This window comes from Geobacillus sp. BK01, from assembly GCF_052220245.1.
Lineage (GTDB): Bacteria > Bacillota > Bacilli > Bacillales > Anoxybacillaceae > Geobacillus.
The window spans coordinates 1-56583 of sequence record NZ_JBQPTH010000001.1 but is presented as its reverse complement, the minus strand read 5'-3'; the positions used below and the strand labels follow the sequence as shown (position 1 = coordinate 56583).

Annotated in this window: 58 protein-coding genes, 1 pseudogene, 1 riboswitch and 2 other annotated features (1 of these 62 only partly in view); of the genes and pseudogenes, 8 read left to right on the top strand and 51 right to left on the bottom strand. The window is 54.4% G+C overall.

Features of this window, described 5'->3' with window-relative positions; genetic code table 11:
• Positions 1–1622: the 5' portion of a succinate dehydrogenase flavoprotein subunit gene (sdhA, locus tag ACTVDO_RS00295; protein WP_020960799.1), read on the bottom strand. It extends 136 nt beyond the left edge of the window; only the first 1622 of its 1758 coding nucleotides appear in the window; its start codon is at positions 1620–1622; the stop codon falls past the left edge of the window.
• 166 nt (positions 1623–1788) lie between these two features.
• The gene (locus ACTVDO_RS00290) at positions 1789–2397 is read right to left on the bottom strand and encodes a succinate dehydrogenase cytochrome b558 subunit (protein ID WP_020960800.1); all 609 of its coding nucleotides are present in this window, start codon (positions 2395–2397) and stop codon (positions 1789–1791) included.
• A gap of 242 nt (positions 2398–2639) precedes the next feature.
• Here ACTVDO_RS00290 and ACTVDO_RS00285 point away from each other — a divergent pair, with 242 nt between their 5' ends.
• Positions 2640–3092 carry a YslB family protein gene (locus ACTVDO_RS00285; protein ID WP_020960801.1) on the top strand — a complete coding sequence of 151 codons (453 nt, stop codon included), beginning with the start codon at positions 2640–2642 and terminating at the stop codon, positions 3090–3092.
• A 187-nt stretch (positions 3093–3279) separates the two neighbouring features.
• Here ACTVDO_RS00285 and uvrC read toward each other — a convergent pair whose 3' ends face one another.
• The 21 genes from uvrC to zapA all read right to left on the bottom strand — a co-directional run bounded on the left by uvrC (position 3280) and on the right by zapA (position 25192).
• Positions 3280–5061 carry an excinuclease ABC subunit UvrC gene (uvrC, locus tag ACTVDO_RS00280; protein WP_020960802.1) on the bottom strand — a complete coding sequence of 594 codons (1782 nt, stop codon included), beginning with the start codon at positions 5059–5061 and terminating at the stop codon, positions 3280–3282.
• 15 nt (positions 5062–5076) lie between these two features.
• Entirely contained in the window at positions 5077–6513 is a 1437-nt protein-coding gene (locus ACTVDO_RS00275; protein ID WP_442900839.1) for a nucleoporin-interacting protein, read from the bottom strand.
• Positions 6514–6559: 46 nt separating this feature from the next.
• Complete coding sequence (locus tag ACTVDO_RS00270) at positions 6560–7492, bottom strand: FTR1 family iron permease (RefSeq protein ID WP_020960804.1); 933 nt, start codon at positions 7490–7492, stop codon at positions 6560–6562.
• Positions 7493–7518: 26 nt separating this feature from the next.
• Positions 7519–8280: a hypothetical protein gene (locus ACTVDO_RS00265; protein WP_442900838.1), complete on the bottom strand. Its 762-nt coding sequence runs from the start codon at positions 8278–8280 to the stop codon at positions 7519–7521.
• Positions 8281–8378: 98 nt separating this feature from the next.
• Positions 8379–9140, bottom strand: coding sequence for a glycosyltransferase family 2 protein (locus ACTVDO_RS00260; RefSeq protein ID WP_041267978.1), 762 nt, complete (start codon positions 9138–9140; stop codon positions 8379–8381).
• Entirely contained in the window at positions 9100–10599 is a 1500-nt protein-coding gene (locus tag ACTVDO_RS00255; RefSeq protein WP_442900957.1) for an alkaline phosphatase family protein, read from the bottom strand. The genes ACTVDO_RS00260 and ACTVDO_RS00255 overlap by 41 nt, the downstream gene beginning before the upstream one ends.
• A complete protein-coding gene (locus ACTVDO_RS00250) occupies positions 10596–11528 on the bottom strand; it encodes a lysylphosphatidylglycerol synthase transmembrane domain-containing protein (RefSeq protein ID WP_442900837.1) in 933 nt (310 codons plus the stop codon). The genes ACTVDO_RS00255 and ACTVDO_RS00250 overlap by 4 nt, the downstream gene beginning before the upstream one ends.
• Positions 11518–12462, bottom strand: a complete 945-nt coding sequence (locus ACTVDO_RS00245) for an NAD-dependent epimerase/dehydratase family protein (protein ID WP_442900836.1) — start codon at positions 12460–12462, stop codon at positions 11518–11520. Before ACTVDO_RS00245 ends, ACTVDO_RS00250 begins: the two co-directional genes overlap by 11 nt.
• 192 nt (positions 12463–12654) lie before the next feature.
• Positions 12655–13860, bottom strand: a complete 1206-nt coding sequence (locus ACTVDO_RS00240; protein ID WP_442900835.1) for a hypothetical protein — start codon at positions 13858–13860, stop codon at positions 12655–12657.
• A gap of 185 nt (positions 13861–14045) precedes the next feature.
• Positions 14046–14360 (bottom strand): thioredoxin, encoded by a 315-nt coding sequence (trxA, locus tag ACTVDO_RS00235; protein WP_020960811.1) that lies wholly within the window; start codon positions 14358–14360, stop codon positions 14046–14048.
• A 158-nt stretch (positions 14361–14518) separates the two neighbouring features.
• A complete protein-coding gene (locus ACTVDO_RS00230; RefSeq protein ID WP_020960812.1) occupies positions 14519–15496 on the bottom strand; it encodes an electron transfer flavoprotein subunit alpha/FixB family protein in 978 nt (325 codons plus the stop codon).
• A gap of 73 nt (positions 15497–15569) precedes the next feature.
• Positions 15570–16346, bottom strand: a complete 777-nt coding sequence (locus ACTVDO_RS00225; RefSeq protein ID WP_020960813.1) for an electron transfer flavoprotein subunit beta/FixA family protein — start codon at positions 16344–16346, stop codon at positions 15570–15572.
• 64 nt (positions 16347–16410) lie between these two features.
• Entirely contained in the window at positions 16411–17184 is a 774-nt protein-coding gene (locus tag ACTVDO_RS00220; protein WP_020960814.1) for an enoyl-CoA hydratase, read from the bottom strand.
• A gap of 26 nt (positions 17185–17210) precedes the next feature.
• A complete protein-coding gene (locus tag ACTVDO_RS00215) occupies positions 17211–17798 on the bottom strand; it encodes a TetR/AcrR family transcriptional regulator (RefSeq protein WP_020960815.1) in 588 nt (195 codons plus the stop codon).
• A gap of 61 nt (positions 17799–17859) precedes the next feature.
• The gene (locus ACTVDO_RS00210; RefSeq protein ID WP_442900834.1) at positions 17860–19560 is read right to left on the bottom strand and encodes a long-chain-fatty-acid--CoA ligase; all 1701 of its coding nucleotides are present in this window, start codon (positions 19558–19560) and stop codon (positions 17860–17862) included.
• An 81-nt stretch (positions 19561–19641) separates the two neighbouring features.
• The gene (locus ACTVDO_RS00205; RefSeq protein WP_020960817.1) at positions 19642–19803 is read right to left on the bottom strand and encodes a hypothetical protein; all 162 of its coding nucleotides are present in this window, start codon (positions 19801–19803) and stop codon (positions 19642–19644) included.
• A 14-nt stretch (positions 19804–19817) separates the two neighbouring features.
• Positions 19818–20225 carry a DUF350 domain-containing protein gene (locus ACTVDO_RS00200; RefSeq protein WP_020960818.1) on the bottom strand — a complete coding sequence of 136 codons (408 nt, stop codon included), beginning with the start codon at positions 20223–20225 and terminating at the stop codon, positions 19818–19820.
• A 14-nt stretch (positions 20226–20239) separates the two neighbouring features.
• A complete protein-coding gene (locus ACTVDO_RS00195; RefSeq protein WP_442900833.1) occupies positions 20240–22594 on the bottom strand; it encodes an endonuclease MutS2 in 2355 nt (784 codons plus the stop codon).
• A gap of 21 nt (positions 22595–22615) precedes the next feature.
• Entirely contained in the window at positions 22616–24343 is a 1728-nt protein-coding gene (polX, locus tag ACTVDO_RS00190) for a DNA polymerase/3'-5' exonuclease PolX (protein WP_442900832.1), read from the bottom strand.
• Positions 24344–24384: 41 nt separating this feature from the next.
• Positions 24385–24924 carry a CvpA family protein gene (locus ACTVDO_RS00185; RefSeq protein ID WP_442900831.1) on the bottom strand — a complete coding sequence of 180 codons (540 nt, stop codon included), beginning with the start codon at positions 24922–24924 and terminating at the stop codon, positions 24385–24387.
• Positions 24917–25192, bottom strand: coding sequence for a cell division protein ZapA (gene zapA / locus ACTVDO_RS00180; protein WP_442900830.1), 276 nt, complete (start codon positions 25190–25192; stop codon positions 24917–24919). The genes ACTVDO_RS00185 and zapA overlap by 8 nt, the downstream gene beginning before the upstream one ends.
• 111 nt (positions 25193–25303) lie before the next feature.
• On the opposite strand from zapA, the gene rnhC reads away from it, so the two are divergent.
• Positions 25304–26242 (top strand): ribonuclease HIII, encoded by a 939-nt coding sequence (gene rnhC, locus ACTVDO_RS00175; protein WP_442900829.1) that lies wholly within the window; start codon positions 25304–25306, stop codon positions 26240–26242.
• 442 nt (positions 26243–26684) lie between these two features.
• Here rnhC and ACTVDO_RS00170 read toward each other — a convergent pair whose 3' ends face one another.
• The 12 genes and pseudogenes from ACTVDO_RS00170 to ACTVDO_RS00115 all read right to left on the bottom strand — a co-directional run.
• Complete coding sequence (locus ACTVDO_RS00170) at positions 26685–27350, bottom strand: type 1 glutamine amidotransferase domain-containing protein (RefSeq protein ID WP_442900828.1); 666 nt, start codon at positions 27348–27350, stop codon at positions 26685–26687.
• 344 nt (positions 27351–27694) lie between these two features.
• Positions 27695–30859, bottom strand: coding sequence for an MMPL family transporter (locus tag ACTVDO_RS00165; protein ID WP_442900827.1), 3165 nt, complete (start codon positions 30857–30859; stop codon positions 27695–27697).
• Positions 30856–31308: a MarR family winged helix-turn-helix transcriptional regulator gene (locus ACTVDO_RS00160; RefSeq protein ID WP_020960827.1), complete on the bottom strand. Its 453-nt coding sequence runs from the start codon at positions 31306–31308 to the stop codon at positions 30856–30858. The genes ACTVDO_RS00165 and ACTVDO_RS00160 overlap by 4 nt, the downstream gene beginning before the upstream one ends.
• Before the next feature lie 263 nt (positions 31309–31571).
• Entirely contained in the window at positions 31572–31922 is a 351-nt protein-coding gene (crcB, locus tag ACTVDO_RS00155; protein WP_020960829.1) for a fluoride efflux transporter CrcB, read from the bottom strand.
• On the bottom strand, positions 31922–32305 hold the full coding sequence (locus ACTVDO_RS00150) for a fluoride efflux transporter FluC (RefSeq protein ID WP_020960830.1): 384 nt from the start codon (positions 32303–32305) through the stop codon (positions 31922–31924). The genes crcB and ACTVDO_RS00150 overlap by 1 nt, the downstream gene beginning before the upstream one ends.
• A 45-nt stretch (positions 32306–32350) precedes the next feature.
• A riboswitch (Fluoride riboswitch) is annotated at positions 32351–32413 on the bottom strand.
• 49 nt (positions 32414–32462) lie between these two features.
• A complete protein-coding gene (modA, locus tag ACTVDO_RS00145; protein WP_020960831.1) occupies positions 32463–33248 on the bottom strand; it encodes a molybdate ABC transporter substrate-binding protein in 786 nt (261 codons plus the stop codon).
• A gap of 170 nt (positions 33249–33418) precedes the next feature.
• Positions 33419–35833, bottom strand: coding sequence for a phenylalanine--tRNA ligase subunit beta (pheT, locus tag ACTVDO_RS00140; protein WP_442900826.1), 2415 nt, complete (start codon positions 35831–35833; stop codon positions 33419–33421).
• 21 nt (positions 35834–35854) lie between these two features.
• Positions 35855–36889 (bottom strand): phenylalanine--tRNA ligase subunit alpha, encoded by a 1035-nt coding sequence (pheS, locus tag ACTVDO_RS00135; RefSeq protein WP_020960833.1) that lies wholly within the window; start codon positions 36887–36889, stop codon positions 35855–35857.
• 39 nt (positions 36890–36928) lie between these two features.
• Positions 36929–37164: a binding site (T-box leader), on the bottom strand.
• 54 nt (positions 37165–37218) lie between these two features.
• Positions 37219–37569: a hypothetical protein gene (locus tag ACTVDO_RS00130; protein ID WP_020960834.1), complete on the bottom strand. Its 351-nt coding sequence runs from the start codon at positions 37567–37569 to the stop codon at positions 37219–37221.
• A 44-nt stretch (positions 37570–37613) separates the two neighbouring features.
• Entirely contained in the window at positions 37614–38369 is a 756-nt protein-coding gene (locus ACTVDO_RS00125) for a TrmH family RNA methyltransferase (RefSeq protein ID WP_020960835.1), read from the bottom strand.
• Complete coding sequence (gene msrA / locus ACTVDO_RS00120) at positions 38366–38890, bottom strand: peptide-methionine (S)-S-oxide reductase MsrA (RefSeq protein ID WP_442900825.1); 525 nt, start codon at positions 38888–38890, stop codon at positions 38366–38368. The genes ACTVDO_RS00125 and msrA overlap by 4 nt, the downstream gene beginning before the upstream one ends.
• A 99-nt stretch (positions 38891–38989) precedes the next feature.
• Positions 38990–39193, bottom strand: a pseudogene (locus ACTVDO_RS00115) (HI0074 family nucleotidyltransferase substrate-binding subunit); the annotation flags it as partial.
• Between the two features lie 137 nt (positions 39194–39330).
• Here ACTVDO_RS00115 and sspI point away from each other — a divergent pair.
• The 6 genes from sspI to ACTVDO_RS00085 all read left to right on the top strand — a co-directional run bounded on the left by sspI (position 39331) and on the right by ACTVDO_RS00085 (position 42498).
• On the top strand, positions 39331–39540 hold the full coding sequence (gene sspI, locus ACTVDO_RS00110; RefSeq protein ID WP_020960838.1) for a small acid-soluble spore protein SspI: 210 nt from the start codon (positions 39331–39333) through the stop codon (positions 39538–39540).
• A gap of 623 nt (positions 39541–40163) precedes the next feature.
• Positions 40164–41096 (top strand): Phenylacetic acid catabolic protein, encoded by a 933-nt coding sequence (locus ACTVDO_RS00105; RefSeq protein WP_020960839.1) that lies wholly within the window; start codon positions 40164–40166, stop codon positions 41094–41096.
• Positions 41097–41098: 2 nt separating this feature from the next.
• Positions 41099–41428, top strand: coding sequence for a metal-sulfur cluster assembly factor (locus tag ACTVDO_RS00100; protein WP_020960840.1), 330 nt, complete (start codon positions 41099–41101; stop codon positions 41426–41428).
• A complete protein-coding gene (locus ACTVDO_RS00095; protein ID WP_020960841.1) occupies positions 41425–41667 on the top strand; it encodes a hypothetical protein in 243 nt (80 codons plus the stop codon). Before ACTVDO_RS00100 ends, ACTVDO_RS00095 begins: the two co-directional genes overlap by 4 nt.
• Entirely contained in the window at positions 41664–42287 is a 624-nt protein-coding gene (locus tag ACTVDO_RS00090) for a Phenylacetic acid catabolic protein (RefSeq protein ID WP_020960842.1), read from the top strand. The genes ACTVDO_RS00095 and ACTVDO_RS00090 overlap by 4 nt, the downstream gene beginning before the upstream one ends.
• On the top strand, positions 42277–42498 hold the full coding sequence (locus ACTVDO_RS00085; RefSeq protein ID WP_020960843.1) for a PaaD-like zinc ribbon domain-containing protein: 222 nt from the start codon (positions 42277–42279) through the stop codon (positions 42496–42498). The genes ACTVDO_RS00090 and ACTVDO_RS00085 overlap by 11 nt, the downstream gene beginning before the upstream one ends.
• 249 nt (positions 42499–42747) lie before the next feature.
• Here the strand turns inward: ACTVDO_RS00085 and ACTVDO_RS00080 are convergent, their stop codons facing one another.
• The 16 genes from ACTVDO_RS00080 to mutM all read right to left on the bottom strand — a co-directional run bounded on the left by ACTVDO_RS00080 (position 42748) and on the right by mutM (position 56566).
• Positions 42748–43833: a M42 family metallopeptidase gene (locus ACTVDO_RS00080; protein WP_020960844.1), complete on the bottom strand. Its 1086-nt coding sequence runs from the start codon at positions 43831–43833 to the stop codon at positions 42748–42750.
• Positions 43834–43930: 97 nt separating this feature from the next.
• Positions 43931–44416: a dUTP diphosphatase gene (locus tag ACTVDO_RS00075; RefSeq protein WP_442900824.1), complete on the bottom strand. Its 486-nt coding sequence runs from the start codon at positions 44414–44416 to the stop codon at positions 43931–43933.
• Positions 44417–44431: 15 nt separating this feature from the next.
• The gene (locus tag ACTVDO_RS00070) at positions 44432–44683 is read right to left on the bottom strand and encodes a DUF1294 domain-containing protein (RefSeq protein WP_020960846.1); all 252 of its coding nucleotides are present in this window, start codon (positions 44681–44683) and stop codon (positions 44432–44434) included.
• A gap of 107 nt (positions 44684–44790) precedes the next feature.
• Entirely contained in the window at positions 44791–45150 is a 360-nt protein-coding gene (gene rplT / locus ACTVDO_RS00065) for a 50S ribosomal protein L20 (protein ID WP_023817700.1), read from the bottom strand.
• Positions 45151–45176: 26 nt separating this feature from the next.
• Positions 45177–45377, bottom strand: a complete 201-nt coding sequence (gene rpmI, locus ACTVDO_RS00060) for a 50S ribosomal protein L35 (RefSeq protein WP_020960848.1) — start codon at positions 45375–45377, stop codon at positions 45177–45179.
• Positions 45378–45389: 12 nt separating this feature from the next.
• The gene (gene infC / locus ACTVDO_RS00055; protein ID WP_071990885.1) at positions 45390–45911 is read right to left on the bottom strand and encodes a translation initiation factor IF-3; all 522 of its coding nucleotides are present in this window, start codon (positions 45909–45911) and stop codon (positions 45390–45392) included.
• A 53-nt stretch (positions 45912–45964) separates the two neighbouring features.
• Positions 45965–46097, bottom strand: a sequence feature (ribosomal protein L20 leader region).
• Positions 46098–46343: 246 nt separating this feature from the next.
• The gene (gene thrS, locus ACTVDO_RS00050; RefSeq protein WP_020960850.1) at positions 46344–48293 is read right to left on the bottom strand and encodes a threonine--tRNA ligase; all 1950 of its coding nucleotides are present in this window, start codon (positions 48291–48293) and stop codon (positions 46344–46346) included.
• A 324-nt stretch (positions 48294–48617) separates the two neighbouring features.
• Entirely contained in the window at positions 48618–49493 is an 876-nt protein-coding gene (gene ytxC, locus ACTVDO_RS00045; protein WP_020960851.1) for a putative sporulation protein YtxC, read from the bottom strand.
• A gap of 187 nt (positions 49494–49680) precedes the next feature.
• Positions 49681–50625: a primosomal protein DnaI gene (dnaI, locus tag ACTVDO_RS00040; protein ID WP_020960852.1), complete on the bottom strand. Its 945-nt coding sequence runs from the start codon at positions 50623–50625 to the stop codon at positions 49681–49683.
• Between the two features lie 11 nt (positions 50626–50636).
• Complete coding sequence (locus ACTVDO_RS00035) at positions 50637–52028, bottom strand: replication initiation and membrane attachment family protein (protein ID WP_020960853.1); 1392 nt, start codon at positions 52026–52028, stop codon at positions 50637–50639.
• Between the two features lie 105 nt (positions 52029–52133).
• Positions 52134–52595 (bottom strand): transcriptional regulator NrdR, encoded by a 462-nt coding sequence (nrdR, locus tag ACTVDO_RS00030; RefSeq protein ID WP_020960854.1) that lies wholly within the window; start codon positions 52593–52595, stop codon positions 52134–52136.
• A 67-nt stretch (positions 52596–52662) separates the two neighbouring features.
• Positions 52663–53061, bottom strand: a complete 399-nt coding sequence (locus tag ACTVDO_RS00025) for a hypothetical protein (protein ID WP_020960855.1) — start codon at positions 53059–53061, stop codon at positions 52663–52665.
• A gap of 131 nt (positions 53062–53192) precedes the next feature.
• The gene (gene speD, locus ACTVDO_RS00020) at positions 53193–53567 is read right to left on the bottom strand and encodes an adenosylmethionine decarboxylase (protein ID WP_020960856.1); all 375 of its coding nucleotides are present in this window, start codon (positions 53565–53567) and stop codon (positions 53193–53195) included.
• Positions 53568–53963: 396 nt separating this feature from the next.
• Complete coding sequence (locus ACTVDO_RS00015; RefSeq protein ID WP_020960858.1) at positions 53964–54992, bottom strand: glyceraldehyde-3-phosphate dehydrogenase; 1029 nt, start codon at positions 54990–54992, stop codon at positions 53964–53966.
• A 116-nt stretch (positions 54993–55108) separates the two neighbouring features.
• Positions 55109–55714 (bottom strand): dephospho-CoA kinase, encoded by a 606-nt coding sequence (gene coaE / locus ACTVDO_RS00010; protein WP_442900823.1) that lies wholly within the window; start codon positions 55712–55714, stop codon positions 55109–55111.
• 27 nt (positions 55715–55741) lie between these two features.
• Entirely contained in the window at positions 55742–56566 is an 825-nt protein-coding gene (gene mutM, locus ACTVDO_RS00005; protein WP_020960860.1) for a DNA-formamidopyrimidine glycosylase, read from the bottom strand.
• Positions 56567–56583 lie beyond the last annotated feature (17 nt).

The window sequence follows — 56583 nt, the reverse complement described above, 5'->3', positions numbered from 1 at the left end:
TTGCGCTCCGGAAACTCCGGTTTGTAGTGCGCACCGCGGCTCTCGTTGCGATGGTAAGCGCCAAGCGTGATAACACGAGCGAGCTGCAACATGTTATACAGCTGACGGATAAATGTTGCCCCCTGGTTGCTCCATTTCGCCGTATCCGTGACGCTAATGTTGTTATACCGTTCCATCAGCTCTTGAATTTTTTCATCTGTCTTCCGCAACCGGTCGTTGTAGCGAACGATCGTCACGTTGGCCGTCATCCATTCACCGAGCTCTTTATGCAGCACATACGCATTTTCCGTACCGTCCATCGCCAAAATGTTGTCCCATTTTTCTTGCTCCTGTTTGACGTAGCGATCGAACAACGTTGACGGGAGCGCATCAGCCGATTTTTCGAGGCCGCGGATGTAACGGACGGCATTCGGCCCGGCGACCATCCCGCCGTAAATCGCCGACAAGAGCGAGTTCGCCCCAAGACGGTTGGCGCCGTGAATGGAATAATCGCACTCACCGGCGGCAAACAGGCCTTGAATATTCGTCATTTGATCGAAGTCAACCCATAAACCGCCCATCGAGTAGTGGACAGCCGGGAACACTTTCATCGGCACTTTGCGAGGGTCTTCACCCATAAATTTCTCGTAAATTTCAATAATGCCGCCAAGCTTGATGTCCAACTCTTTCGGATCTTTATGGGAAAGATCCAAATACACCATATTTTCACCGTTAATGCCGAGCTTCAAATCGACGCACACATGGAAAATTTCCCGGGCGGCGATGTCGCGCGGCACTAAGTTTCCGTAAGCCGGATATTTTTCTTCAAGGAAGTACCACGGTTTTCCGTCTTTGTACGTCCAGACACGGCCGCCTTCCCCGCGGGCCGATTCGCTCATCAACCGGAGTTTGTCATCACCCGGGATCGCTGTCGGATGGATTTGGATAAACTCACCGTTTGCGTAATAGACGCCTTGTTGATAAGCGATCGATGCCGCTGAACCGGTATTGATGACCGAGTTCGTCGATTTTCCGAAAATGATCCCCGGCCCGCCGGTCGCCAAAATGACGGCATCGGCAGGAAACGCTTTAATCTCCATAGACCGCAAATCTTGCGCGACGATGCCGCGGCAAATTTGCTCATCATCTAAAACAACGCCTAAAAATTCCCAATGTTCATATTTCGTCACCAGTCCGGCCACTTCATGGCGGCGCACTTGTTCATCAAGCGCATACAAAATTTGCTGGCCGGTCGTCGCCCCGGCGTAAGCCGTGCGGTGATGCTGCGTCCCCCCGAAACGGCGGAAATCGAGCAACCCTTCCGGCGTGCGGTTGAACATGACGCCCATCCGGTCGAGCATGTAAATGATCCCCGGCGCCGCCTCACACATCGCTTTGACCGGAGGCTGGTTGGCCAAAAAGTCGCCGCCGTAGACGGTATCGTCAAAATGTTCCCACGGCGAGTCGCCTTCCCCTTTCGTATTGACCGCTCCGTTAATGCCGCCTTGGGCACAGACGGAGTGAGAACGCTTTACCGGAACGAGCGAAAACAACTCGACAGGCACTCCTGCTTCGGCGATTTTAATCGTGGCCATCAAGCCGGCCAATCCGCCGCCTACAACGATGATTTTTCCTTTTTTCATGGCTACTCACTCCCTAGAAAATTGCTGCTTTTGCTTCAATGTCCACGGTTTGCCCCGCCGGCTCGCCCCATCGACCAAGCGATCGTTCGGCGAACGGCTGCAGCGCGATCCGTCACCAGCCAACGCAGCGGTTCATGTTCGAAACGTCCTGAATGAAAGGCTTGTCCTACGCAAAAGCTAAAATAGCGCGAATACCGACAATCGAAAGCGCGACAAAAATGATCATCGTAATGTACGTAAACACTTGCTGCGAACGAGGAGACACGGTTAACCCCCAGCTGACGAAGAACGACCATAAGCCGTTGGCGAAGTGAAATACGGTTGACAAAATTCCGACAATATAAAACCAAAGCATAAACGGGTTATCGACGATATTCGCCATCATATCGTAGTTCACTTCAGCGCCAAATGCGGCTTGAACCCGTGTTTCATACACGTGCCAGACGACAAAAATCAACGTAATAATGCCTGTGATCCGCTGAAGCATAAACATCCAGTTGCGGAAATAGCCGTACTGGCCGGTGTTGAATTTGGCTGTAAACGCAATATAAATGCCGTATACAGCGTGGAACAACAATGGAAGAAAAATAATAAAAATTTCCAAGAGAATGCGAAACGGCAATTGCTCCATAAACGAAGCCGCCCGGTTAAACGCTTCCGGCCCACGCGTCGCAAAATGGTTGACGATCAAGTGCTGCACTAAAAAAATGCCAACGGGAATAACCCCGAGCAGCGAATGGAGCCGGCGGTAGTAAAACTCGCGATTCCCTGCCATATGTAAACCCCCTTTGACTAGTAATAAAATGTGTGCTCCTCGTTACAGAACGGAAATAGAAACGCCTTCCATTTCCATATTCGCTTTGTCACATTCATTGTACTCCCACATCGTACAAGCGTCAAGAAAACATCGACACAAAATGTTCAAACATTCTCATATTTACCTCTCCCGAAGAAAGAGAGTGCACGCCGTCGGCAGTTCAGCTATAATGAGGAAATGGATAGAAAGAGGGGAAGACGATGAAACAGCCACCGTTAGAGAAACAGTATCAAACATTTGAATCGATTACACTTTCTGCATTCAGCGCTGAGCTGCTCCGCCATTCTCTTCTTCCCGAGCTGCTCGGCAAGGATGCCGCCGCCCTTTTATACTGGGCCGGCAAACAGCTGGCACGCCGCTATCCGCTTCCTGACCTAGAAGCCATCACCGCCTTTTTTGAGCGGGCCGGTTGGGGGACGCTGTCGGCCGGCGAAGAGCGGAAAGATGAACTGCACATCGAGTTGTCCGGCCCGATTATCTCCGCACGCCTTTCCCTATACGACAGCTGCACCTTTCAGCTCGAAGCCGGGTTTCTCGCCCAGCAAATTGAGCAGCAAAAACGGTTCGTGACTGAAGCGATCGAATTGCCGCCAAAGCAGACCGGCAAGGCGCGCATTTTAGTGAAGTGGGATCGGAAACAAACCATCGACTGATCTCCTCAAGTTTTCTGCGGTGAAAGCAAAAGCTTCTCGGGTAAGGAGATTGAGCGCTCTCCCACCTACGCGAGCGCTTCGATGAGGAAATTTTTGGAAACAACCGCCCCACGGCCGGCTGTTAACCACGCCTCGGCGCAGGATGATAAAGGCACCAAAGGGCGTCCCTAGGAGTGGGAGCGCCCTTTTAGCCGTTATGCCGATGCAGCTTTTCGTAAATTTTCTCCGCCACCGCCCGCGGGATGTTCGCCCGCTGCAGCTCCTCAACGGTCGCCTCTTTCATCTTTTTGACTGATCCGAAATAGTGTAACAGCGCCTTTTTCCGCTTCTCCCCGACGCCGGGAATGTCGTCGAGCACGGAGTGGAGCATCGTCTTTTGCCGCGTCTGGCGGTGGAATGTGACGGCAAACCGGTGCACTTCGTCTTGAATGCGCTGCAATAAATAAAACTCCTGGCTTTGCCGGTCAAGCGGCACAACCGCTGGCGGATCGCCGGCCAAAAGCTCGGAAGTGCGGTGCTTTTCATCTTTCGCCAGCCCGGCAAGCGGCACGTCAAGACCGAGCTCGTTTTCCAATACATCGCGCACCGCCGACAAATGTCCTTTGCCGCCGTCGATGATGATCAAATCGGGAAGCGGAAGCCCTTCTTTCAGCACGCGCGTGTAGCGGCGGCGCACAACTTCGCGCATCGACCCGTAATCGTTCGGCCCGTCAACTGTTTTCACTTTGTATTTCCGGTACTCTTTTTTCGCCGGTTTGCCGTCAAGGAAGACAACGAGCGCTGAGACCGGATCGGCTCCGTAAAGGTTCGAGTTGTCAAACGCCTCGATGCGGCGCGGCGCTGGAATGCCAAGCCGCTCCCCGAGCCGCTCAACCGCCTTGATCGTCCGTTCCTCGTCGCGTTCAATGAAATAAAATTTCTCCTTCAGCGCAATGGCGGCGTTTTTGCTTGCCAGCTCAACGAGTTCTTTTTTCTTCCCTTTTTTCGGTTGAACGATGGAAACACCAAGCAACTCATGGGCCAATTCTCCATCAACATCGGCCGGCAGGACAATTTCCTTCGGCTTGAAATGATGCGCCTTCGTGTAAAACTGGCCTAAAAATGTGAGCATTTCCTCATCTGGGTCTTGGTAAAGCGGAAAAATGGACACATCGCGCTCAATGAGCTTCCCTTGGCGGAGGAAAAACACTTGTACGCACATCCAGCCTTTGTCATACGCATAACCGAACACATCACGGTCGATGAAATCGTGGAACATCATTTTTTGCTTTTCCATCGTCATCTCAATCGCCGCGATTTGGTCGCGGTATTCTTTCGCCCGCTCAAACTCGAGCGCTTCGGCCGCCTGATGCATTTTTTCCGTCAGCTCCCGCTTTACGTCTTCATAGCCGCCGTTTAAAAAGCGGGCGATTTGCTCGACCATCGCCTTGTTTTGTTCGTCCCGCACCGGGTAAACGCACGGGGCGAGGCATTGGCCCATATGGTAATACAAACAGACGCGCGAAGGCATTGTCGAGCATTTGCGAAGCGGATACAAACGATCAAGCAGCTTTTTCGTTTCGTTCGCCGCCTGCACATTCGGGTACGGACCGAAATATTTGCCGCCGTCTTTTTTCACCTTGCGGGTGATGAGCAGGCGCGGATGTTGTTCCGCGGTAATTTTAATAAACGGATAACTTTTATCGTCTTTGAGCATAACGTTGTATTTCGGGTCATGCTTTTTGATCAAATTCATCTCCAAAATGAGCGCCTCGGCATTTGACGAGGTGACAATATATTCAAAATCGGCGATTTCCTCGACGAGCCGCTGTGTCTTGCCGTCGTGCGTCCCGGTGAAATACGAGCGGACGCGCGCCTTCAGCGACTTCGCTTTGCCGACGTAAATGACCGTTCCATGTTTGTCTTTCATTAAGTAGCAGCCCGGCTGCTCCGGCAGCACGGACAACTTTTCTTTCAGCCGGTTGTTCATGGCCATCACTCCATTCTATTCCTCGATCCATTCGTACAGCGTAATCGTTCCATACACGGGATCAGCGAGTGAACTTGAGCGATACGTTTTCACTTTCCGCACACGGCCCGACAAGTCGGCTCCTTGGGCGCGAAACCCGTCAACAACATGATTTGTCATATAAATGGCAGCATGGCGGTAGTTTTCTTTGTCTTGCAAAAAGAAGGAAAAATGAAACACCTCTTTATGCGGAAACGGCACGTGCAAATAGTCGAACACGCGCGTCTCCTCCCACGTATATACCACAAACGGACGCGGCTTGTCACGCAAATCGGCGGCCAACTGGTACACAGCCGGGGGCGTTTCCACCTGTTCGCGCAGCTGTCCCGCACCAACTCCAGCTTGCAGGAGCACAACCGCCGCCGCCAGCGCCAACCGCCATGGCCGCAGCGCAGTAAAGAAGCGACCCCACACATAAAACAGTGCAAAATGGATCAACGGAAGAAGATGGCGCGGCTTTTCAATGTTCTGCGCCAATAGCGCCCACACGGCATACAGCAAAGCCGAAACAACGAGCGAGCGCGGCAGCTGAAACCGCCCCGCGCGCCAGGCGATGGCGCCCATTACGGCATAGGCGGCCAGCAGCCAGGCGTTTTGGCTGGCGATGCCGGTCCAAAGAAAGTTGTTGATCAAAAACCGGCACACCCGCTCCGAAAACGGCAGCGGGCTCGCCGCGGCCGTTCCGCCCCAATCGCTGAAATGGCCGTGGACAAAGGCCCAGCCAAGCTTGAAAAACGGCCAAAGCCCTCCCTCTGTTCGTGCCACCGCCGCCACCCAAATCAATTGAAAACCAGCCGCTGCCAGCGCCGATGCCGCCACACGGCTAAAGCGGCGATGCGTTTTCCAGTCTTCATACCAAAGGAACAATAAGGCGACGGCAAACGGAGCATACGACAAGCGGATGCCCATAAGCACACTAAATAAAGCTGCCGGCAAAAGCTGCGCCCTCCATGTCTTCTGTCGATGCGTCCGCTCCACCGCCCAGATATACCACCAGAGCACCCCGAGCGCCGCACCGTCTGACATCGGTCGGGCGGCGGCAAGGAACACGTAGCTCGAAGAGAACACCGCCAAGGCTGCCAACAGCGCCGCCGGGAGCGGAACGTGCCGTCGCAACAGCCAAACGAGCGGGAAAACAGCGGAACCTAAAACAAGAACGTTCAACACGGAAAGCGCCTTAGCCGGATTGGCGACCACAGCATGAACGGCCATGCCGCCTAAAATAAAATACGGGTAACCCGGGAAATGCGGTTGCATGGCCAACAAGTCGTAGCGCTCGAGCGCCAGCGTAAAATCCACTTCATCCCATGCGGCCGCATACGGGCTCGCCCAATACAGCCCGGCACCGACTAAAACAGCGGCCATCCCGATGCTGAAACAAAGCCAAAGTCGGTTCTGCAACAGTTGTTTCATCAAGTTCCCTCCAAAGAAAAAGTACAAGGCGCAGTGCCTTGTACTTTTACATAATGCTTTTCGTCTGTTCATCAAACGCCGCGGCCGACGCCGGTCGCTCTTTCCCTTTGCTGTTCTTTTGGCCTTGACGGCTCGTCACGAGCAAGTAAATCACGACAAAGTAGCCGATATAGGCGATCATTTCTTCAAGCGACGGCATCGATGAGTAGCCGAACAGCGCTTTTAAAAAGACACCGACTTCACCGGAAAAGACAGGGGCGACACCGTGGTCGCGCACATAATGCTCATAATCGATCGGATGTTCCGGGAGCAGCCATGTCAAGTCGTATACATGGGGCATGACGCTGCCGATCAAGTTAATATCTTGCATCATTGAAATGGCTTGTACGAGCAGCCCGGCAGCAATCAAGACGATAAAAGCACCGGTCACTTTAAAGAACGTCTTCAGCGGAATGCGCATCGTCCCCTTAAAGAAGAAGTAACTGACCAAGACAGCGATGGCAATTCCGGTCGCCGCCCCCCATCCTTGTATGGCCGCACCGATGTTCCCATGTGTAATGGCGGCAAAGAAAAAGACCGTTTCCACCCCTTCGCGCAACACGACCAAAAACGAGTGAATGACCATCCCAACCACGTTGCCGGCTGTGATGAACTGATCCATTTTCCCTTCAACACTTTTTTTCATGTCCCGGCTATGCTCAGCCATCCAAAACACCATTTGCGTCAACAAGAGCGCCGAGACGATCATAATGCCGATTTTCAAGTAGATTTCACTTCCCATCGCAGCGAAGCCGGTGAACACGACTTGAAACAAAATGGCGACACCGACGCTCGCGGCCACCGCCAAGGCGGCGCCGAGCCATACATATTTCGTATACTCGCGATGATTCACCCGTTTCAAATAGGACGTAATAATCCCAACAATCAGCAATGCCTCGAGTGCTTCGCGAAACGTAATGAGCAGCGCCTGAACTTCCATGCCCCCGCCTCCCCTTTACATTTGGATTAAGCCCGCTTCCGGCTTCGTACATAAATAAGGGCAGCGCCAATAATGATAGCAGCGATGACAATGAGTGGAATCCAGTTTTTAACTTTGGACAAATCCGTCCATTCTTTTTTCTGTACTTCATCTGGTTTTTCCGTAGCACTTTCAGAAAAATGGCCAACTTTTAAACTTTTCAGACCAAATTGCTTTTGCAGCGCCGTTAAAATCGTTTCTTTGCTTTTCTTAAACACATTGATATCCGATTTTTTCTCGCCAACGCCGAACAGCCCTGGATTGCCAAGCGATTGAAGAGCGTTGTCAAATTCCGCACGCAGCTGTTTATCAAGCGCTTGGTCCTTCCCTTGAATGATCGGCGACAGCGCCTCATACGTCGCAAACGCCTTCGCCAGCAGCCGCTTGCTCGTGTCGTACTGATCAAAGTTTTTTTCGATATTTTCTAAACGGCGAGCGATATTGAGCACTAAAATTGTTTCCATATTGCTAGTCACCGCCTGGCGATCTTTCTCTTCGAGCGCCCTAAGCACCGCCGTCGACGGTTCCGTCCCCATATGCATATCAATTTCCTCTTTGACGGTGCCGAAAATGTCTTTCGCCGCGGCAAAGTTCGGCGGCTGTTCGTTCAACTTTTCTTTCATTTGCTTGTAAGCTTCGGCGACCGCTTCCTCATTCGGATTTCCATACGAATAGGCAAACACTTTAAGCGGGATGAGATTGATCGTAACGATCATTGCTATGTAAAAAAAGAAGCGGAACATTCCCATTTTTTCCTCCCCCTCCTGTCAACATTAATGATAATGATTATCAACATCTTTGTCAATATGGCCGGCAAAAACATGACGGCGGCTAAGCGGGAGCCGCCTTACGAACAATGCCGCGTCCACTCTTGGGAAAGCACATGCGCATCGCGATCGATGGCAACTTTGTCGACCGGGCGGCTCATTTCTTTCCATATCGCCGGAATAACGGAAGTCATGTAGGCGGTGAATTTGATGAAGGAACGACCGGTCGTCCGCACCTGGTAGCGGATCGGCACTTCCTTCAGGCGAAATCCTTTGCGCACTAAATTGAGCGTCAGCACCTGGGCATAATTGTAATCGTGGATAATTTCCGCCTGTTCCATCGCCTGGCGGGAAAAGGCGCGCATGCCCGACTGCCCGTCGTAAAGGCGCTGGCCAAGAAGGAGCGACTGCAGGCAGGTGAACACATAGTTGCCGAGACGGCGATGCCATTTCATGCCGCGAATCGTGCCGAGAAAGCGTGAGCCGATCGTATAGTCGGCTTCTCCTGCAAAAATGGGAGCCAAAATGTCGGGAATTTGCTCTGGTGGGTATTCGTTGTCGGCGTCGATCATGACCCCGATATCTGCACCGAGACGCACGCATTCCTCAAGCCCGCGGCGCACCGCCGCCCCAAGACCGCGGTTTTCCGGCAGGCGACAAATGTAATCGGCCCCCGCTTCTTCTGCCACCTCGACCGTCCGATCCATCGATCCATCGTCAATGACAAGAACACTTACTTCGACATCAGGGTGAAAGCGGCGCGGAATGCGACGAATAACGTCCCCGATAGCTTCTTCCTCATTATGCGCCGGCAAAAAAACGATGACCCGCTTCCGTTTCATCATTGCTCTTCTCCTTTCGCATTGCTTCGACTAAAACCGGACCGCGGCTATGATTCGGATATGGCGCGCCAAGTAAATAAGCGATTGTCGGTGCGAGCGAGACAAGGCTCGTTTTCTCGTCGACCCGTTTTCCCGGTTCGATGGCCGGGCCGCACATAAAAAATGGCACATACCGCTCCCCTTCATCCAAATGGCCATGGCCGCCGATGCCATCCGCCTGGCCATGGTCAGCACAGATGATCAATGTTGCGCGGTCGAGCTCGCCGCGTTCCTCAAGCCAACCGACAAACTCCGCAATCAACGCGTCCGCTTCTTCAATTTTTTCGATATATTCGTCATACAGCACGCCGCGGCTATGGCCGGTTTGATCGGTGGCAATCAGCTGTACGACGAGCAAGTCCGGGGTTTGTTCCTCGACAATGCGTTTTGCCCGCTCGATAATATAACGGTCGGCGAGGTCATTCGGCATAACGGCCGTCACCGTTTCCACATCATCACCAAACGAATCAACCAAATGGGCGATGCCGAGCAAGCGGCCTGTTTTTCCGATTTTGCGGAGCGAGTCGAAAATCGTCTCGACTTTCGCCCCAAGCTTCCACACCATATTCGACCGAATGCCGTGCTCAAACGGATATGTGCCAGTGAACATCGAAGTAAAGCAGACGACCGTGCGCGCCGGGTACACGGTCTCCATTTGCGCAAATTCGGTTCCGTGCGCGCGCAGCCGTTTTAAAAATGGAGCGTTCGCCGCCTCAAACCGGTCTTTGCGCATGCCATCAATAACGATGACATACACTTTGTCATTGACCGGCACGGCCGGAACGGGCACGTTGTCGGTATACGTCGGAATAACGTCCGGCTTCCAGTCGAATAAGTAGCGGTGCAACACCCAGGAAAACAGCCATACCCCGGCAGCAAACAGCACCAACGAACCGTACAGCGGCACTAAGGGAGCCCCTTGCCCTGCTTGTACATAAGCGTACTCCCATACGGACAAAAGAAGAAAACATTTCGGCAGCTGCTCTTGGGCGTTGCCGCTTGTTGAATCGCTGTTTTTCAATACAAGCTTCCAAAAGCGGGTGAAATTCCACCACGATGTGCCGATGCGCAAATGATAATACAGCGTTCCCCAAAAAAAGACGGTAAAGAAAAAATAGAGCGCAGCCGCCAAAAACAGCAAGACGGCATCGGCAAACGACCAAATGATGAGAAATACCACGTATGGAATCCATAAATAATTGCGCAAAAACAGCGGATAATCGTATACATAGTAGATGAAAAACAACGGCAGCACCGCCACCAAGCCGAGCAGCCACGCCGATGCATGGCCGCCGAGAAGATCAGCGGCATGGTAGATCGTCATCGTTCCCGCGACAAAAATCGGTGTGAATGGTTTCCCTTCGTTCAACAAATTCCAACAGCGCGCCGCCATTTTTTCAAACCGTGATGCTTCTTTCATCGCCTCTCCCTTTCTTTTTTCCATACGCCCCGCACCGCCTGCCAGTCAGACTGCCAAAGCGCGAGCACAACGGCTCCAGCAGCGTATGAAAATAGAAATTTAAACGCGTGGGTAAGCACTGCCGCCGCATACGCCATGCCCCACGGTACGCCCAGTACAGTCAACGCGAACGCCATCACCGCCTCATACGTTCCTACTCCACCCGGGGCCACTTGGGCGATCTGGCCGGATACGGTTGCGCTATTAACCCATACCGCCTGCCAAAAAGAAAGCGGCATACCGACCGTTCGGGCGATCGCGCCAATGACCGACGCCTCACACAGCCAGCTTGCCGCCACCGCCGCGACAATCAACATACCTCGCCAGCTGTGAAACACGGTCCGCCATCGCCGCCATAAGCGATCGATACGAAGCGGGCGGCGGAACACGATGAGAACGAGTACAAAGCCGGCCGCAGCGAGCGCTGCTAACAGCGGAATCCCGGGAATTTGGTGCATGTACATATACATCCCGAAAGCGGCGAAGCCGCCTAACACGGCCATATCGAGCAGCCGCATGACTGCGACCGACTCGACCGCTTCGCCGACCGAAACGCCGGGCTGGCGGGCAAGGACAGCGACGCGGGCCGCATCACCAATTTTTACCGGCACAAGATGATTGATAAACAAACTTAGCAGCACCGCGCGCCAATAGACAGAAAAAGCGATCGGTTTCCCGACATACTGCTTCCACGCCCATGCCCGAAGCCAAAACGACACACCATATACAAACGCTGCCCCGGCGAGATCAGCGGGATGGCGAACGAGTTCAGCGAGCTGCCTGAGCAGCAACCGGCTGTCAAAATAACGATACGTCAGCCAGGCAAAAATGAACAACAGCGCCACTCCAGCCACCCGCAACGCCGCTTGGGCCGCCCGCTTACCGCTCATGTTCGCGCGCCCACGCCACCGTCCGGGCAAGCCCTTCAGCAAACGGCACCTTCGGCCGGTAGCCAAACGCCTGCTCCGCCTTCGCGATGTCCGCCCATGTTGCCTTCACGTCCCCTTTTCGCTCCGGCGCGCGCGTGATCTTCATATCCGGGAAATGCTTTCGCAGCTCGACAAGCAACTGCTCCATGGCCACCGGCGCCCCCGCGCCTAAGTTAAATACCTCGCTTTGGCTACCGCCGCGATGGAGCGCCGCCACCATGCCGGCGACAATATCATCGATGTACGTATAATCGCGCGCCGTCCCGGAGCCATAGACGACGATCTCCTCGCCGTTCATCAACCGGCGGATAAACGTACCGATCGCCATATCCGGGCGCCCCCACGGCCCATAAACAGTAAAATAGCGAAACATCGTCATTTGATAACCGTACAAGTGGGCGTATGCATGGCAAAACGACTCCGCCCCGTACTTGGCGGCCGCATACGGCGACACGACACGGCCATCGGCCATTTCTTCTTTGAGCGGCACATTGCCACGGTCGCCATACACGGATGATGACGAAGCAAACAGCACATGGCTGACTCCCGCTTCCCCCGCCGCTGCCAACACGTTCACCGTCGCTTTAATGTCATAATCAATATAGGCGAGCGGCTGTTCAAGCGAATGCGGCACTCCAGGGAGCGCCGCCAAATGGTACACCACATCTGGGCACAACTGCGCCAACGAACTTTTCGTTTTTTCCCCGTCAAGCAAATCAAGGCGGACAAGCGGCACCCGGCCGCCGGTGAGCGCCCGGAACTGCCGCTCTTTCCGCTCGGGTGAATAGTACGGATGGAAACAATCCAACGCAACAACTTCATGCCCTTGCTCGCTTAAACAGGCAGCCAGATGGCTGCCGATAAAGCCGGCCCCTCCCGTAACGACAATCTTCAACAGCTCCACCCCATTACTGAGATTAATATCCATTAGCATCTTACCATAGCTGGCGGTGAAAGTCGCGGCATATAGGGAAAAATGGATCGTTTCCATTCAGGACGCGCCGCCCTACAGGCCGGCAAGGGACTCCCCTTCTTGCCCCGTTGTCCCAAAAGGCGAAGGGCGCCCTGCGGACACCCTTTTCCATTGTTAGTTCGCTTTTTCGATCACTTGCTGCAACGTCGCTTCGATTTGCGGCAGCACTTTGTCGCCTTCGGCTTTGTTTTTCGTCTTTGCCGCTTCTAAGTAGCGTGTCGCCTGGTCGTTCAAGCTGGCGTACGCCTTATCGCCGAGCAGCGCTTTTAAGTCATTTTCGATCATGTTAATAAAGAGCGCCCCCTCTAAGGCGGTAATCACCGATTTGTCTTGGCCCCAATTTTCTTTGCTTTCTTCATACTCGTGAAGCGCCACTTTCGCCCATCCGCGCACGAACGCGTTGTTCACCGCTTTCGGGTCGAGCGTTTTAACATCGGTTTGCAAGTCAAACTGCTTCAAAATGTAGTCTGCTTCTTCCGCGGCATGCCGTTTCATATACGGATAGACGGATTGATAAAACGCCCAGCCTTCCGCCTGTTCCACTTTCGCCTCTTCCGCGTTTTCTTTCGCTGCAGCCGCCGCCTTCGCCGCGTAGCCATGCGGCAGCGCCCCGCTCGCCAGGTAGAACGTTTTCATCAACGTTTTATCAACGACTTGTTTTCCAAGAGCAAATGAGAGGGCATCATCGCTTTGAACCGCTTGCTCCATTTGGGCAAACGCGCCGTTAATGGCGTCTACGAGTTTTGTGCCATACGCTGCATCGCGCTTTTCCACCGTTGGCTGTAAAATCGCGTAAAACGTTTTGGCTTCTTCGATCTCTTCTTTTACTTCTTCCTTATTCGCCCAATGTTCTTCCGCCTCAGTAAACTCATGTTTGATCGTTGTGTAAAACACTTTTTGCATCAGCTTATCGAAAATTTGTTTGACGACCAGCGGCTCAAGCGACCCGTCTTTGCCGGCCGCCAAGGCAGTTGTAATATGCTGGTCAAGCGTATCTTCAAATTCCGCGTCGCGTTTTTGTACAAGCGGCTGCAGCTTTTCGTTGTACAAACTTTCCACCTTGCCGAAGTCGACCGTTCCTCCTTGTTTCGCTTTATCAAGTTCGGCAAGCGCCTCGCTGAAAGCGGCGGCGTAATCGACTTCCGCTTCCTCGCTTTCCCCTTCCGCTTTCGTCTCCGTTTTCGGCTCTTCTTGTTTCTCTGCGGCCGTTTGACTGCTGTTTTCTTTTTCTGTCCCCGCCGTCTGTTCGCTTTGGCCGCACGCTCCAAGCGCCAACGCCACGGCGGCGAACACAGCCATCCACTTCCACTTCAACAACATTATGTATCCCCCTTGTTTTTGATAATGATTTTCATTAACAGAGTTTATTATAATAGATAGTGATTTTCACTGTCAACAAGCATTTGCCAAAATGGAAACGTGTTTCATATCCTGCAGCATGATGAAAAGAGCACCGTGTCAATAAAAAAGATCCACGTTCATCGAACCGTGGATCTTCTGCCGGGTTACACATGTTTGCCAACAAGCTGGGCGAGCGCTTCTTTCGGCTGATAGCCGATCGCTTTATCGACGAGTTCACCGTTTTTAAACACGAGCAGCGTCGGGATGCTCATGACGCCGAACTTCGAGGCCGTTTCTTGGTTTTCGTCAACGTTCACTTTGACGATTTTCACTTTGTCGCCCATTTCTTGATCAAGCTCCTCAAGCACTGGGGCGATCATGCGGCACGGACCGCACCACGGCGCCCAAAAATCAACGAGTGTGACGCCGTCCTTCGTTTCCGCGGCGAACGTTTGGTCTGTCGCATTAATAATGGCCATGCGAATTCCCTCCCATATTCTAGAATGCTGCAAGCAAAGTATACCATGGAAATTTGAAACGACGCGAATATTTTGCCTCGTTTCTAATATTCGCTTCGCAGTGGATTTTATCCGCAGAAAAAACGGGCAGCGCGTGCCGCGCAACCCGTTTTGGCCGATTACGAATGGACTTTCAGCTTTTTGAATTCTTCCGTCAGGAGCGGGACGACCTCAAACAAATCGCCGACAATGCCGTAGTCCGCCACTTTAAAGATGTTCGCTTCCGGATCTTTGTTAATGGCGACGATCACTTTCGAGTTCGACATGCCCGCCAAGTGCTGGATGGCGCCCGAGATGCCGCAGGCGATGTAAAGGTCCGGCGTGACGACTTTCCCCGTTTGCCCGATTTGCAGCGAGTAGTCGCAATACCCCGCATCGCACGCCCCGCGCGAGGCGCCGACCGCACCGCCTAACACTTCCGCCAGCTCTTGAAGCGGCTTGAAGCCTTCGGCGCTTTTCACACCGCGGCCGCCGGCGACGATCACTTTCGCTTCCGTCAAGTCGACCCCTTCGGCTGTTTTGCGGACGACTTCTTTCACAATCGCGCGCAAATCTTTAATCTCAACGGTGAGCGGTTCGATGCTGCCGGAGCGCGATTCGTCGCGCTCAAGCGCCGCAATGTTGTTCGGGCGAACCGTCGCAAAGATGATGCCGTCGGTGACAATTTTCTTTTCAAACGCTTTGCCGGAGTAAATCGGGCGTGTGAACACAATATTGCCGCCCGCTTCTTCGACCGCCACCACGTCGGATACAAGGCCGGCGTCCAATTTGGTGGCGAGCTTCGGCGACAAGTCTTTGCCGAGCGCTGTATGGCCAAAGACGATGGCTTCCGGCTGTTCTTTGTCGATCACCGCTTTTAACGCTTGTGAATAGCCATCAGACGTATAAAATTTCAAGTTCGGATGCTCAACGACAACAACGCGATCCGCTCCGCGGAAAATAAGTTCATCCGCCTGCGCCTGCACCTGATCGCCGACGAGCGCCGCCACGACTTCCCCGCCTTCCGCGATCGTTTTGGCGGCCGCAATCGCTTCAAACGAAACGTTCCGCAGCGATCCGTCGCGCACTTCTGCCAATGTCAATACTTTGCGTGCCATGTTTCAGTCCCCCTACCCTTATTGTTCGTAGTTTCCGCCAGTTAGAGAGCGCCGACAACCGCGCCGTCTCGCTTTACACGACTTTCGCTTCGGAACGGAGCAGCCCGACAAGCTCTTTGACTTGATCGGCAATCTCACCTTGCAAGATTTTCCCCGCTTCCCGCTTCGGCGGCAAAAATACTTCAATCGTTTTCGTTTTCGCCTCGACATCGTCCTCGTCAAGATCCAGGTCATCGAGCTCGAGCTCGTCAAGCGGTTTCTTTTTCGCTTTCATAATGCCTGGGAGTGACGGATAGCGCGGCTCATTCAGCCCTTGTTGGGCCGTGACAAGAAGCGGCAATGACGTTTCGATTACTTCCTCGTCCCCCTCGACATCGCGCACAACGGTCACTTTGCCGCCGTCGGCAATGTCAAGTTTCGTAATCGTCGTCACATACGGGATGCCGAGCAGTTCCGCGACGCGTGGGCCGACTTGCCCCGAGCCGCCGTCAATGGCGACGTTGCCGGCTAAAATCAAATCCGGGCTTTTGTCTTTTAAGTACTCAGCGAGCACTTTCGCTGTCGTATATTGATCTTGCTCTTCGACATCATCATCGATGTTGATGAGCGCCGCTTTGTCGCACCCCATCGCTAACGCCGTGCGCAACTCTTTTTCCGCTTCCTCGCTGCCGACCGTGACGACCGTCACTTCGCCGCCATGTTGGTCGCGCACTTGGATCGCCTCTTCGATGGCGTATTCATCATACGGATTGATGATGAATTCAGCACCGTCTTCACTGATTTTGTTATTCTTGATCGAAATTTTTTCCTCAGTGTCAAACGTGCGCTTCATCAAAACAAAAATATTCATGTCATTCCCCTCCTCAGTTTGGTCCAGCGTTCATTCGGTTGCCAACATTCAGACATTTATGAGGTTATTTCCCTCGAAAGACGGGCGGCCGTTTTTCCAAAAACGCCTGCACGCCTTCTCTTCCATCTTCGGAAACAAATACACGGCCAAACCATTCCGCCTCATCGCGCACCGCCTCGGCGAACGATTTTTCTTTCGCCGCGTTGAGCAGCTCGATCGTGGCGCGAACGGCAAGCGGGCTTTTGGCGGCGATCTTTTTCGCCAGCGCCTTCGCCTCGTCAAGAAGCTGCCCTTCCGGCACCGCCTTGTTGGCCAGCCCCCACTGCACTGCCTCCACGCCGGTGATCGGCTCGCCTGTCCACATCATTTCCGCCGCTTTGCTGAAACCCACGTAGCGCAAAAGCCGCTGCGTGCCGGCAAACCCCGGAATGATGCCGAGCTGCAGCTCCGGCAGGCCGAGCTTCGCGGTCTCCGCCACCACACGAATGTGGCAGCTCATCGCCAACTCGAGTCCTCCGCCAAGCGCCGCACCGTGAATGGCGGCGATGACCGGCTTCGAAAACCGTTCAATCCGCTCAGCAACAAGCTGGCCGTTGCGCGACAAGGCGGACGCTTCCTCCGCAGTAGCGACGGACAGAAACTCTTTAATATCCGCACCGGCCGAGAAAAATCGGCCTTCACCATGCAGCAGCACGACGCGCACGTCCGGGTCGGTTTCAAGCTCATCCAAGACGTTTGAAAGCTCTTTCAAAACAACGGACGAAAGAGCGTTCGCCGGCGGTCGCGAAAACGTCACGACAGCGACGGATTCCTCTTTCGCCAAGCGAAAATACTGCATGAAGCCTCTCCCCCTTCTGCCTTCCGTCAACGCCCGGCGGCGCACCCTTTGACGAGCAGCTCGTACACCGGTTTGGCGAGCGCGGCCAGGTCATATTTTTGCTCGTTCATGACCCATGTCGTCACCGTCTCGTCGATCGTGCCGAAAATCATTTGCCGAGTGAGCCGGACGTCTAGATCATGGCGGAATTCCCCTTTTTCCATCCCCTCGATGATGATGCTGTCAATGAGCCGCAAATATCCTTTCAGCACTTCATTAATGCGCTGGCGCAGCTCTTTATTTGACTGGCGCAGCTCAAGCTGCGTCACGATCGCCATATGCGGATCGTCAGCCAGGGCGGAAAAATGAGTTTTCACTAATACATATAATTTCTCTGCAGGGCTCGAAATTCCTTCTATCTCTTGTTCGATTTTCTCGATAAACGCCCCCATTTTTTCTTGGAAAAGCGAGATTAAAATGTCTTCTTTGTTTTTAAAATAAAGATAGATCGTGCCGTCGGCGACACCGGCTTGTTTGGCGATTTTCGCCACTTGTGCCTGGTGGTAGCCATGCTCGGCGATGACGACGACGGCCGCATCAATAATTTGCTTGAACTTTGGCTTTTCTCTGCGCAATCGTCATTCTCCTTTTCTTCCTATCACCTGTCATCAAATGAATGAATCGTCATTCACATCCCTATTTTACGGACTGTTCCGACGATTTGTCAAGCCTTATTTTTTCTTGCTCCACAAGAACACGCCGCAAAATTTTGCCGACCGCTGTTTTCGGCAGCTCGGAGCGAAATTCGTACAGGCGCGGCACTTTATAAGCGGCGAGCCGCTCGCGCATAAAGGCATCAAGCTCTTGTTCACTGCACTCCTTGCCCGGCCTTAAGACAACGAACGCTTTCACCGTCTCACCGCGGTACGGATCGGGAACACCGATGACAGCCGCTTCCTGCACGCTCGGATGTTCATACAACACTTCCTCAACTTCACGAGGGTAAATGTTATACCCGCCGGCGATAATGACATCTTTCTTGCGATCGACGATGTAAAAATAACCGCGCTCATCCATATAGCCGATGTCGCCGGTGTACAGCCATCCGTCGCGCAACACTTGCTCGGTCTCTTCCGGCCGGTTCCAATACCCTTTCATCACTTGCGGGCCGCGGACGACAAGTTCCCCACGCTCGCCCGGCTTTGCCTCCTCTCCCGTTTCCAATGAAACGATTTTCGCCTCGGTATCCGGCCAGGGCACACCGATGCTTCCTTTCACCCGCTCGCCGTCCCAGAGGAAATTGCTATGGGTGACAGGCGACGCCTCCGTCAAGCCGTATCCCTCAATTAATTTTCCGCCCGTCGCCCGCTCGAACCGTTCCTGCACTTCGACCGGCAGCGGAGCCGAACCGCTGATGCACACATTGATCGAAGATAAGTCGTATTTCGGCAAATCACGGTCATTTAATAAAGCGATATACATCGTCGGCGCGCCTGGAAACATTGTCGGACGCGTGCGCTCGATCGTTTTGAGCGTCTGTTTCACGTCAAAGCGCGGAAGCAGCACCATTTTGCTCGCCTGCATGATGGCCAAATTCATCACCGTCGTCATGCCATATACGTGAAAAAACGGAAGTATGCCGAGCACCGTTTCTTTTCCTTTTTCACATTTGTACACCCAATGGGCGCACATGAGCGTATTGGCGATCAAGTTGCGGTGCGTCAGCATGGCTGCCTTTGGATGCCCCGTCGTGCCGCCCGTATATTGAAGCAGCGCCACATCGTCCGCCGGATCGATTTCAACAGAAAGCGGGGCTGTTTCCTTCCGGCCGACAATCGTGCGGAACAAATGGACGGTTTCGCTTTCCTTAAGGCGGACGACCGGCATGTTTTGCTTCCGCTGCACAAGGGGGTACAGCCATTTCTTCACCGTGGGCAAATAGTCTTGCATTCTCGTGACGATCCAATGGTTGACCGGTGTTCTCCCTTTCACCTTTTCCGCCTTTGGGTACAAAATGTCCATTGTCACGAGCACCGAAGCGCCGCTGTCAGCCAACTGGTACTCGAGTTCGTGTTCGGTATAAAGTGGATTCGTCTGCACGACGATGCCGCCGGCCAAAAGCGTTCCGTAGTAGCTGATCACCGCCTGCGGGCAGTTGGGCAGCATCATCGCCACCCGATCCCCTTTTTTCAATCCGATCGTCCGCAAATAATGCGCAAATGTCAATGCTTGCCCGTACAGCTCGCGAAACGTCATCGTCTTGCCCAAAAAGTCGATCGCCTCATGGTCTCCGAATTGCTCCGCCGTCTCCCGCAAATAATCAGGAAGCGTTTTCTTTGGATAGTCAAGCGTATGCGGAATCTCCGGCGGATAGTGGGCCAACCATGGTTTCTCCATTTTCATCCCTCCTTACTCTTTATTTTATTTTATTATTCTGAATTGTTTTACCCAAAAAGAGCGCCAAGCAAACGCCTGGCGCTACAGCCACACATAAAGCAGCCCGACGGCAAGAAAAAGGCCGCAAATGACAAACAAGATTTTGGCCAACACATCGACCGAGCGGTTGCGCACCGCCATATACGCGATGCCGGCGATCAAAAGCAGCCCAACGGCGATCAACAATCCTTTTACCGCGTTCATTGTTTTGTTCCCCTTTACTGAATCCCTTCACCGATCACAAACGACAAACCGACGGAAATGACCATGGAAATAAAGCCGACCGCCCGGTTGTCGTTGGCGATTTCATCATCGATGTTAAATTTCGGTGTCAAAAATTCGTAAATAAAATACGCTGCGAGCAGAAGCAAAAACCCGTACACGCCCCAGCCAATCATCGACAACAGCGACTCATGGCGGTCGAGTGCGTAGCGGAAAATGTTGGCGATGCCAAAAATCTTTCCGCCCGTCGCCATCGCCACCGCCATATTGCCTTTTTGAATTTCTTTCCAGTTTTTATACTTCGTGACAAGTTCAAACACAGCCAAAAACACCACGATGCACAGCACGGCGACGCTGAAATTGGCCGCCGTTTTCACCATGTCTTGTTCCCAAAACGACGCCATTGCCATCGCCCCCATCATTTCAGTTCCACGACCGTCACCCCGGTGCCGCCCTCATTCGCCGCGCCAAACCGGAAGCTTTTGACCGCCCGGTGCTGCTTTAAAAACTGCTGCACCCCTTGTCGGAGCGCGCCTGTCCCTTTGCCGTGGATGATGGAGACGCGCGGGTAGCCGGCGAGCACGGCATCGTCAATATATTTTTCGAGCCGGATGAGGGCGTCTTCGTACCGTTCGCCGCGCAAATCGAGCTCGAGGCTCACATGGGCGTCCTTGCCTTTCACGGTCGCAATCGGCGTCGCGTCTTTCGCCGGCGCGCTGCCGATGTATTCCAAATCGCGCTCGCGGATTTTCATTTTTAAAATGCCGAGCTGCACTTGCCATTCGTCATCCGACACCTTCTCGATCAAGTAGCCTTTTTGGTTGAGGCTTGTCACCTTCACTTCATCGCCCGGCTGGAACACATGGCGCGGCGCCTGTTTTTTCGCTTTTTTCCGTTTCTCGACTTTCGGCACGGCGGCGGCGAGCCGCTGTTTTGCCTCAAGAAGCTCGTGGTCTTTCACTTCCGCCTGCTTTTCTTTTTGCAGGCGGCGCAGCTCGTGGATCACCCGCTCGGCTTCGCGCTCGGCCGCGCGAATGATGTCCGTTGCCTGCTTCGCTGCTTCGGCAAGCCGCTCTTCTTTTTCCTCTTCCAGCGCTTCGAGCTTTTGTTCCCACTCGGCGCGCAGCCGCTCGGCTTCCTCAAGCGCCGCCCGCGCCCGCGCTTCGTCTTCCTCGGCTTGTTTTTTGCTTCGTTCGAGCGACGCGATCATGTTTTCGACGTTATGGCTTTCCGCGCTCACCTGCGCTTTCGCCCGCTCGATCATCCGTTCATCCAGCCCTAAGCGGCGTGAAATATCAAAGGCGTTGCTGCGGCCGGGGATGCCGATCAACAGTTTATACGTCGGACGGAGCGTTTCGGTGTCAAATTCAACGCTGGCGTTCACCACCCCGGAGCGGTTGTAGCCGTACGCTTTCAGCTCCGGGTAATGCGTCGTCGCCACCGTCCGCGCCCCGCGCCCGTGCACTTCATCCAAAATGGCGATCGCCAGCGCCGCCCCTTCCTGCGGGTCGGTGCCGGCGCCAAGCTCATCAAAGAGGACGAGGCTTTCGCTGTCGACATGGCGCAAAATGTCCACAATATTGACCATATGGGACGAGAACGTGCTCAAGCTTTGTTCAATCGACTGCTCGTCGCCAATATCGGCGAACACGGAGCGGAACACCGCCGCTTCCGACCCGTCGGAAGCCGGGATAAACAGCCCGGCTTGCGCCATGAGCGTCAACAACCCGACCGTTTTCAACGTCACCGTTTTCCCGCCGGTGTTCGGTCCGGTGATGACGATCGTCGTGTAATCGCCGCCGAGTTCAATGTCATTCGGGACCGCCTTCGCCGGATCGAGCAGCGGATGGCGGGCCTGCACAAAGCGGAGGTAGCCGCGATGGTTGACAGCCGGTTTTGTCCCCTGAATCCGGCGGGCGTATTTTGCTTTGGCAAAGACGAAGTCGAAATGGGCGAGCGCCTCGGCCGCCCGTGCAAGCGGCTCGGCCTGCTCGGCCACTTTCGCCGAGAGCTCGCGCAAAATGCGCTCAATTTCCTGTTTTTCTTTCGCCCGCGCCTCGCGCAGCGCATTGTTCAACTCGACGACCGCCTGCGGCTCGATAAACAGCGTCGCGCCGGACGCCGATTGGTCGTGGACGATGCCGCCATAGGCGCCCCGATACTCTTGTTTCACCGGGATGACGTACCGGTCGTTGCGGATCGTAATAATGGCGTCCGACAGCCGCTTTTGCGCCGCCGGCGAGCGGATGATGCTCTCGAGTTTCTCGCGGATGCGCGCTTCCGCCGCCCGAATCTGCCCGCGCAGGGCGCGAAGGCGGTCGCTTGCGGCATCCAACACTTCGCCATGATCGTCGATCGAGCGGCGAATGTCATGCTCAAGCGCCGGCACCTCGACGAGCTCATCGGCATAAGCGGAAAGACGGTCCAATCCGCCATGCTCCTCCCGCAAACCGGCAATGAGCCGTTTCATCTGCCGGCTTGCCGCCGCTGTCGCCGCCACCTCGACGAGTTCAACCGGGCTGAGCACGCCGCCGATCGCCGCCCGTTTCAAATGCGGACGGATCACGAACAACCCGTCAAGCGGCGCATAGCCGGCGAGCCGCAAAACGGCGGCCGCTTCATCCGTTTCCTCGAGCCAGGCTTCGACTTCCCCCAAGTCGGAAGACGGTATGAGCGCCTCGATTTTTTCCAAGCCAAGCGGCGACGACGCATGCTCGGCCAGCTGCTCTTTCACTTTGTCAAACTCTAAGATGCGAAGCATTTTTTGTTGCACGTATTCACCCTCCATGCCTCATCATGTTTTGCTTCGTTTATCGCGCAAAAACTGTTGCAGCTTCTCAAGCGGCCATGTGTTGATGACCGTTTCGTTCTTGATCCAGCCTTTCCGTGCCGTCGCTACGCCGATCGCCATATCGTCAAGCATGTCCAAATGGTGGGCGTCCGTGTTAATGGCAATATACGCCCCCGCTTCCTCGGCTTTTTTCACGTAGGCCGCTGACAAGTCGAGCCGGTTTGGGTTGGCGTTTAACTCAAGCACCGTGTTCGTCTCGGCCGCGAGTTCAATCAACCGCTCAACATCGACATCATAGCCGTCGCGCTGGCCGATGAGCCGGCCGGTCGGGTGGGCAATGACATCCACATACGGATGGCGAAGCGCCGCCTCCAACCGTTTCATGATCGTCTCACGCGGCTGTTTGAACGCAGAGTGAATGGCGGCGATGACAAAATCAAGCTCCTTGAGCACGTCATCATCGTAATCGAGCGTCCCGTCCGGCAAAATGTCCATCTCGACGCCAGCCAAAATCGTAAAATCCGAATAGCGCGCGTTCAGCTGCTCAATTTCCTCGCGTTGGCGCCGCAGCCGTTCCGGCGTCAAGCCGTTGGCGACTTTCAAATAGCGCGAATGGTCGGTGATGGCGATATATCGGTAGCCGCGGCGGCGGCACGCCTCAGCGAGCTCCGCAAGCGAACACGACCCGTCGCTCCACGCCGAATGCATATGCAAATCCCCTTGAATGTCTTCAAGGCGCACAAGCGGCCGATCAGCGGAAAACCGCTCGATTTCCGTGCCATCTTCACGCAGCTCCGGGGGAATGTGCGGCAGCCCGAAATGGGCGTAAAACGCCGCTTCATCCGGGAACGTTTTCACCTTGCCTGTCGCTTCGTCTTCCACGCCGTATTCGCTGATTTTCTCCCCGCGTTCTTTGGCGAGCTGGCGCATGCGCACGTTATGCTCCTTCGACCCGGTGAAATGATGAAGCGCGGTCGCAAACTGCGCCTCGCTGATCAGCCGAAAATCAACGGCCACATCATCGTCATAGCCAAGCAGAAGCGACACTTTCGTCTCCCCAGCGGCGAGCACCTCGCGGATGCGCTCAAAGCCGAGCAACCCGCCGCGCACCGCGGCCGGACGGTCGGTGGCGATGACATAATCCAAATCTTTCACCGTTTCTTTTAAGCGCCGCAAGCTGCCGGCTCGCGAGAAGCGAATCACGCCATCCAAACAAGCGAGCTGGCGTTCAATGTCCGCCGCGATCGCGAGCACCCGGGCGAGCGGCAGCCGCTCGGGGCGTTTGTCCGCTTCTTCGATCGCCGCCAGCAGCTTTTCTTCCGTTTTCGCGCCAAAACCGGGAAGCGCCCGCACTTTTCCGGCCAAGCACGCTTCCTTCAACCCGTCCATGTCGACAATGCCAAGCTCCTGATGCAGCTTGGCGATTTTTTTGCCGCCAAGCCCCGGGATCTTAAGCAAGGAAAGAAGCGTTTCCGGAATGTCGCGTTTTAATTCCTCAAGCACCGATGATGAACCGGTTTCGACAAACTCGGTGATGATCGCCGCCGTGCTTTTGCCGATGCCGGAAATGGCGGTAAAGTCGCTGATTTCCGCCAAGCTTCGTTCATCCGTTTCCAAGGCGTTCGCCGCTTTGCGGAAGGCGTTTACCTTAAACGGATTTTCTCCTTTGATCTCCATATACAGTGCGATCGTCTCGAGCAGGCGGATGACTTCTTTTTTATGGACGTTCATCCCCGTTCCTCCCTTTCCCGCAAAACCGCGGCCGCGATCGGTCAGACGCGGCCATGAATCCACCAATGATTGAGCATGTCCGACAACAGCGGCGTATGTTTCACAATGGCCGTCGCCATGAACGAGCGCTGCAGCTGCTCCTGCACGCTGTCAATCGGCACGAGCGCCCCGATATACAACAACAAAAAGACAAGCAAATACACTTCCGCAAACCCGAGCGCCGCCCCCGCCAAGCGGTTGACGCTGCGCAACAGCGGCAGCTGAGCGACGAAATCGAGCATCGAGCCGATGATCTGAAGCACAATTTTCACGGCAAAAAATAAAAGCGCAAACGAAACCGCCCGGTAATAGGCGTCATCTAAATGGGTGCTCTGAAACAGCAGCTTCACCGTCTCGGGATCACCGAACGTCGGATACGGAATCCAAAGGCGCAGCGTCGGCACAAACCGTTCATAATACCGATAGGCGACGAAAAAGGCGATGAGAAACCCGGCCATATGGATGAATTGAAGAATAAAGCCGCGCTTCAGCCCGATCATCGCCCCCAGCAATAGGACAAACAGCAGCACGACATCAATCATCGTCTTCCCCGTCCTTTTTCTGTTTCAGCTTTTCCGCAAGCCGTTGATATTCTTCTTTCAGTTTTAAATACTCATTGGCGATATTGACGGCTGTCAACACAGCCAGCTTGGGCACATCAAGCAGCGGATTCCGCTCGCTGAACTCATGCATTTTATCATCAACGAACGCCGCCACGAGCCGGATGTGGGCCGGGCTTTCCGTGCCGACGATCGTGTAGTCTTGTCCATAGATGCGGACGCTCACCCGCGTTTTGGATTCCCCTGTCAACCTGCTTCCCCCATTCCGCAAAATCCTACTGTTTATCATATCATGAATGCTGGTATAATGGAAAGACGCACACGAGGAGGCAAAGAAGACAAGCAAAGGAGAGAGCGAACGTTGTCAAACTATGTGATTCAAGCCGACCGACAGCTGCTTGACGCCTTGCGCGCCCACTACAAAGACGCCTTGTCCGATCGGCTTCCGGCTGGAGCGTTGTTTGCCGTCAAGCGCCCGGATGTCGCGATCACCGCCTACCGCTCAGGCAAAGTGCTGTTTCAAGGAAAAGCGGCGGAGCAAGAAGCGGGGAAATGGATGGGGAAAACAGCAAAGCCCTCCGGCAAACAAAAGGAGCGGGAAGCCGCCTTCGCTCCAACAAAACACGAACTCGGGACGCTTTCTGCCATCGGTTCGGATGAAGTCGGCACCGGCGATTATTTCGGCCCGATCGTCGTCGCCGCCGCCTACGTCGACCGCGCCCATCTCGACCGAGTCGCGGCGCTTGGCGTGAAAGATTCGAAACAATTGACCGACGAGGCGATCAAGCGGATCGCGCCGGCCATCATGGAAACGGCGCCGTATGCCGTCACCGTGTTGGACAATGCCGAATACAACCGCTGGCAGCGAAGCGGCATGCCGCAGACGAAAATGAAAGCGCTCCTTCACAACCGGACGCTCGTGAAACTCGTTGACGCCATCGCGCCCGCCGAACCAGAAGCAATCATCATCGACGAATTTTTAAAACGGGATTCGTATTTCCGTTACCTTTCCGATGAAGATCGCATTATCCGCGAGCGGGTTTACTGCCTGCCGAAAGCGGAAAGCGTGCACGTGGCGGTCGCCGCCGCCTCGATCATCGCCCGCTGCGTGTTTTTAGAGGAGATGGAGCGATTATCCCGCGCTATCGGCTTCCCGCTTCCAAAAGGCGCCGGCGCCATCGTTGACGAAGCCGCAGCCCGCATCATCCGCGAGAGAGGGGAAGAGGCGCTCGCTGGGTGCGCCAAGCTTCATTTTGCCAATACGAAAAAGGCGCTTGACATCGCCAAGCGCCAAAAATGAACGGGCCGAATCGATGAACAGTGATGGTTGTCCATAGCGGAACGCACCATCTAAAATTTTGGACGAAACAGCTGGGGATTGGGCACAATAGGCAGCTTCACGGCAGGCGTTTCCCAACTGAAGAAACATTGGAACACCGGTTTTTTCACACGATCCGGAAACCGCTGTTTTTAGCGTCTTTCCGAGAACATGTCGTGACGAAAAGCCCCTTCCCCCAGCCCGCGGCTCGGCCGGGAGGGGGCATCTATCGGTTAAGCAATATGATCTCCCGAGCCTCGACGTCCCTGCTTTCTTTACTTTGGCTAATCCTCTTGGGAGCGGCAAGAATCACCCTCACCGTTGCTTCTTCCGTAAAATCGTCAGCGGTTAATTCGTTTCCATGTTCATCACGGGATGTTGTTTGATCTGCAATTCGGACTGTGACGAGTCGAGCCGCTGTCACTCACGCCCGCTCTTCCAGCGCGGCGACAACTTTCTCCGCCGTGCTCCGGCTCGATTGCGGGTTTTGTCCGGTGATCAAGTTGCCGTCGCGCACCGAGAAATCGGTCCATTTCTCACCGCGGACGAAATTCGCCCCGCGCAGGCGCAAGGTCGACTCAAGCAAAAACGGCATATGCACATCGAGCTCGACTTCGCGCTCTTCTTCATCGGTAAACGAGGTGACCGTTTTTCCTTTCACAATCGGCGTGCCGTCTTTGTACGTCGCATTCACCAATCCCGATGGACCGTGGCAGACAGCGGCGATGATGCGCCCGTCTTCAGCAAACTGCTGCAAGACATATTGCAGCGTTTCGTTGTCCGGAAAATCGAACATCGTCCCGTGTCCACCGGGAAGGAAAATGGCGTCAAACCCGTGTGCATCGTCCTTGCTTAAGCGCGCTGTGTTTTTCAGCGCCGCTTCCGCCTCGGCCCAAGACGGGTCTTTTTCATTGATGCTGCGCGGGTCCAGCGGCACATCGCCGCCTTGAATGCTCGCCACTTTCACGTCATACCCTTTTTCTTTAAACACCAAGTACGGCACGGCAAATTCTTCAAGCCAAAGCCCGGTTTTATGGTCGTCGGTGATCGTCGTATGGTTCGTCACCACCATGAGCACTCGTTTCGTCATGCCCGCATTCCTCCTTTCGATTCTGGTGTGTTCTCTGTCACTCATCATACTTTACGTTGGGCAAAAACGGAAAAAATATGCTTGTGAAATCGAATCGCTCTTGATCAAAATCAGGGGAGGAAACGACAACGTCATTCCCCCGCCGCTTCTTTCACTTTCGCTTTGAACGCCTTTACCTCCTCAGGTTTATAAATCCCGAGCAAATCCTTTTCGTTCATCTTTAACACTACTTAGTTGTTCTCAAAGGCAAAGAAAAACGGATCTCCAAATGATTGTTTTGATGCCTGCGTACAGGAATAAGAAAAAGGGCGTCCCGATCTGTTAGGACACCCTCTCTCGCGTTCTTAACTGATTTTTTGTTGTTCCAGCCCATCCGCTTCGCCCATCAGCTGCCAAAACGGCCACCAGTTGGCACGGCCGAACGTGCGGACCATGACCGGCACAAAGAGCGGCAGGACGACGAGGGCGTAAAGGAGAAGCCCCGTCAGCACAATCGTGGCGATTTGCAAAAGCGACAAGACGCCGGACGGATACATCGCGGCAAACGTTCCGCCTAAAATGACGGCGGCGGAGATGATGACCGTCCCCATATGGCCCATCGCCGACAGCATCGCTTCTTTCACCGGCCGGCCGCGGTATTCGTTGAACCGGTCCATGAGAAAGATGCTGTAGTCGATGCCGAGCGCCAACAGCAGCACAAAGGCGAAAAACGACACCGCCCAGTTCAAGCCGGCATAGCCGAGGCCGTTGACGAAAATGAGTTCGGTGACGGCCATCGATGTGTAATACGTCAACACAAGCGACAAGATCAAATAGAGCGGCATGATAAGCGAACGAAGGAGCGCTGCGAGCACGATGGCGATGCCGATCAACATCAGCACGGCCGTCCGTTTATAGTCGGCGTTTGAGATCGCCTGCAAATCGGCGTACGTGCTTGTGACGCCGCCGACGGCGATCGTCGCGTCTTCCCATTTCGTCCCTTTGACTGCCCGTTCGACGGCATGGCGAATGTCATCGACCCGGCCGAGCGCCGATGTCGAATACGGATTGTCTTTCAAAATGACATCGAACGTCACGATGCGGCGGTCTTTTGACATATACGCGTCTTTCGCCTGCGCAAAGTCTTGGCTTTCGCGCGCCTCTTTCGGCATGTGCCAGCCGGCCATTTCTTTCTCTTTTGCCGATGACAAATCAGCTAAGTACGTTTCCGCCGCACCGAGGCCGCCCGCCACTTTTTGCAGGCCGGACGCGCTTTGGTCCAGGCCGTTTATGAGCTGGCCGAGCTGGCCGCCAAGGGCGGAGAAATGGTCAAGCAGTTGGCGCTGGCCGCCGTTCACTTGTTCAAGCCCTTGCGAGAATTGCGGCAGTTTTTCAACCGCCTGTTTCTGGCCGTCGGCCGCTTTCGTCAAGCCGGCTTCGAGCTCACCGAGCCCGGCGATCACTTGATCCAAACCGCCGTTGACCGCCGCTTGGCCGGCCGCGAGTTGAGCGAACGACTCGTTCGCTTTCGCCAAGCCCGCGCGCGCCTGCTCAAGCGCTCCGTTCAGCTGCGTGAGACCGTCCGCCATTTGGTTCGTCTGGCCGGACAGAGCGGCGACCGTCATTTTCGCCCGTTGGTATTGGGCGTCTTGGCTCAGCTCTGGATGTGACTGCTCGACTTGCTCGAGCATCGTCTGCACAGCGGCGAGCTGACTGGCGACCGCCTTCAGCCCCGCTTCGATTTGCCGGTATTGGCCGCCTAGAGCCGACAATCCTTGTTCCGCCTGCTTGTAGCCGCCAAGCAGCTGATTGGCGCCTTCCTGCAGCTTTTTCGCATGATCGCGAAGCGTCGCCAAGCCTTGTTTCAACTCGCCGGCGCCCACCGCCCCGCGGCGCACCCCTTGTTCAATTTGGCTCAAGCCGCTTTGCAGCTGGCGCAAGCCGTTCGCAAGCCGCTCCGTTCCCGTGACGAGCTCGCCGATGCCGGATGACGCCTCCTTCAACTGCGGCGCGGACGAGGACAGCTTTTCGCTTGCCGTCTCAAGGCCAGAGCTGATTTTCTCAATCCCGTCTTTTCCGGCGCCAAGGCCGTCTTTCAGCTGTTTCGCCTGCTCGGTGACATACAGCTCTTCGATCGGCTCCCCTGTCGGCCGCGTCGCTGAGCGGACGCTCGCCACCCCATCCACCGTTTCCACCTCGCGGCTGATTTTCTCAATCAACGCCAGCCCCTCTTCGGAGTCAAGCGGTTCTTTGCCTTTCAATACGACTTGCGTCGGCATCGCATCGCCCGGATTGAAATGAGCGGCAATGATGTCAAACGCTTTGACCGAGCGGTAATGGTCGCCGATCTCTTCCATCGAATCAAACGACAGTTTGCCATCGTACGTCACGAGCACCGGCACGGTTGCGACGGCGACGATCGCCAGCGCCAACAGCGGGCGGGCGAACGCAAACCGGCCGGCCGCAAGCCAAAGGCGGCTTTGCCCGTGCTCCAGCTTTCCGCGCACCGGCCAAAACAGCTTTTCGCCAAGCACGGCCATGAAAAACGGCACGAGCGTCGTTAAGGCGACAAGCAATACCGCGACCCCGACGGCGACAGCCGCCGCTGACTGGTACAGCTTAAATGTCGACAAGCCGATCGCCGCAAAGCCGATCATGACGGCAAGCCCGCTCGCCGCCACCGTTTTCCCCGCCGTCCGGTACGTGGCGACGATCGCCTCCGCCCGGTCGCCGCCTTTCGCCAGCTCTTCCTTAAACCGGCTCAGCAGCAAAATGCAATAGTCGGTCCCGATGCCAAACAAAACCGCGACTAAAAAGATTTGCGTAAACGTCGACAGCGGAAAATTCACCTGATCGACCAAAAAGGCGACGACCGACTGCGAGACGACGTACGTCGCCCCGACCGCCACAAGCGGAATCAGCGGCGCCACCGGCGAGCGGAACACAGCAAGCAACACGATCAAAATAAAGACGAGCGTAATGCCTTCCGTCTTTTTCACGCCTTCAAGCGAACTCGTGACGACATCTTCATCCACCATCCATCCGCCGGTGAAATAATGCTCAACCTTGACGTCTTCGACCGCTTCATACAACTGGTCCGTCAGCTGTTTCGCCGTCCGGCCGGCGGGGTCGATGCTGACGGAAACGAGCATCGTCGTCCCATCTTTCGAGACGAGCTCTTGTTCCAGCTCCGGGTTGGCAAACGGCGAGACGATGTTCGTGATATGAAGATCGTTTTTCTTTTCTTCGAGCGCCTTGACCGCCCGTTCAATCTCTTGTTTGTCGCCCGCCGTCAGCCCATCTTTTTGGTAAAAGACGAGCACCGCCGAGCGTTCGTTTTGCTTGTTTTCCTGGCTGTTCGCTTCTTTGATCAGCTTGGCCGCCAATGACGATGAGTAGCCGTCCGGCACACTCAGCTGCCCTTTTTCACGGACGAGCTCGCCCATGTTCGGAGCGGTCATCATGAGCACCGCGGCGATGATGATCCACGCCGCAAACACGAACCATCTTCCTTTAATGATCGCCCTCATTTCGCTTCCTCCACCTCCTGCAGCACGCGGGCCAACCGTTCATACGTGCGGATGAACGTTTCAATTTCCTCTTCCGGAAAGCGGGCGATCACCTCTTCGACGAGCCGATAGACGCTGCGGTCCATCTCTGTGATCCACGCTTCCCCTTGTTCCGTCAGCGATAAGACGATGACGCGCCGGTCGTTTTCGTCACGGTCGCGGCGCAGCCAGCCTTTGTCGACGAGGCGGTTCGTCATCGCCGTCACCGCGCTTTTGTTGACGCCGAACATCGCCGCGAGCTCCGTTGACGTGCACGTCCCCCGCCGGCGGATGTAGCGAAGCAAATAATATTGGTCGTGCGTCATCTCTTCGCAAAGGCTGTCTTTGACAAGCGCCGCCCCCCGTTTCATCACAAGAAACGACACGGACAAATAACGGTCAATCCATTCGTCGATGGTTCGTCCCGGCATTTGTTCACCTCCATTTGTTCACGGATTGAACAATCGGCCAAAAGCGCCCCGCGCACGGCCGCTTTGTCCATTTGGTTCAACTATTGAACTATTAGTAACGATACCAACTGAAAATGAAAAAGTCAATGATTTTCGCTTGAGCCAAGCGGTCGCCGTGGCGAAACAGTACGCCAAGCGCCATCGGGATACGCTTCGCTCAAAGAACCACAATCTCTTTTTCTCCCCGATGATAAGAAATCAAACCCGTTTTTCATTGCCGCTGATCATCGCCCCACATGATAACCGATCCAGGCGAGACAACCGCCCAACAAGTACGTCGCCGCCAAATAAGCGATCGCCTTCGTCCATTGGCGCTGCTGCATCATTTGCACGCTTTCCCATTTCAACGTCGAAAACGTCGTGAACGCGCCCATAAAACCGGTGCCGACAAGCAGCTTCGTCGCATCGGCGGCGCCGCTTCCGGCCAGCCAGCCGAGCAAAAAAGACCCAAGCAAATTGACAATCAGCGTCCCGAGGGGAAACCGCGGCGAACGCCGGGCCGCCCAGCGGCTGACGGCATAGCGGGCCACGGCGCCGAAAAACCCGCCGAGCGCCACCAAGAGCGGTGTGGTCATTACGCCATTTCCTCCTTTCGCTTTAGATGAGCGGCGGCGCATCCCGCCCATGCGGCGAACAGGCCGCCAAACAGGCTGGCGGCGATATAAACGGCCGCCGCACCCCATTGTCTATGTTCCAGCAATTCCACGCATTCGACGCTGAGCGTCGAAAACGTCGTATACGAGCCGACAAAGCCAGTCGTCACCGCCGTTTTGAGCCATGGCGGCCACGCGGGGCGGCGGGTGAACACCACCGTAAGCCAGCTGAGCGAAAACGAACCGGTCCAGTTGATGACAAGCGTCGCGAACGGAAAACCGTGGGCGGCGGGAACAACCAAACCGAGTCCATAGCGGACAAGCGCGCCGATCATGCCGGCGATGCCGACAGCGAGATAGACCAATGTAAACCCCTCCTTGCCAAAACAAACAGACTCCCGCCGCTTTCATTTGCAGCAGGAGTCATCAGCCGGAAGCCGGCGGTTATGGCGAACTCCATCGCCTATGAAGGTTGGCTTTGTTTTATTTTACCATATGCATCCTTCCGCTGTGAAGGCGGACCTAGCGGGCGCGGCGGAAGCCTTGTTGTTCGAACGTTTGCAGCGCCTGTTCACTCGTCAAATACGCGTAAAACACCCGCGCCTCCTTGAGATGTTTGCTCGTTTTGACCACACCGAGCGGATAGACGATCGGGTCGTGCATGCCGCTTGGCACCGCGGCGGCGATCTTGACGTTGTTCGACACAAGCGCATCCGTCCGGTACACAAACCCGGCATCGACGTTGCCGGTTTCCACATACGTCAACACTTGGCGGACGTCTTTCGCGTAAACGAGCTTCGGCTTCACTTGCTTCCACAGCCCGGCCTTCTCAAGCGTTTGTTTGGCGTACATGCCGGCCGGCACCGACTCGGGGAGGCCGATCGCCACTCGTTTGGCGCGGGTGATGTCATCAAGCGACTGAACCGCTCCGTCCCCTTGTTTCGGAACGATGAGCACGAGTTCGTTGGCGAGCACCGTTTTTTCGTGCTCGGGGTCGATCAACCCTTCCGTTTTCAACTTCTCAAACGGCTCAGGTGCCGCGGAGAAAAAGAGATCGACCGGCGCCCCTTCGGAAATTTGCCTTTGCAAGGCACCCGACGCACCGAAATTGTACTGGATGCGGATGTTCGGGTTCTTTCGTTCAAACGCTGTTTTCGCTTCTTCCAACGCTTCCCGCAAACTGGCGGCGGCGGAGACGGTGAGCTCCACTTTGTCAGTTCCTTCCCCCGCCCGCCCGTTTTCTCCCGCTGTACATCCATATAAGCTGCCAAGCAACCAGAAAGCGAGAAGCCAAGCAAGGTTGCGCATCGCGTCTCTCCTTCCCGTCATGGTGGCTGCCATTCATTTAACCAAGAACAAGCGGTGATGGCGATCTTTTTCCCGCCTTCTGGCAACACAAATAGATGACTAAATGGTTTGAAACCCGCACTCAGCAAGCGAGGAAAAAACGCCGCCCCGGGTCGGGACAGCGTTTTGTTTCACCCGCGCAGCACCGCGCCAAACTGCTTCTCGACCGCGGCGAGCACCCGCTCGTAGACGGCGGCCACCTCTTCGTCCGTGAGCGTCCGCTCCGGATCGTAGAAGCGGAGCGAGAAGGCGAGCGATTTTTTCCCGTCCGGCAGGCGGTCGCCTTGGTAGACGTCAAAGAGGGAGACGTCTTTGACGAGCGGCTTTCCGGCTTCGGCGATCGCCCGCTTCAAGGCGTCAGCTTCGATGGTTTCATCGACGACCAACGCGATGTCGCGCACGACCGACGGGAAGCGCGGAATCGGCTCGTAGCGGATCGCTTCACTTTCGGCATTCAACAGCTCGGCCAAGGCGAGTTCAAAGACGTACGTTTCCTTTAAGTCCCACTCTTTTTGCACCGCCGGATGGAGCTGGCCGACAAAGCCGATGACCGTTCCGTCAAGCACGATGTCCGCCGTCCGCCCGGGATGCAAATCGGCGCGCTTGGCCGGCTTGTATTCGATGCGGGCGGCGAGTCCAAGCAAGTCGAACAAGCCGTCCAAAATGCCTTTGGCGACATAAAAGTCAGCCGCCTTTTTCTCGCCTTGCCATAAATGGGCGTGCCATAAGCCGGTGAGAACGCCGGCGAGCCGCTCTTTTTCCGCCGGTTGGACGTTTTCCCCGCGAGACAAATAGACGGAGCCGATTTCATACAAGGCGACGTTCTCGACTTGGCGGGCGCGGTTGTAGCTCGCCGCTTCAAGCAAATGCGGCACTAAACTTTGCCGGAGAACGCTCCGCTCCTCGCTCATCGGCAGCGCCAAGCGGATCGGTTCGGCGGTCTCCAAAGCAAACCGCGTCGCTTTGTCCGGGCTCGTCAATGAATACGTGATCGCCTGGAACAAGCCGGCGCCTTCCAAATAGCGGCGGACGCGGCGGCGTTTCGCTTGGTATGGCGTCAGCTCGCCCGGTTTTGCCTCGGCCACCGGCAACGTCGCCGGCAAATGGTCGTAGCCGTACAGGCGGGCGACTTCCTCGATGATATCTTCTTCGATCGCAATATCGCGGCGGCGCGATGGGACATGAACGGTGAACGTTCCGTTGTCTTCTGTAAACGGAAATTGCAAGTTCGACAAAATCGCGGCCACTTCCTCTTTCGTAATCGCCGTGCCGAGGACACCGTTGATCCGTTCAAGCGTGACCGCCACCGCCACCGGCTCCTCACGCCACACGCTCGCTTCCACGACGCCGCCGACGACCTCGCCGCCGGCGTATTCGGCCATCAACGCCGCGGCGCGCTCGAGCGCTTCTTTCGTCCGCGCCGGATCGATGCCTTTTTCAAACCGGGTGCTCGCTTCGCTGCGCAGTCCGTGGTCTTTCACGGCTTGGCGGATGACCGGGCTCGTGAAGTACGCCGCTTCAATGAACACGGTTTTCGTATCATCGCGCACTTCCGAATTCGCCCCGCCCATCACGCCGGCTAAGGCGACCGGCTCGCGGCCGTTCGTGATGACAAGGTGGTCCTCGGTCAGCTTCCGCTCGACATCATCGAGCGTGACGATCGTTTCGCCTGCCTTCGCCCGCCGGACGACAATTTCCTGCGAACCGAGGCGGTCGTAGTCAAACGCGTGCAGCGGCTGGCCGTACTCAAGCAAAATGTAGTTCGTAATGTCAACGACGTTGTTGTGCGGGCGAATGCCGGCCGCCATCAAACGCGCCTGCATCCAAAGCGGCGACGGGCCGATCTGGACGTTTTTCACGATCCGCCCGGCATAAAGCGGGTTGTCTTCCGGCGCCTCAACGCGCACCGAAATATAGTCGTGAACGTTTTCGTTCGTTTCCTTGACCGCCGCTTCCGGCAGCTTGACTTCACGGCCGAGAATGGCGGCCGCTTCATAGGCGACGCCGATCATGCTTAAACAGTCGGCGCGGTTGGGCGTTAACGAAAGCTCGAGCACTTCATCGCGCAAGCCGAGCCACTCGATGGCATCGGCGCCGACCGGCGCGTCGCTCGGGAAGACGAAAATGCCGTCCGCATACTCTTTCGGCACGACTTTCGCCTCGACGCCAAGCTCTTGCAGCGAACAAATCATGCCGTTCGATTCTTCCCCGCGCAGCTTCGCCCGTTTGATTTTAAAGTTGCCCGGCAGCACCGCCCCGACTTTGGCGACGGCAACTTTTTGCCCTTTGGCGACGTTCGGGGCGCCGCAAATGATTTGCACCGGCTCGCCTTCGCCAAGGTCAACGAGGCATTTCCGCAGTTTATCGGCGTTCGGATGCGGCTCGCATTCGAGCACATGGCCGATGACGACGCCGTTCATCCCGCGGTCGAGCGCCTCGACCCGCTCAACTTCAATGCCGCTTTTCGTGATGCGTTCGGCGAGCTCTTTGGCGGTGACGCCCGTCAAATCGACGTACTCGCTCAGCCAACGGTAAGACACGAGCATGCAAAACCCCTCCTTTTTCTGTTACACACGCAAAAATTGCCGCAAGAAACGTAGATCGTTTTGATAGAAATGGCGGATGTCGTCAATGCCGTACTTCAGCATCGCGATCCGTTCCGGCCCCATGCCGAACGCAAAGCCGGTGTACGTTTTCGAATCAAAGCCGGCCATCTCGAGCACGTTCGGGTGCACCATGCCGGCGCCTAAAATTTCAATCCAGCCCGTGCCTTTGCAGACGCCACAGCCCCGCCCTTCGCAACGGAAGCAAGACACGTCGACTTCGACCGACGGCTCGGTGAACGGGAAAAAGCTCGGCCGGAAGCGGATGTCGCGCCCTTCGCCAAACAGCTTGCGGGCGAATTCGCGCAGCGTCCCTTTCAAATCGCTCATCCGAATGTTCCGGTCAACGACCAGCCCTTCAATTTGCGTAAACTGGTGCGAATGCGTCGCATCATCGGTGTCGCGGCGGTACACTTTGCCCGGGCAAATGATTTTCACCGGGCCGCGCCCGCGGTGGTTCTCCATCGTCCGCGCCTGCATCGGCGATGTGTGGGTGCGAAGCAAAATCTCGTCGGTGATGTAAAACGAATCTTGCATATCGCGGGCCGGGTGTCCTTTCGGCAAGTTGAGCGCCTCAAAGTTGTAATAGTCGGTCTCGACTTCCGGCCCTTCGGCGATCGTATAGCCCATGCCGATAAACAAATCTTCAATTTCTTCAATGACGCGTGTGAGCGGATGCGGGTTGCCAAGACGCACCGGCCGGCCGGGCAGCGTCACATCGATCGCTTCGGCGGCTAATTTGCGCTCGACTTCCTCCTCTTCGAGTTGCGCTTGTTTCGCTTCCAGCGCCTGTTGGATCGCCTCTCTCACTTCGTTGGCCAGCGCCCCGAGTTTCGGGCGCTCCTCGGGCGGCAGCGCCCCCATGCCGCGCAACACTTCAGTAATCGGCCCTTTTTTGCCCAAATAGGCGACGCGCACGTCGTTGAGCGCTTTTAAGTCACGGGCTTGGCCGATTTGTTCAAGCGCCTCGCGTTTCAGCTCGTGCAGCCGTTCTTTCACACCAATCCCTCCTCGTATCAAATAAAAAAACCCGCCCCCATAAGGGACGAGTTGTTGCTCGCGGTACCACCCTTGTTAACAGCACAAGCGCACTGTTCGCTTCATTGCGATAACGGCCGAAAGCCGGAGCACCTTTACATCCCCTTTTGGGATGGTCCCGGTGCCAACTCGGGAGGTGAACTTCACTTGCGTCGGCCATAAAAACGCTCCCAGTCTACGGCGTTTTCTCCCTGGATGGCGAGCGGCAAGCTACTTTTCTCCGTCATCGTTGTTGTCGGTATGGGAAATGTCGCTATTCATTATACGCAAAGAAAAAGGCAAAGGCAAGGTCAGGCCGAAATTTCTTTGCGCAGCTCATCGATTTCTGCTTCCTGTTCAATCGAGCGGATCGCGAGGCGCTCCATAATTTTTTCCTGCCGCACTTGGCCTTCCTTGAGCGCGGCAACATCTTTTTTGACCCCTAACATATCCTTTTTCATGGCGTCCATGTCTTTTTTCATCGCATCCATATCTTTTTTCATCGCATCAACGTCGCTTTGGATGCGATCGACTTTGTCTTCAAGCTTCGTCACGCTTCCCTGCAGTTTGGCGATATCGATGCGCATTTGTTCGATGTAGGCCCCTTGAACATCAAGACGCTCAAGCACCGCGTTCAATAACGCCCGCAGTTCGTCATCCATCCGTCTCCCGCTCCCTTGTCCGTTTGATTTTCAATAATTTTATTTTACCTCATCGCCCGCAGCGAATAAAGCAAAATTCCAGCGGCGACGGCGACGTTGAGCGATTCGGCTTGGCCGTAGATCGGGATATAGATGTTTTCCGTCGTCATCTCAAGCCACTCGCGCCGGACGCCGCTTCCTTCATTGCCGACGAGCAAGGCGAATGAGGACGATGGACGAACAGTGCGGTAATCGGCGGCGTTCTCCAGGGCGGTGCCGTACACCGGAATGCCCCGCTCCTTGAAACGCGCGATCCATTGCGCCAGGTCGCCTTTGACAACCGGAAGGTGAAACAGCGACCCTTGCGTCGCTCGCACGACCTTCGGATTGTACAAGTCGGCGCACCCTTCGCCAAGGATGACGGCGTCGATCCCGGCGGCGTCGGCGGTGCGAATCATCGTCCCGAGGTTGCCTGGGTCTTGCACGGCGTCAATGAGCAAGGCGGTCTTCACGCCGTCAAGCTCGGCTGGCAACTGGCGGCACACCGCGGCGATGCCTTGCGGCGTTTCCGTGCTGCTGACGGCCTTCATCACCGCTTCGGTCACGACCGCAACCGGGACGTCGCCAACGTTCCAGCCGGGCGGGACGGCTGTTTGCTCATCGACGATCAGTTCGACAAGAGGGGCGTTGCTTTTGACCGCCTCTTCGACAAGATGGAATCCTTCGAGCCAAAACCACCCGGTCTCATCGCGCCCTTTTTTCGTCAACAGCTTTTTCCACTGCTTCACGCGTGCGTTTTTCGGCGATTCGATCCGCTTCACCGCTTCGTCCCCCAATGGTTGGCGATAAACTCGTCGCGTCCGGACGCAGCGCGGTCCTGCTTGTAATGCTCCGGATTTTTCTTATGGTAGTTTTGATGATACTCTTCGGCCGGGTAAAACGTTGTCGCCGGCAAAATTTTCGTCACAATCGGCTTTGAAAAGCGGCCGCTTTCTTCTAACGCCCGCTTCGACTGCTCGGCGAGCTGGCGCTGTGTTTCGTTATGGTAAAAAATCGCCGTCCGGTATTGCGGTCCGCGGTCGTGAAACTGGCCGCCGTCATCGGTCGGGTCGATTTGACACCAATACAGCTCCAAAAGCCGCTCATACGGAAAGACGTCCGGATCAAACGTAATTTGCACCGCTTCGTAGTGGCCGGTCGTGCCTGTTTTCACTTGCTCATACGTCGGGTTTTCGACATGCCCGCCCGTATAGCCGGAGACGATGCCGAAAATGCCGTCAAGCTCCTCAAACGGCGTCACCATGCACCAGAAGCAGCCGCCGGCGAATGTCGCTTTTTCCATTGTGTCGTCACCTCATGCGTCAAGTTTCTTCCTTGTGATTATAGCAAAATGTGAGCCGTTGTCATCTTTCACGCCCAAAGCAGGGTGCACGCCGGCCGCTCATGTCGATGAGTCAAGCCGTTGCTTCATTTCGTGAAGCAAACGGTCAAACAGGAGGATATAGTGTGTGGGAATGCGTTCATACATGTCCATCGCCGTTTCTTCATCATACGTATGGGATGTTCGGTTGCGGTCTTCGAGCATGCGAAGCCATATCTCCCCGCCTTGAATCAGCCCTTCCCGAAACGCCTCGCGAACCGGGCGGTTTCGCGGCCATCATCATCACTCATTTCGCTCTCGTTTTTTCCCTATTATACCATATGACACGGGCCGCTCATGCATAAATCCGCCCTCATTGGCAAACGATAACGGTGTACAAAACGGCAAACGAGGTGATGACAATGGATTTAAACCTTCGTCATGCGATTATGCACAATGTTGCCAACAACTCGAAAGACCAGCTCGAAAATACGATCGAAGACGCCATTCAACGGGGCGAGGAAAAATATTTGCCCGGTCTTGGCGTCTTGTTCGAAGCCATTTGGAAACGGGCGAGTGAGCAGCAAAAAGACATGATGCTCACCACACTCGAGCAGGCCGTAAAGCAGTAAAGCAATAAAAGGCCGACAGCCACCGCGCTGTTTTCGCCGCGGTGATCTTTTCCGCCTGAAGGGTGGCAAAAAATCAACGGTTTCCCTTGATCGCGTGCCATGCGGGAAAGAAACCGGCTGACGCAAATCCCTTCCATTTCCGAAGCTCTATGAGAGGGCTGTACATTCCGTTCAATGACCTGCCTTTCAGACAGCGTCAACAGCCCACATCAGCTGGAACAGTCCGCCCGATTGAGGGCGGCTTTTCCATTTTCCTCCCCCGTTTTTTTAATTACAGTCATTCCCACCCGCCATGTAGCCTCTCCCTTTTCCCCAATCCGGTTTCGCCACCGTCTAACGCATGACAACCCAAGCCAAATGAGCACCCCGGCAAGCTGAACCGTCATCCATTATTACGTTTTTTTATCTATAGTAAAAAATCCGTATTACTTTTTACTATTTTCACTATCTAAATATAAAAAATACATGACCCGAAAACAGCGAAATCACACATCAAAACATGGAAAGTAACAAAAAAATATAAAAAATATAAAAATGTTATTGACTGAATTTTTGAATTGTTTTATATTATGTTTTAGAAACGATATTTTAAAAAACATAATAAATAAAGGTGAGGGGATATTATGACGAAGGAAGAATTAATTCAAAAAATTAAAAACGGGTTTATTTTGGAAAATCAGGAGGATATGAACGACGAGTATCGCGAAGCGCTGAAACAGACGCTTAAGATTGTGGCGGATACCGAGCTGTTAAGCGTTCCGCCGCTGTTGACAGTGTACGATGATATTCCGAGCCTAAACTTAAAAATCACCGCCTTGGCGGTCATGCAAGACGAAATCGGACACGCCCACATCGCCTGGCGGTTGCTGAAAGATTTAGGAGAAGATATTGAAAGCTTGATGTTTAAACGGGAGCCTCATGAATGGAAAAACCCGTATGCCTTCGACTTTAAATTGGATAACTGGATTGAATTTGGCGTGTTTAACGCGTTTTTCGACCGGGCGGGCTATACGCTTCTCGGCGATGCCTTCCGCCATACGTCCTACGGTCCATGGAAGCGCGCCCTTGTGAAAGTGGACAAAGAAGAGTTGTTCCATTTGCGCAACGGCGAGGTCATTATGAGAAACGCCATGAAACAGCCGGAAACCGCAAAACTCGTGCAAGAAGCAGTCGATTGGATGTTCTTGATGGCGCTCGAGTTTTTCGGTGTGGCCGACCACTTGAAAAAGCGGTCCGCACAGCTCGAATATAGCCTGAAAGGAAGCACAAACGATGAGCTGCGGCAAATTTGGCTCTCGACTGCCGTTCCGTTCTGCGAAAAAATCGGGGTGAAAGTGCCTGCGCATTACGACGAGGAAACAGGAAAATACGTTCTTGATGTTCCGTTCCCGTGCAAGTTTGATCCTGAAAAGAAAAAATGGCTGTTTGACCAGCCGGATACGTGGGAAAACGTCGTGAAACGGTTTAAAGCCCGCGGTCCGCAAAATAAAGAGTTTGTGGAAAGAGTGCAAAAAGGATATTACGAGCTGGAGCAAGCACGAAAAGAGGTGGTATAACAATGGAATCCGTTTCCAACACAAAAGAAACGATCTGTTGGGAAGCGCTTACGGAAGTGATGGATCCTGAATTTCCTGTCAGTGTGGTGGATATGGGACTAATCTATGACATTAAAGAAAAAGACGGCACGGTTGACATCACGATGACGTACACCGCATCGTCATGCGCGTGCATGGAATGGATTGAAAGCGATATCCGTGACCGACTGCTGCAAGAAGATTTCGTTAACCACGTCAATATCCACGTCGTTTGGGATCCGGTTTGGACCGTTGACCGCTTAAGCGAAAAAGCAAAAGAAAAATTGAAATATTGGGGTGTGAGCGCGAAATGAACAACGAAAAACACGAGTATTACGTTTTTGCCCGGATCAATCGCGGAGATGACCTGATGTTTATCGGTTCCGTTGATGCCGACTCGGACAGCTTGGCCAAAATTTATGCAAACTTCACGTATGATGAAGAAGACTGGTTTGAAATGTTTGTCGTCAAGAAAGAGAACTTTTTGCCCGTCTCCCTTTCTGACGGTGTGATGAATTATGAATCCCGTATTAAAGGAGCTGAAGCGATATGAGCAAAAACGCGTTAATCACGTTGATTGAAGGCATTGCCGATAACAAATTCGTTTTAGGCGATCGTTTGGCGAAGGTGGGATTCAGCGCTCCGGATGTGGAATCGATGCTCGCTTCCATCGCAATGGCGCAAGGGGAATTAGGGCATGCGCGGCTATTGTATTGGTGGACGTTTGACTTGAACGGGCATGTTGGCAAAAAACCGGATATTAAAGGCGAAACCGGGAAATCGTTCAAAGCGGTTAGAGAGACGAACGGCTGGATTGAGTTAATCGCCAACTTTTATGTTATTAATCTCGCCATCGATGTCATCTTTGAATCGTTGGTGAATACGGATCACAAAGAGGTTGTATCCCATGTCAACAAGCTGTTTTTAGAGCATAAGGAACATTGCATCTACTCCGAGAACTGGGCGATCAAATTGCTTCGTGATCAAGGATCGGTGCCGAAACGATTTGAAAACGCGCTCCATCGCATCGTGCCTGAAGTCGAGCAATGGTTAAAAGAAATGGAGGAAACGGTTGAGTTATACCCGTATTTGTCCTATCGGGATTTGCTTGCCCGCTTCCAAAACGGCCTTCGACACGTTTGGCGGAAAGAGGCGGTGACCGATGCAAAATAATTACGATGAAAAGCCGCACTGCTCCTTTTGCCATTCTACCAATGTGCAGCTGATCGCGCCGTTTGGCACAGCACAATTGGTCAGACAGTTTTACTGTCATTCATGCAAAAGCGTGTTTGAATACATCCGCTGGCAAAGCGAAGAGCGGTCAGAACATGTGGGCCAATCAAGAAACTTCATAACAGGAGCCGCGCATACGCCGGCACAATAAGTGGCGCTTAATCTGTCAACAAGAAAGTGTCCCGAAATGTTCGGGACACCTTTTTCGCATTTACGCAATGCGACACGTCATGGTCAGGAACCGATGGTTTCCTCTCCCCGCTAAAGCGCCGCGTTCACAAAATTTCCTACTTGAACAACGCTTTCCTTGGCCGCGTTGGTGATGAAATCCACCGGCTTTTAAGACAGAGCAGGCTATATGGCCAAAAGAACTCGTTTTTAGGTCGGTCTTTTCGGCTGTTTATTCAAATGTAATTTCGTTCACCTTATTGGCGTCAAGCCGTTTGATGACTTCGACAAGCAGCTTGACCGTATTTTCATAGTCGTCGCGATGCAAAATGGCGGCGTGGGAATGGATGTAGCGCGTCGGGATGGCGATCGTCAGCGACGGAACGCCAATGCCGGTTAAGTGAATCGCCCCGGCGTCCGTGCCTCCGCCTGGCATGGCGTCAAAATGATACGGAATGTTCAGCTCCTCCGCCACTTCGATGACGAATTCACGCAAGCCGCGGTGCGACACCATCGTCGCATCGTACAAGACGATGTGCGGGCCGGCACCGAGTTTGCCCATCGCTTCTTTTTCCGAGACGCCCGGCGTGTCGCCGGCAATGCCGACATCAACAGCAAACGCGATATCCGGCTCGATGGACTGGGCGGCCGTGCGCGCGCCGCGCAAGCCGACTTCCTCTTGCACCGTTCCGACGCCGTATACGGTGTTCGGATGGTCAACCTCTTTTAACTGCTTGAGCACATCGATGGCGATGGCACAGCCAATCCGGTTGTCCCATGCTTTCGCTAGGAGCATTTTTTCATTGTTCAGTACCGTAAATTCGAAATACGGCACGATCATATCGCCCGGGCGGACGCCCCATTCCATCGCTTCCTCGCGGCTTGTCGCGCCGATGTCGATGAACATGTCTTTGATGTCGACCGGTTTTTTGCGCGCCTCCGGCGGCAAAATGTGCGGCGGCTTTGAGCCGATGACGCCGGTGATGTCTCCTTTTTTCGTCACGATCGTGACGCGCTGGGCGAGCATTACTTGGCTCCACCAGCCGCCGAGCGTCTGAAAGCGGATGAACCCTTTGTCATCGATTTGCGTCACCATAAAGCCGACTTCATCCAAATGGCCGGCGATCATCACTTTCGGCCCGCCTGATTTCCCTTCTTTTTTCGCGATTAAGCTGCCGAGGCCGTCGGTTGTCACTTCATCCGCATACGGGGCTATGTATGTCTTCATCACATCGCGCGCTTCCCGTTCGTTGCCGGGGACGCCTTTTGCATCGGTCAGCGCTTTCAGCATCGTCAACGTTTCATCCAACTTCGCCATTTTGGTACCCCTTTCCGTTTTTGTCCACTTTTTATTATACTTGAAAAGACTGGCGGTTGGCAAAATTCAATCATTCGCTTCCCGAAAGACAAACAAGTTAATACCGTTCGTTTTGCCGCTGATGATTCACTTCATTTTTCCGCCGGTACGCCGCTGTAATCTCATCCGGTGAAAACTTAAGCGCCGCCCCAAGGCGCAAATAGTCGGCAAACAGCCCCTCATACTCCTCGCGCCCCCTCGTTGCGCCAAACCGCTCGGCGGCGCGAAAGACGGCCAAAAACTGCTCGACAAGCGGCCGCTCGACAGCCGGAAGCTCTCGGCTTTCATAAAACAGCCCGCACTCCAATCCGAGCGACAGCAAAAAATGCAAACCGTCGACATACTCCTCGAGCACCCGTTCCGCCGGCGCCGGTGGCTTCACGCTCCAAAATTTAAAACAGCGCGTCTCGTTGGCCAGCTCTCCCAGCTCGACGAGAAAGGCGAGCAATTTTCGATTGAACAACGCTTCATGCACAAGACCGTGCTCTGTTTCAATCCGCTCGTCCAAGGCGCGCTGCATGTCGTAAAGCAAAAGCCAGTCCATGCTCTTTCCCCCCTTCTACCGCATCCACTTCCAATAGAAAAACACCTCCGCAGCCGCCAGCAGCGGCAACCCATAGCGAAAGACGCGATGGCGCGTCTTATGGCGGAATACATGCATCCCAACCGCTGCACCGATGGCCCCGCCCGCAAACGACAGCAGCCAAAGCGTCCGCTCGGCGATGCGGAAGCGGCGGCGCTTCGCCTTATATTTGTCAAGCCCCATCATGAAAAAGGCAAGAAGGTTCATCGCTATTCCGTATTGTACCATATCCATCCCTTTCCTTGACACGAAAAACCGTAGCGCTGACCGGCTTTCACGGTCCATTTCGTTGCCGAAGAAAAAACGGCCACCCTTCGTCAGGATGGCCATCACGGTTACTTATTCAAGTTCGCTTTCGCCAAGTCAGCGAGTTGGGCGAATGCCGCTTGGTCGTTGACCGCCAAATCGGCGAGCATTTTCCGGTTCACTTCAACGCCGGCCTGTTTCAAACCGTGCATCAAACGGCTGTACGACAAGCCGTTTTGGCGGGCCGCCGCATTGATGCGGGCGATCCACAATTTGCGGAAATCGCGCTTCCGTTGACGACGGTCGCGATACGCGTACATGAGCGATTTCATGACTTGTTGGTTCGCAACTCTATATAACGCGTGTTTCGCGCCGAAATACCCTTTCGCAAGCTTCAATACTTTTTTGCGACGTCTGCGCGTCACTGGTCCACCTTTTACGCGTGGCATAATCGTTCCCTCCTATGAATCGGTCATTATTTCAAGTTGTCAAGCATTTGGCGGATGCGTTTGAAGTCGCCAGGTGAAACAAGCGCCGCTTTACGAAGCTGGCGTTTTTGTTTTTTCGTTTTATTGGCAAACAAGTGGCTCGTATACGCATGGCCGCGTTTTAATTTGCCGCTCGCCGTTTTTTTGAACCGTTTGGCCGAGCCGCGGTGAGTTTTCATTTTTGGCATCGTAGTTCCTCCTTACTTGTTGTCGTTTTTCGGTGCCAGCACTAAAAACATGTTGCGCCCGTCCATTCTCGGCGCCGTTTCGACGACCGCGATGTCGGCGCACGCTTCCGAGAAGCGGTCAAGGACGCGCTGCCCGATTTCTTTATGGGTGATCGCCCGCCCTTTAAAGCGGATCGTCGCCTTCACTTTATCACCTTTTTCCAAAAACTTGCGCGCGTTGCGCAGTTTCGTGTTAAAGTCATGCTCCTCGATCGTCGGGCTGAGGCGCACCTCTTTAATGTTGATCACCTTTTGCTTTTTGCGCGCTTCTTTTTCTTTCTTTTGCTGCTCAAAACGGAATTTGCCGTAATCCATAATGCGGCAAACGGGCGGTTTGGCGTTCGGGGCGACAAGCACGAGGTCCAAGTTGCGTCTTGCCGCGATCTCGAGCGCTTCTTGCTTCGACTTAATGCCGAGCTGATCGCCGTTTTGATCGATTAAGCGCACTTCCCGGGCACGGATTTGTTCATTGATAATAAAATCTTTGCTAATAATGAGCCACCTCCAAGGTTTTTTCCGACTGGCTTGTTTGCCGACAGAATCCCGCTCCTAACGAAAAAGCGCGGATGCATAAAGCACCCGCGCACGACGTTCGGACAAAAAAATCGGCGAACCGTAACAACCTGCCAACAGCCTTCTTGGCGTCGGTCAGGTGAGAAGCGGGTGCTTCTGCTTTTGTTACAAACAAGCAATCATTCCACTTTATACACTATACCACCTTGGCGATGGCATGTCAAGGAGCGGCTCTTGATAAACACAACGTCCTTTATTATAGCGAATCATTGCTTCATTGACAAGAGAAAACTTTTGATTTGTTGCCAAAAAGTTTTCGAACCCTTCTTTCCCCGTTTCTAGGGCAGCGCAGCCGTCCGCCTCGAAAAAATGCGGTCCGGCAGGCGGGCATGCCGCCTGTGGACCGCTGTCGGCTCATCGGCCTTTCGCCTGTTTTTGCTGCACATCTTCTTCCAGTATGGCGATAAACTCGCCAAGCGCCATCGTCCGGCTTTCTTTTTCGCCATAGCGGCGGACGTTAACCGCCCGCTCGGCCGCTTCTTTGTCGCCGACAACGAGCATGTACGGGATTTTTTGCATTTGCGCTTCCCGGATTTTGTAGCCGATTTTTTCGTCGCGCTCATCGACTTCGACGCGAAAGCCGTTTTCTTTTAACGTCCGTTGCACGTCATACGCATAATCGAGGTGCGCCTCCGGCGACACCGGGATCACCGTAACTTGCACCGGAGCGAGCCACGCCGGAAACGCGCCTTTGTATTCTTCGATTAAGAAGGCGACAAACCGTTCCATCGTCGAGACGACGCCGCGGTGGATGACGACCGGGCGGTGCGGTTTCCCGTCTTCGCCGATGTAGGTAAGGTCAAACCGCTCCGGCAGCAAGAAGTCGAGCTGCACCGTTGAGAGCGTTTCGTCTTTGCCAAGCGCTGTGCGCACTTGCACATCGAGCTTCGGCCCGTAAAACGCCGCTTCTCCTTCGGCTTCGTAGTAGTCAAGGCCGAGCTCGTCCATCGCCTCGCGCAGCATCCGTTGCGCTTTTTCCCACATCTCATCATCGTCATAATACTTTTCTTTATCATGCGGGTCACGGTACGACAGGCGGAACGAATACTCATCGAGCCCGAAATCTTTATACACGTCCAAAATCAAATTGACGACGCGCTTAAATTCGTCTTTGATTTGATCGGGGCGCACGAAAATGTGAGCGTCGTTGAGCGTCATGCCCCGGACGCGCTGCAGGCCGGTGAGCGCCCCGGACATTTCGTAGCGGTGCATCGTGCCGAGCTCCGCGATGCGGATCGGCAGCTCGCGGTAGCTGTGCAGCTTGCTTTTGTAAATCATCATATGGTGCGGGCAGTTCATCGGGCGCAGCACAAGCTGCTCGTTATCCATTTCCATCGGCGGGAACATGTTTTCTTTATAGTGATCCCAGTGACCCGATGTTTTGTACAGCTCAACACTGCCAAGCACCGGCGTATATACATGGTCGTAACCGAGGGCGATTTCTTTGTCGACGATATACCGCTCGATCGTGCGGCGGATTGTCGCGCCTTTCGGAAGCCAAAGCGGCAAACCTTGTCCGACTTTTTGCGATGTCGTAAACAAATCAAGCTCTTTGCCTAATTTGCGATGGTCGCGCTCTTTCGCCTCTTCAAGCAAATGCAAATAACGGTCCAACTCTTCTTTTTTGAAAAACGCCGTGCCGTAAATGCGCTGCAGCATTTTGTTGTTGCTGTCGCCGCGCCAGTAGGCGCCCGAGATGCTGAGCAGCTTAAACTCTTTGATTTTTCCGGTCGACGGCACGTGCACACCGCGGCAAAGGTCGAAAAACTCGCCTTGCTCGTAAATGGAAATCGTCTCGCCTTCCGGGATGTCGCGGATCAATTCGAGTTTGAGATCATCGCCGATTTCCTCATACCGGCCGATCGCTTCTTCCCGGCTCACTTCTTTGCGGACGATATCCAAGTTTTCTTTGACAATGTTGCGCATTTCCGCCTCAATTTTTGGCAAATCGTCCGGTGTCAGTTTATGCTCCATATCAATATCGTAATAGAAGCCGTTTTCAATAACCGGCCCGACGCCAAGCTTGACATTGCCATACAGCCGCTTAACCGCCTGCGCCATGAGATGGGCGGTGCTATGGCGCAAAATGTCAAGCGCCTCCGGCATGTCTTGGGTGATGATCACCAGCTCGCCGTCCTCATGAAGCGGCGTGCGCAAGTCAACAAACCGGCCGTTCAGTTTGCCGGCGATGGCTTTCTTTTTCAGCCCCGGACTGATCGAGGCGGCGATGTCTTCAGTCGATGTCCCGCGCGCAAACTCCTTTTGCGCCCCGTCCGGGAACGTAATGCGGATCATGTCTGGCATCGGCAATCACTCCTTTGTCATGATGATGAAAAATAAAAAAACTCCTCCCTCAAAAGGGACGAGTTTTCGTCGCGGTTCCACCCTTCTTCCCATGGCAACAGAACGCCATGGCTCAACACTTGTAACGGCCGTAATGCCGGCGGCAACTACTGGGCGTTCCGTTCGCTGCCGCAGCTCTGAGGGGGTAAGCACATTTTTCGTGTTAGGAAGGTTCCAGCCGCTGCCTTCCCTCTCTGGAAACCGTAAAAATGCGCCCGTGTCCTCGTCATCGCTTGTCTATGAGGTTATTCATGTACGACATTATAGCGGAACCGAAAAGAAAAATCAAGATTCTTCCCAATTTCCGGCGTTAGCGGCAAACGGCCGGGAAAAATCGGCGCGGCGGCGCAGGCAAAGCCGCTCTTGAAACACGTTTTGCAGCGTCTGCACCATGCCGTCATCCGGATGGTCGGTGTATAGTTCGATTTCCGCCGGGGCAAGCGAAACAAGCGGCGCCAACACGGAAGAATCGATATACATCGGCTGGCTGACGACAAGATGACGGTCAATCAGTTGCTTCACCTCTTCGGCTGACAGCTCCCGCCGGTGACTGTCGTAAAACAAAAAGCGGGGTGGGTCATGCACCAAATATAGACGGAGACGTTTTGGCTCCCGTGCGGCTACACAGTCGCGCAGCATTTGCACAAAATTTTGATACTCTTGCTCGAGTTTGTATTCATCAATCGCCAGTTCGACATAATGTTGAAGGCGCTCTATGTATGGCCTGAGCCGGAACGTGGCAAACGACGAAAACGAAAACGACAGCCCGTCGCGCAAAAACGAAGCGAATGCCTCGCGCAGCAGCGCCATGCGCGAAGCGGCAAATCCTTCCCCTTTCCGGTAATCGCGCCGCTCGCCATCCAAAAACGAATGGGCGAGCGCTAAAATTTGCTGCTGTTCCTCGCGGTCGCGGAAATAAAAAACGTCGGAGATGATCGATAAAAGCAGCCGATCTTCTACACTTCCCCGCACAAACGCCGTCAAGACCGGTATGATATGCGCTTCAAGCACGTGCTTCTCCTCGCCATGTATGTAAACCGCCACGGTTTTGTTTCCGTCGCAAACGGCGTGAAACAGCGGACCGGCATCCCGTTTCCGTTCGTTCAGCAGCCAAAACAGCTTCTTCGCCTCGCTTGCCTCATCAAAATGGATTTCGATCACCCGCTGTCCCCCCTTAACCCGAAATCAATGCTTGGTTTATATATATGGGGACAACCGGCCGTTTAGACTAAAAAAAGCGCAAAGCTTAGCGTCGTTTCGCCGACATACGGCGGCACAAAAAAATCGGCACCCTGTTTTCGGGAGCCGTTGACAAAGAGCGGACAGATGCTAAGGGAACGCGGTGCGTTTATGATCCGCCTTGCTCGCGGCGGTTTGGTCCGGTCAGTTCAATCGGGTACGCCAAATAACGAATCCGTTCCATAATGCGCGCCGCTTTCACTTTCTCTTCCTCGCCGCGCTGTGAATACGTTAGATGATGGGCAAGCTGCTGCATATCAAAGTTGGACGTAAAAAACGTCGGCAAATTTTCAAACATCCGGTATTGCAAAATCGGGCCGAGCACATCGTCGCGGACCCAGCTCGACATCGCTTCAGCCCCAAGGTCATCGAGCATAAGCACCGGCACTTTTTTTACATAATCGAGCTTTTCGTTCATCGTCTGGTCTTGGAGCGAATGTTTCAGCTCGCGAAACAGCTCCGGCACATAGACGATGAGCGATGAGATTTTCCGCTTTGCCAGCTCGTTGGCGATCGCCCCGAGCAAATACGTTTTGCCGACACCAAACGACCCGTGCAAATATAACCCTTTCATTTTTTTCCCCGGCTCGTATTCTGTTACAAACTTCTCGGCGAACTTGATCGCTTTAATCCGCCCGTCATCGCTCAAATCAAGATCAGACAGCGAAGCGTGCAAAATTTCACGCGGCACGAACATGCTTTGAATGAGCGATTCCTGCTGTCTCCGCTCGTCCTCTTGCACTTTTTTCGGGCAGCGGTCGTACTCGGTGTCAATCCGCCCGGCGGTGATCACCAAGTTCGGACGATATCCCGGCAGCATGTTCGGGCATTGCCCGAGCCCCGGGCATTGGCGACAATGCCGGCTTTGCTCGATAAATTCATACAGCTTCATCAAGCCGCGGTCCACCATGTCATCGGACAACCGCTGCTCGTGCGCCCGCAAAAACGGCTGCACGTCCGGATGCGTCAAAATATAGCGCCTCATTTGTTCGTAACGCTGCTTAAATCCTTGGTTGCCAAGCAGCCGCTGCAACAAGTGGTTTACTCGTTCCATCGCTTTTACACCTACGATCCATCACGGTATTTTTTCAGCCGTTGCTCAAGCTCTTTGCGTGCCTGTTCCACATCAAAATCGTCATCATCCGGTTGGCTGTAGTCCATCTTCAGCCAGTCGGGAACGATTTCGGTGCGCACAACTTTGCGCACTGTCCGCGTTCCTTTTTCCTTTTCATTCGCCCAATTTTGATATGTCTTCGCTTCCTCTTTTGCCAGTTCCATCGCCTCTTTGACGGTGCGCACCTTTTTGCGCGCCCAATGACTAGCGATTTTTTCCACATATTTTTTTGATAGTTTCATATTCGTCCTCAGCATCACGTAATAAATCAACACATTGACGACACCAGGGAGGAGCTGCTGCTGAAACATAATGTCTTCAACGAGCTGCAAGTCACTTAGCGACGGCTCAGCGCCGCCTGAAATTTCTTTTAGCAGCTGGCGCGGGGAAATCGTCTCGAGCTGCTTCATGAGCTGTTCTTCCTTCGTGCGCGGTTCGACGCCCTCCATCGTCCGGTGGGCGAGCGGCTGCACCCGTTCAACAAGCCGCGGCGCGGCGCTGCCATGCTCAAGTTCATACCATTCGCGCGCCGCCTGGCGCAGCGCGTCAATATCGATATGGTACGCCGGATCGATGACGCCAAGGACGATTTTTTGCATGTCAAGAGGGGGAATGCCGTACAAAAATGCGAGCTTTTTGATCGCTTCTTTCACTTTCGCCGTCACCGCCCGACGCGGCACTATTTGCTTCGACAGTCCAGCAAAAAACAGTTCAAAATCAAACACGTCGTCATCGAGTGTATACGATGCCCCGTCCCGTCCGATGTGCACCCTCCCGTCCGGCGGCTCGAGTTCGTGCCCAGCCTCCTCACTGAAGCCGGCGACGATTTGTTCGGCTTGGACGGATGAAAAAACATCAGAAAACGAGCGCGTCACCCGGGTGAACTTCGTCTCGTCGACCGCGGGGCGGGCGAAAAACTCATTGAGTTGGGCAAACAAATGGCGTCCGACTTGCCGATACAAAAAGACCCCAAGCATTTCATCACGAAAAAACTGATCGGGCGCCAGCGGTGGACGCAGCTCGTAAAGAAACTGTTTCAGCTCTTCCGTTTCCAAAGCGCGGACGTACGTGTTCAACAACCCGATTCCTTCCAGCTTCAGCCGTTCGCTGTAAATGTCCGGAAGCCCGCATTGCATCAGCGCCATCAGTCGGTGATGGGTCGCTTCCCGGCCGCCGAGCAGCTCAAGTTCCCCCCAAAGCGTCATATAAAGCGCGAGCGCGCGATGGCCGATGAGCGGCTGATAGAGCATCGTCAACACTTTTCGATCGACATCGTGCAATACGCCGCGGCTTTGCACCGTGTACCGGTCGACAGCAATCAATTCCTTCCAATGGTGTTCCATCGTTCCGACCTTCCGTTTCGCCGTATTCGTTTCAATCCGCCTCTCCCCTTTCCCGCCCGAAAAACCGTTGAAAAAAGGGCTTGTCGCCTAACGCCAAAGCCCTTTTTACCGCTGTCCTTTTTTGATCAACTCTTTTAGTTCTTCAATGAACACATTAATGTCTTTAAACTGCCGATAGACGGAGGCGAAGCGGACATAAGCCACTTCGTCAATGCGCGACAGCCGCTCCATGACCATTTCGCCGATCGTTTCGCTTTTCACTTCTGATACGCCTTGATTGCGCAGTTCGCGCTCGATTTCCTGCGTTACCTTTTCCAGTTCTTCGAGCGCCACCGGACGCTTTTCGCACGCTTTAATCAAACCGCGCAAAATCTTTTCGCGGCTGAACTCTTCACGGGTTCCTTCTTTTTTCACCACGATGAGCGGCGGCTCCTCAATCCGCTCAAACGTTGTAAACCGATAATGGCATTGTTCGCACTCCCGCCGGCGGCGGATCGAACGGCCTTCCTCGGCCGGGCGCGAGTCAAGCACGCGCGTGCCTTGATAATGGCATGACGGACATCGCATAACATTCACTCCGTTTGTCTTCTTCTTTTCTATCATACCGGAATGACGGGAAGCAGACAAGCCATAGTTAGCTGTTTAACCCGGAGCCGATATATGGCAGGCGGGCATCAAGCTTCCGATACAGTTCAAGGATCACCGCCCGACTGCGCCCGAAATCAAACGGCAACAGCTTCGTCTCGGTCGTCACCGAAAAGTCGACTGCCGTTTCAAACGGCCGGACCGAAACAACGGTAGCGACGATAAACAGCTTCTTTCCCCGCCGCGTCTGGGCGCAAAGTTCGCCGCGCTCCTCGGAAACGGAAAGCAGCTCGGCGTTGGGCAACGACGAGAGCTGCTCTTTGACCGCATCCATGACTGCGCGGTTGGCCGCTTTGTAATAATGGCTCCGCAACTCCGGATCTTCATGGGCTTCTCTCGTCTCGCAATGGTTCGTCAACGCATACTTCAACTTTTTCCACACGCTCATCGCCACGTCTCCCTAGTCGTTCTTTTTCTTTCATCATACCATGATTTGCGCCGGCGTTGTACCGCCGGAAACCGAAAGAGTAAAAAAAGGAGCGTTTTGCTTACGCTCCTTTTGGTTCCGTCGTTATAGGATTACAGCGCGTGCGCCTTTTTCACTTCGATTGGACGCATGCCGCGCGGCAGTTCGATCGTTTCCCGCGTTTGCGCGCCGAGCTTTTCGGCGATGTAATCAGCGGCAATCGTCGGGTCTAAATGGCCGCATGTATACACATCAATGCTCGCATAGCCATGTTCAGGAAACGTGTGAATCGTTAAATGAGATTCCGAGATAATGACGACCCCGCTTACGCCTTGTGGAGCAAATTTATGGAACGCGACTTCGCGAATCTCTGCCCCCGACTTTAATGCGGCGTCAACAAACGTTTTTTCAATAAAATCGATATCATTCAGTTTGTCAAAGTCGCATCCCCAAAGTTCCGAGATAACGTGACGACCCATCGTATCCATGCAAAGAATCCCCCTTTTAACCAATTTTCTCAAATAAAAAAACAGATTGTCGTTTGCAAAATGGCATGTATAACTACCACGGGGGAAAGTTAGTCCTAAGAGGTCCTAACCCTTTAAGTAGTCACATTACCTTTGCCGTTAAGAAGTTCACGAGACATAGTATACTTTGTTTAGGGGGTTTTTGCAACATGCTTTTTTAATTTTTTTTACATAAGAAAAGGAAAAACGTCCAAGCCAGCCGGCGCCGGGCGGAACGCTTCCGAAAACGGATTTGACGGGTCTTGCGGTGCGCCAAGGCGGCCGGCCATTGAACGCCCCCTCCTGTGCGCCCACGCCAGAAGGGAGGCTTCCCGATTCGGGATCATAAAATAACGCCGGCGGAAGCCGGCGGAATGGTTACGCATTAACATGAAGCTGTTCGTTCATTTTGGCAGCGACAAGACGAGCCAAGTCGACGACGCGGCACGAATAGCCCCACTCGTTGTCATACCAAGCAAGCACTTTCACTTTCCGCCCGTCGATGACCATCGTCGACAAACCGTCAATGATCGCGGAATGCGGGTTCGTGTTGAAATCGATCGACACGAGCGGTTCCATCGTGAAATCTAAAATGCCTTTCAGCGGACCGCCCGCTGCGCGAAGCAGCGCCTCGTTCACCTCGTCAATCGTCACATCCCGTTTGACGTCGACGACCAAATCGACAAGCGACACGTTCGGCGTCGGGACGCGCAGCGCCATGCCGTGAAGCTTTCCTTTCAAATGCGGCAACACTAAGCCAAGCGCCTTCGCCGCCCCGGTCGTCGTCGGAATGATGGATTGTGCGCATGAGCGGGCGCGGCGCAAATCTTTATGCGGATTGTCAATATTTTTTTGATCGTTCGTATAGGCGTGAACGGTCGTCATCAATCCGTTTTCAATTCCGAACGCTTCATCAAGCACTTTCACGACCGGGGCGAGACAGTTCGTCGTGCATGAAGCATTCGAAATGATGAAATGACGGTCGAGATCCAACATTTGTTCGTTGACGCCGACGACGATCGTCACATCCTCATTTTTGCCCGGAGCCGTTAAAATGACGCGCTTCGCCCCGGCATCTAAGTGGAGGCTTGCTTTTTCGCGGGCGTTAAATTTGCCGGTCGCTTCAATCACGATATCGATATCAAGCTCTTTCCACGGCAGTTGCTGCGGGTCGCGCGAGTTCAATAACCGCACTTTTTTGCCGTTGACAAGCAGTCCGTCTTCCAAAGCGGCGACATCGCCGTCAAATTTGCCGTGGTTGGAGTCGTATTTCACTAGATGGGCTAACGTTTCCGGCGGATAGCTGGCATTGACCGCCACAATCTCAAGATCAGGAGAATCGATGGCTCTCCGGAATACCATCCGTCCAATTCGTCCGAATCCGTTAATCGCCACTTTCGCCTTCATTCACCTTGTTCTCCCCTCATATATGTTATACTATTTTCCTGAACCTGTATAAATAGTATATCATATTTTTCAAAAATGTGGAGAACAAAATAACAAAAAACAAACAAAAAAGACGCCTATTTTTCCAAGGCGTCCCACTGCTGTAAAATCGACAATAGCTGCCGGCGCGTCTCTTCGATGGTTCCGTTATTGTCAATGACCGCATCGGCCCGTTTCACCTTTTCCGCCATCGGCCACTGGGCGCGGATGCGGGCGAGCGCTTCCTCTTTCGTAAAACCGTTGCGCGCCATGAGCCGGCGGAGCTGCACGTCATCATCGACATACACGACAAGCACTTTATCCACCCAGGCCGTCAGCCCGCTTTCAAATAACAGCGGGATATCTAATACGATCGTTTTTGCCCCCGAGCGGATGTGCGCCTCTTTTTCCGCGAGCATTTTCCGGCGCACGGCCGGATGGACGATGGCGTTGAGTGTTTTCCGCGCTTGTTCATCATTGAACACGATCGCCCCGAGTTTGGCCCGATTGATGCTGCCGTCATCCTGTAACATGTCCGGGCCGAAAGCCGCGACGATTTGCCGGTACGCTTCCTCTCCCGGTTCGACAACCGCGCGCGCCGCCTCGTCCGCGTCAATGACCGGAAGGCCGAGCTCGCGCATCATGGCGCTGACCGTGCTTTTGCCGCTCGCGATCCCACCGGTCAACCCGATCGTTACTGCCATTTGCCGTCTCTCCTTTTTGCCTGCCGCCTACCGCTGGCAGCGCGGACAATAGTGCGTGCCACGGCCGGCGACAACCGTTTTTTCAATCGGGGCGCCGCATCGTTTACACGGCTCCCCTTTGCGGCCGTATACGAACAAACTATGTTGAAACGTGCCCGCTTCCCCTTGTGTGTTCACATATGTGCGCACCGTGCTTCCCCCTTTCATGACCGCCTCCCCGATGGTCGCGACCATTTGTTCATGCAGCCGTTTGATTTCTTCTCTTGTCAGTGAAGCAGCCGGCCGGTCGGGAAGAATGCCGGCGCGAAACAGCGATTCGTCAACGTAAATGTTGCCAAACCCGGCGACGACTGTTTGGTCAAGCAGCAACGCTTTTACGGCCCGCTTCGTTTTCGCGGCCCGCTCGGCCAATATGGCCGGGGAAAACGCCGGAGAAAGCGGCTCCGGCCCTAATTGATCAAGCGGCGGTTGGCGGTCTCCCTCCTCCTTCGGATACACATGCATCGTCCCAAACTTGCGCACATCGCGGTAGCGGAGTTCGTTGCCGTCAGTAAAACAAAACACGACATGCGTATGCGGATCGAGCGGTTCGTGTGCATTGGCGACAGTATAGCGCCCTTCCATGCGCAAATGGGAGACGAGCATATCCCGGTCAAGCAAAAACTTCAAAAATTTCCCGCGCCGCTCGATGCCGCGCACCGTCTGCCCGGCGAGCCTGGCGGCAAACGTCTCCGGGTCTTGCGGGTGACGGATGATGTTCGACCAAAAAACACGAACATCCGCAATCGTTTTCCCGACGACAAGCGGCAAGAGCGTGCGGCGGATTGTTTCCACCTCCGGCAATTCCGGCATCACATCCCCTCCTTTCC

Excerpts from the sequence above, each read along its gene's own strand:
- ACTVDO_RS00290 (WP_020960800.1), bottom strand. The coding sequence starts at position 2,397 with ATGGCAGGGAATCGCGAGTTTTACTACCGCCGGCTCCATTCGCTGCTC.
- ACTVDO_RS00285 (WP_020960801.1), top strand. The coding sequence starts at position 2,640 with ATGAAACAGCCACCGTTAGAGAAACAGTATCAAACATTTGAATCGATT.
- uvrC (WP_020960802.1), bottom strand. The coding sequence starts at position 5,061 with ATGAACAACCGGCTGAAAGAAAAGTTGTCCGTGCTGCCGGAGCAGCCG.
- ACTVDO_RS00275 (WP_442900839.1), bottom strand. The coding sequence starts at position 6,513 with ATGAAACAACTGTTGCAGAACCGACTTTGGCTTTGTTTCAGCATCGGG.
- ACTVDO_RS00270 (WP_020960804.1), bottom strand. The coding sequence starts at position 7,492 with ATGGAAGTTCAGGCGCTGCTCATTACGTTTCGCGAAGCACTCGAGGCA.
- ACTVDO_RS00265 (WP_442900838.1), bottom strand. The coding sequence starts at position 8,280 with ATGGGAATGTTCCGCTTCTTTTTTTACATAGCAATGATCGTTACGATC.
- ACTVDO_RS00260 (WP_041267978.1), bottom strand. The coding sequence starts at position 9,140 with ATGAAACGGAAGCGGGTCATCGTTTTTTTGCCGGCGCATAATGAGGAA.
- ACTVDO_RS00255 (WP_442900957.1), bottom strand. The coding sequence starts at position 10,599 with ATGAAAGAAGCATCACGGTTTGAAAAAATGGCGGCGCGCTGTTGGAAT.
- ACTVDO_RS00250 (WP_442900837.1), bottom strand. The coding sequence starts at position 11,528 with ATGAGCGGTAAGCGGGCGGCCCAAGCGGCGTTGCGGGTGGCTGGAGTG.
- ACTVDO_RS00240 (WP_442900835.1), bottom strand. The coding sequence starts at position 13,860 with ATGTTGTTGAAGTGGAAGTGGATGGCTGTGTTCGCCGCCGTGGCGTTG.
- trxA (WP_020960811.1), bottom strand. The coding sequence starts at position 14,360 with ATGGCCATTATTAATGCGACAGACCAAACGTTCGCCGCGGAAACGAAG.
- ACTVDO_RS00230 (WP_020960812.1), bottom strand. The coding sequence starts at position 15,496 with ATGGCACGCAAAGTATTGACATTGGCAGAAGTGCGCGACGGATCGCTG.
- ACTVDO_RS00225 (WP_020960813.1), bottom strand. The coding sequence starts at position 16,346 with ATGAATATTTTTGTTTTGATGAAGCGCACGTTTGACACTGAGGAAAAA.
- ACTVDO_RS00220 (WP_020960814.1), bottom strand. The coding sequence starts at position 17,184 with ATGCAGTATTTTCGCTTGGCGAAAGAGGAATCCGTCGCTGTCGTGACG.
- ACTVDO_RS00210 (WP_442900834.1), bottom strand. The coding sequence starts at position 19,560 with ATGGAGAAACCATGGTTGGCCCACTATCCGCCGGAGATTCCGCATACG.
- ACTVDO_RS00205 (WP_020960817.1), bottom strand. The coding sequence starts at position 19,803 with ATGAACGCGGTAAAAGGATTGTTGATCGCCGTTGGGCTGCTTTTGATC.
- ACTVDO_RS00200 (WP_020960818.1), bottom strand. The coding sequence starts at position 20,225 with ATGGCGTCGTTTTGGGAACAAGACATGGTGAAAACGGCGGCCAATTTC.
- polX (WP_442900832.1), bottom strand. The coding sequence starts at position 24,343 with ATGAACGTCCATAAAAAAGAAGTCATCCGCCTGCTCGAGACGATCGCA.
- ACTVDO_RS00185 (WP_442900831.1), bottom strand. The coding sequence starts at position 24,924 with ATGATTGATGTCGTGCTGCTGTTTGTCCTATTGCTGGGGGCGATGATC.
- ACTVDO_RS00170 (WP_442900828.1), bottom strand. The coding sequence starts at position 27,350 with ATGACGAAACGAGTGCTCATGGTGGTGACGAACCATACGACGATCACC.
- ACTVDO_RS00165 (WP_442900827.1), bottom strand. The coding sequence starts at position 30,859 with ATGAGGGCGATCATTAAAGGAAGATGGTTCGTGTTTGCGGCGTGGATC.
- ACTVDO_RS00160 (WP_020960827.1), bottom strand. The coding sequence starts at position 31,308 with ATGCCGGGACGAACCATCGACGAATGGATTGACCGTTATTTGTCCGTG.
- crcB (WP_020960829.1), bottom strand. The coding sequence starts at position 31,922 with ATGACCACACCGCTCTTGGTGGCGCTCGGCGGGTTTTTCGGCGCCGTG.
- modA (WP_020960831.1), bottom strand. The coding sequence starts at position 33,248 with ATGCGCAACCTTGCTTGGCTTCTCGCTTTCTGGTTGCTTGGCAGCTTA.
- pheT (WP_442900826.1), bottom strand. The coding sequence starts at position 35,833 with ATGCTCGTGTCTTACCGTTGGCTGAGCGAGTACGTCGATTTGACGGGC.
- ACTVDO_RS00130 (WP_020960834.1), bottom strand. The coding sequence starts at position 37,569 with ATGGATGACGAACTGCGGGCGTTATTGAACGCGGTGCTTGAGCGTCTT.
- msrA (WP_442900825.1), bottom strand. The coding sequence starts at position 38,890 with ATGGAAAAAGCGACATTCGCCGGCGGCTGCTTCTGGTGCATGGTGACG.
- sspI (WP_020960838.1), top strand. The coding sequence starts at position 39,331 with ATGGATTTAAACCTTCGTCATGCGATTATGCACAATGTTGCCAACAAC.
- ACTVDO_RS00105 (WP_020960839.1), top strand. The coding sequence starts at position 40,164 with ATGACGAAGGAAGAATTAATTCAAAAAATTAAAAACGGGTTTATTTTG.
- ACTVDO_RS00100 (WP_020960840.1), top strand. The coding sequence starts at position 41,099 with ATGGAATCCGTTTCCAACACAAAAGAAACGATCTGTTGGGAAGCGCTT.
- ACTVDO_RS00095 (WP_020960841.1), top strand. The coding sequence starts at position 41,425 with ATGAACAACGAAAAACACGAGTATTACGTTTTTGCCCGGATCAATCGC.
- ACTVDO_RS00090 (WP_020960842.1), top strand. The coding sequence starts at position 41,664 with ATGAGCAAAAACGCGTTAATCACGTTGATTGAAGGCATTGCCGATAAC.
- ACTVDO_RS00085 (WP_020960843.1), top strand. The coding sequence starts at position 42,277 with ATGCAAAATAATTACGATGAAAAGCCGCACTGCTCCTTTTGCCATTCT.
- ACTVDO_RS00080 (WP_020960844.1), bottom strand. The coding sequence starts at position 43,833 with ATGGCGAAGTTGGATGAAACGTTGACGATGCTGAAAGCGCTGACCGAT.
- ACTVDO_RS00075 (WP_442900824.1), bottom strand. The coding sequence starts at position 44,416 with ATGGACTGGCTTTTGCTTTACGACATGCAGCGCGCCTTGGACGAGCGG.
- ACTVDO_RS00070 (WP_020960846.1), bottom strand. The coding sequence starts at position 44,683 with ATGGTACAATACGGAATAGCGATGAACCTTCTTGCCTTTTTCATGATG.
- rplT (WP_023817700.1), bottom strand. The coding sequence starts at position 45,150 with ATGCCACGCGTAAAAGGTGGACCAGTGACGCGCAGACGTCGCAAAAAA.
- rpmI (WP_020960848.1), bottom strand. The coding sequence starts at position 45,377 with ATGCCAAAAATGAAAACTCACCGCGGCTCGGCCAAACGGTTCAAAAAA.
- thrS (WP_020960850.1), bottom strand. The coding sequence starts at position 48,293 with ATGCCAGACATGATCCGCATTACGTTCCCGGACGGGGCGCAAAAGGAG.
- dnaI (WP_020960852.1), bottom strand. The coding sequence starts at position 50,625 with ATGGAACGAGTAAACCACTTGTTGCAGCGGCTGCTTGGCAACCAAGGA.
- ACTVDO_RS00035 (WP_020960853.1), bottom strand. The coding sequence starts at position 52,028 with ATGGAACACCATTGGAAGGAATTGATTGCTGTCGACCGGTACACGGTG.
- nrdR (WP_020960854.1), bottom strand. The coding sequence starts at position 52,595 with ATGCGATGTCCGTCATGCCATTATCAAGGCACGCGCGTGCTTGACTCG.
- ACTVDO_RS00025 (WP_020960855.1), bottom strand. The coding sequence starts at position 53,061 with ATGAGCGTGTGGAAAAAGTTGAAGTATGCGTTGACGAACCATTGCGAG.
- speD (WP_020960856.1), bottom strand. The coding sequence starts at position 53,567 with ATGGATACGATGGGTCGTCACGTTATCTCGGAACTTTGGGGATGCGAC.
- ACTVDO_RS00015 (WP_020960858.1), bottom strand. The coding sequence starts at position 54,992 with ATGAAGGCGAAAGTGGCGATTAACGGATTCGGACGAATTGGACGGATG.
- coaE (WP_442900823.1), bottom strand. The coding sequence starts at position 55,714 with ATGGCAGTAACGATCGGGTTGACCGGTGGGATCGCGAGCGGCAAAAGC.
- mutM (WP_020960860.1), bottom strand. The coding sequence starts at position 56,566 with ATGCCGGAATTGCCGGAGGTGGAAACAATCCGCCGCACGCTCTTGCCG.